Origin of the sequence: Rhizobium sp. FKL33, assembly GCF_005222915.1 — a bacterium.
GTDB lineage: Bacteria > Pseudomonadota > Alphaproteobacteria > Rhizobiales > Rhizobiaceae > Rhizobium_E.
Genome location: NZ_STFX01000009.1, coordinates 205,377 through 258,843, shown reverse-complemented (window position 1 = coordinate 258,843; position 53,467 = coordinate 205,377). Strand labels below are relative to the sequence as shown.

Below are 53,467 nucleotides of genomic sequence, written 5' to 3'. Positions count from 1 at the left end.
GGTGCGGTTGACAGAAATAGAGTCTCCCGTTACATGCCTCCCAACTTCGGGCGCGCCCTTCCCTGAAAGGCGCGCCTTTGAATTGTCAGTCACGCCGGGCGACCGGCAAACAGGTCCGGATCAGTACAATGAAGATCAAGAATTCGCTGAAAGCGCTCAAGGCACGTCATCGTGAAAACCGTCTGGTCCGCCGCAAGGGCCGGATCTACATCATCAACAAGCTGAACCCGCGCTACAAGGCGCGCCAGGGCTGATCAGCCCGGCTTCAGCTTTTTTGTTGGCGAATTGGCGCTGGCGGGTTACCATACCCGCCATGCGCTTTTTTGTATTTGCCCTCTCCCTCGCCCTGACCTCTCCCCTGCTCGCAGCGGAGACCAAGACGTCTGCGCCCGCGCCGGAGCGGATTGTCGAGCAGAAGATCCCACCATTGACGCCGCCGGACCAGGAGATGGATCTCCTGTTCGCCCAGCTCAAGAAAGAGCGCAACCCGCAGGCGGCCAGACTGATCGCCGACCGGATCGTCGGCGGCCTGGCTTATTCGGGCAGCGCCACGGTCGACCTCTTGATGGAAAACGCCCGCAAGGCGAACGAGGAGAAGCGCTTCGGCGCGGCGCTCGATTTTCTCGATCAGGTCACGCTGCTTGCGCCTGACTACGCCGGCGGGTGGAACGCCCGCGCCACGCTGCATTACCAGATGGGCAATTTCCCCAAGGCCATGGCTGACACCGCCCATGTGCTGACGCTCGAGCCCAGACATCTCGGTGCGCTTTCGGGGCTCGCTGCAATCCTGGCCCAGTCGGGACGCGACCAGCAGGCGCTCGAGGCGCTACAGGCCTATCTCGATCGCTACCCGGCCGACCGCGACGCGCAGAAGCGAGCGATCGAGCTGATGATCAAGATCGATGGCCAGCGCACCTGAAACCTTCGGGCCCAGGATGCGTATCAGTGTCTGAGCCTCTACCATCCTTCATTCAACCGGCCCTCATGATCGTCCTCGCGAAATTCCTCGTCGCCATCCTCATGGGCGTCGCAACGCTTGCCGCCCTCGCCTACGCCTTCAGCCGCTGGGAAGCCGCCCGCATCGCGAGCCGCTACCCCAATACAGGCGAATTGACCGATGTCGGCGGCTTCCGGATGAACAGTCTGCATTGGCCTGAGCCCGCCGAGGCCGACTTGCCGCCGCTCGTCTTCATCCATGGCGCGAGCGGCAATCTGCGCGACCCCTGGGGCGCCTTCTTCGAGCCGCTCAAGGACAGGGCGGAGATGTTGTTCGTCGACCGCCCCGGCCATGGCTATTCCGAACGCGGCGGCCCCGAAAACCTGACGCCGGCGGGACAGGCGGATGCGATCGCCGCGCTGATGCGAAAAAAGGGAATCGCCCGCGCCATCATCATCGGTCACTCCTTCGGCGGCGCGACGGCGGCGAGTTTCGCGCTCTTTCACCCGGACATGACGCTTGGGCTGGTGTTTCTGTCCCCCGCGACCCATCCCTGGCCGGGCGGCGTGGATTGGTATTACGATCTCGCCAACACGCCGGTGATCGGACCGATCTTCTGCAACACGGTGGCGCTGCCGGCGGGGCTGATGCAGTTGAGCAAGGGCGCCGTGCATGTCTTCGCGCCCAATCCCGTTCCCAAGGGTTACCTCGATCGGGCCGCGATCCCTCTGGTGCTGAGGCCAGACAATTTCTGCGACAATGCCCGCGACGTCGCCAATCTGCTGGCTTACGTGAAAGAGGCGCAACCGCGCTACAAGGAGATCACGGCGCCGGCGATCGTCATCACCGGCGACAGCGACGATATCGTGTTGGAGGAAATCCATTCGCGCGGGCTGAAGCGGGATCTGCCGAATTCGGAGCTTTTGTGGGTGCGCAATCTCGGCCACAAGCCTGACTATATCGCCACCGACCTGGCCATTGCCGCAATAGAAAAGATCGCGGGAAAGCCCCGCGATCTCGAAAGCATCATGCGTGAAGTCGAGGCGCGGATCGCGCCGAAATCCTGATCAGACGCCGCTCTGGCCGTCCGAACCGATATAGGCGATGCGCAGCATGTTGGTTGCGCCCGGCGTGCCCAGTGGAACGCCGGCGGTGATGATGACGCGGTCGCCCGGCTTACCGAAGCCTTCGGCATGGACGATGCGGCAGGCGCGATTGACCATGTCGTCGAGGTCGGACGCGTCTTCCGTCACCACGCAATGCAGGCCCCAGACCACCGACAGACGGCGCGCCGTCTCGATGATCGGCGACAGCGCGAGAACCGGCACGGTGGGCCGCTCGCGGGCGGCGCGCAGGCCGGTGTTGCCGGACCCCGTATAGCAGACGATCGCCGTCAGCTTCAGCGTCTCGGCGATTTCACGCGAGGCGAGCGAGATGGCATCGGCGCCGGTCGGTTCCGGCTTCGGACGCTGGGCGTGGATGATGTTGGTGTAATAGGGATCTTTCTCGACCGTGCTGGCGATCGACGCCATCGTCCGGACCGCTTCGATCGGATACTGGCCGGAGGCCGATTCCGCCGAGAGCATGATCGCATCGGCGCCTTCGAACACGGCGGTGGCGACGTCAGACACTTCGGCGCGGGTCGGCACCGGCGCAGTGATCATCGATTCCAGCATCTGGGTGGCGACGACGACGGGCTTGCCGACCTTGCGGCAGGCGCGGGTGAGCTGCTTCTGCAGGCCCGGAACGGCTTCGAGCGGCATTTCCACGCCGAGATCGCCGCGGGCCACCATCAGCGCGTCGGACATCTCGATGATCTCGTCGATGCGTTCGATCGCCTGCGGCTTTTCGATCTTCGACATCAGGCCGACGCGGCCCTTGGAGATCTTGCGCACTTCGGCGAGGTCTTCCGGACGCTGCACGAAGGACAGCGCCACCCAGTCGACGCTGCCGGTGGCGAGCACGGCTTCGAGGTCGACGCGATCCTTTTCGGTCAGCGCGCCGATGCCGAGCAGCGTGTCGGGAAGGCTGACGCCCTTCTTGTCGGAAATGCGGGTGCCGGCGACGACCTTGGCGACGATCTTCGTGCCATCACATTCATCGGCGATCAGATGCAGCTTGCCGTCATCGATCAAAAGGCGATGGCCGGGCTTCACGGCTTCGAGAATCTCCGGATGCGGGAGGTTGACGCGCGTGGCGTCGCCCGGCTCGGGATTGTTGTCGAAGGTGAAGGTCTGGCCCGGCGTCAGGTCGACGGGGCCGCTGGCGAATTTACCGACGCGGAGCTTCGGGCCCTGCAAGTCGGCGAGAATGCCGATCGGGCGGCCCGAACGGGCTTCCACAGCGCGGATGCGGCTGATGAGGGTCCGCATCAGGTCATGGCTGGCATGGCTCATATTGATGCGGAACAGGTCCGCCCCGGCCTCATGCAGCTTCTCGATCATCTGCTCTTCGCTGGAGGCTGGACCAAGTGTGGCGAGGATTTTGACTTTCCTGTTCCGCTTCATCAATTCTGGCTTTCTTGTGCTGCGGGCGTGTCGGTGAGCTGAACCATCCAGCTTCCCTGCCGCCCCGTGTCATATTCCTTGAATCCGAACTGCTGATAGCCGCGGGCATAGCAGTCCTGGACGCCGGTGATCTTGAACTCGTTTTCCGCCACGCACATGTTGACATTGCCGGTCCACCGGCCGCCGCGCGTCGCGTCTTCCGCATAGAGATAATAGAACCGGCTCTGCAGTTTTCCCTCGATGAGGGTGGCGCATGTCGTTGCGGGTATCTGCCACCATCCTTCGGAAATCCATCCTTCCTTGGCGCGATAGCCGATGGCCACGCCGACGAGATTCTGCGTGGCGTTGCAGACGCGGAACTCCGCCTTCGCCACGTTCGGGGCCGCGAGCGCCGCGCCGAAACCGATGGCCAAGGGCGCAGCAAACAACGCGAACGAACGCCGCAACGCCGAATTCCGACCGGCGGACATGCGAACGACAGCGCAGCGATTCGGCGCCACCATACGGAGGATGTAATTCACGAGCATGACGTAGAGCTGGCTCCCACCTGCTGATTGCCCTTGTGCGTTGGCGGCACAGGATTGTCAACGCAAAATTCAATCGATTATATCGGTCCAAAAGCCTGACATTCTTATCAGCGGCGGCTCACATGACGTGAAAGCCGGCCGCCTGCGGGGATAAACCTGCTCAGGCGCTTGATTCCGATACTATTAGGCCTTGAACAAAGTCTCAACACGGACCGCCTTGAAACCGCCAGGCCGGCATGACAAGACAGCAAAAACGTGAAAAATTATGTCGATGTCCTCATATCCCGCCTATGAAATCATTCCCGGCGACCCCGCTTGCGGGCTTGTCCTGCTCGCCGACCACGCCACCAACCGCCTGCCGGCGGAATACGGCTCCCTGGGGCTGCCGCCGGAAGCCTTCGAGCGGCATATCGCCTATGACATCGGCGTCGAGGCGCTGACGCGCAGCCTGGCCGCGCGACTGGGCGCCCCGGCCGTGATGAGCCGCTTTTCGCGGCTGCTGATCGACCCCAATCGCGGCGAGGACGATCCGACGCTGATCATGCGTATTTCGGACGGCGCGATCATTCCCGCCAACCATCCGCTGTCCGCCGAAGAGCAGCGCTCGCGCATCGAGCACTTCCATCGTCCCTATCATCAGGCGGTGAGCGACGCGATCGCCGAGACAGAGCGGGCCTCGGGACGCGCCGCGCTGGTCCTGTCACTCCATTCCTATACGCCCCATTGGAAAGGCGTCGCGCGCGCCTGGCACGCCGCCGTGCTCTGGGATTCCGACCCCCGCGCCGCCATGCGGCTGATTTCCGCGCTGCGCGACATCGACGGCGTCCTCGTCGGCGACAACGAGCCCTATGACGGCGCGCTGCGCGGCGACACGATGCATCGCCACTGCACCGTGAAGGGTCGTCCGCATGCGCTTCTCGAAGTCCGGCAAGACGAGATCGGAACGGACGAGGGCGTGGGGCTCTGGGCGGACAGGCTCACTCCTGTCTTCACGGCGCTGAACAATGACCCGGAACTGCATCATATCGAAATCTTCCCATCGCGGACCGACCGCATCTGGGCCTGAGGAGACTGCTATGAGCGAGTTGAGCCAAGACGACGTCACCAGGCTGGAAGCCGCCGCGTTCCGGCGGCTGGTCAGCCATCTGCGCAACCGGCCGGAAACGCAGAATATCGACCTGATGAACCTCGCCGGTTTCTGCCGCAACTGCCTCGCCAACTGGTATCTCGACGCCGCCGAACAGGCCGGCCTGCCGGTGACGAAAGATCAGTCGCGCGAAGCGATCTACGGCATGCCCTATGAGGACTGGAAGCGACTGAACCAGCGCCAGGCGAGCGACGCGCAAAAGGCGGCCTTCGAGATCAACCGCCCGAAGGAATAATCCCCTTCCCGCGATTCCGCTTGACCTTGTCCGCCTTTCGCTGCAGGTCATCGGCCCGTATTGAGAACAGGAATCAGAAGGAGCAGTCCTATGTCCGACGCGCATGGCGTGGCCCGCGATCAGCTCAGATCTTTCATCGAGCGCATCGAACGGCTGGAAGAAGAAAAGAAGACGATCGCCGACGACATCAAGGACGTCTATGGCGAAGCCAAGAGCACCGGCTTCGACACCAAGATCCTCAAGAAGGTCATCCAGATCCGCAAACAGGACAAGGATGAGCGCATGGAACAGGAAGCGATCCTCGAGACCTATCTGATGGCGCTCGGCATGATCGAAGGTCCGCCGGACGAATAATCCCAGCGATCGAAGCCCACAAAAAAACCGCCGGAAACGGCGGTTTTTTCATGTCTCGGTTTTAAAGCTCAGTTGGTTTCCGGGAACTTCTTCACCGGGATGAAGTTCACAGCCGAACCCGAGAAGCGGGCCGGATCGATCTTCGCGGACTGCGTGAAGCCGTCGGCGTAGACTTCCGTCGGCTGGACGCGCATCGTCTTGCTCACGAAACGCGGCGCTTTGACGGGCTTGGCGACTTCGGCCACGCGACCTTTGCTCAACGCCCATTTGGCGATCATGTTGCCGGTCAGTTCAGGACCAGAAACCTTCTTCTGCACCTTGGCGGCGGGCTTGGCGGGCTGCACGGCGGCCGGCTCGAAAGAACGGGTGGCCGTCTCGGTGGTCACATCCAGCGACGCAAGTTCCGCCAGCTTGTTCTGTTCGCGGCTCGGTTCATCGAGGCTGTCGATAATCCCTGCCACTTCATCCTCATCCGTCGCTTCGATCGGCGGTACGGACGCAGACTGAGCTGCCAGAGCCGCTATTTCCTCAGGCTTCACATCGCCCGCAGGAACTGCGATGTCGCCGTCCTGGCCGGCTTTCGCCTGCTCTTCTTCGGCCGGACGCGCGCCGGGCACCGGAACGGCGGTCAGCAAAGCCGCAGTGGACGGATCGAGAGAGGCGGTCATGGTTTCCGCCTCGCCGTCGCCGGGCTGCTTGCGCTCGCCTAGCAGGCTCGGAGCGGGCACATGCACCTTGGCGAGGTCGACGAATTCGGGTTGATCCTCAGGCTTGGGGGTCAGGGCCGCCTGCATGGCTTCCTCAGCCGGATTGCGGCTGGTGGACAAAAGCGCGGTTTCGATCGCCGGCTGCACCGGTTCAGCCGGACGGAGCGACGGAACAGGCGCATTAATCGGCTTGTCCTCAGGCTCCACGGCAGCCGTCAGGATGGCCTGCTGCGTTTCCGGCTTGGATTTCTTGGCAGGCGCTGCAGCGACCTGGACTTCGGCCTCAGCGATATCGCCTTCGTCCTCGTCTCCGCCGCCGAAGAGCGCAGCCAGCAGGCTCTTGCGCTTGGTGGTGTCGCGATCGGAATTGTTGGAGCCGCCGCCGGCCACCAGGATGGCGTCGGCGCCGACGCGGCGCTTGTAATCGGCCAGCGCGGACGCATAGCCCGGCATCACGCCGCCTTCGGCCGGCTTGTGCAGGGTGCGTCCATCCGGAAACAGGCGCGACAATTCGCGACGCGGCATGCGCGGCCAGGAGCGGACGCCGCCGACATCCATATGCACGAAGGGCGAACCGGAGGTCGGATAGAAACCGACGCCGCCGACCTGGAACTTCATGCCGATCTCGCGCAGCTTCCTGAGCGAGACGTCGGGAATATAGAAGTCCATCGCCTTGCCGAGCACGTGCTGGCTGCGCTCGGCCACGCCCTTGGTGCGCGAACGCAGCATGGCGTTGGTCTCGGGCGCGCGATAGCCGCCGATCACGTTGATATATTCGCGGGAGCCGGACTTCTGGTAGACTTCCCAGATCAGGTCGAACAGGCGCGGATCCATCCGCGTCGGCTCGTTGCGGCGCCAGTCGCGCAGAATATAATTGAGCTTCTTCAGGCCTGCGGCGTCATAGCGGCCGTTGCGCTTGAAGACGATGATGGCCTTTTCGTGAGAATGCACATGGTAGATCTTCAACGCACGCGTCTGCGCGGCGGAGGCCGGCGCGCCCTGAAGGGCGACGACGGCGAGAATGGCCGCCGGGAGCATGGCTCGGAGACCTGCGCGCGCCGCGCCGACCGCTTTCGCGATGCGACGAACAGCGCCGGCTGCCCGGCTCTTGGTCTCAACCTCTTGATGCAACTCGATCCCCGTACACTGGCCGCCGCTACCGTTGATTCCAATACTGGTCAATTACGGTTAGACGATGGCAATCGCGTTCTGGCGCCTATCCGAAGTTATAGTGAACGATGCACTAACAAGGGTTAAACGCCAATCAGGTTTTTCACCAATCGCTGGCTTTATCGCAGCTTTCTCGTTTTTTTCCAGTCTTTTTTAACGAATCAGCTCAGCGTTTCATTTTTCAACCTGACGCTCTCTGCTTGCTCCGAACTGGCGGCGCCCGCCATGATCCCTGTCAACCGGATCGGATTTTCGGGGTATCTCGACACGCGCCGAGGCCCGCCGCGTGAGGGACACGGCGGGCCTTGCTCGTCAGCCAGTGTGTTATCAGCCGGCGACATCCTCCAGCGCCAGCTGCTTCAGCGGATCATCGGGATCAATCCCGTAATCCTTGAGCTTGCGGTAAAGCGTCGAGCGGCCGATGCCGAGCCGGCGCGCCACCTCGCTCATTTGCCCGCGATAGAAGCGCAGCGCAAAGCGGATCAATTCTTCCTCGACGGAGGCGATGGTGCGAACGCCGCCGTCCTTGCCGATCGCCGACAGAATGCCTTCGGTGATCGGGCTGTGCATCGTGACGCGCGGCGGCTCGCTGCGATAGACGGCGTCCGTCGTCTGGCGGGGGAAGACGGGCAGACCGGCCGGCGGCTCCGCGCCGGCGAGAGACGGCGCCGACAGCACATCGCGAACGCCGGCAAAGATGCTCTCGCCATTCTCGTTGATATAGCCCGGGATCTGCGCCGCAATCTGGGTGAAATCCTCGACGCCGAGTTGCGGGCCGCGGGCGAGCACGACGGCGCGGAAGATCGAATTCTCCAGCTGGCGGATATTGCCGGGCCAGTCGAAGGCCGTCATCAGCGCCATGGCGGCCGGCGTCAGTTCCGGGACGGTGTCGAGCTTCTGCGCCGCCGAGAAGCGCTCCACGAAGGCGCGGGCGAGAACCGGGATGTCCTCCTTGCGCCGGCGCAGCGCCGGAATGGTGATCGGGAAGACGTTGAGCCGGTAATAGAGATCCTCGCGGAACTCGCCGGCCTTGACGGCGGCGATGAGGTCCTTGTTGGTGGCCGAGATCAGCCGCACATCGACCTTCTGCGGACGGCGGGCGCCGATCGTCTCGATCTCGCCGTTCTGGATGGCGCGCAAGAGCTTCACCTGAACGTCGAGTGGCAGTTCGCCGATTTCGTCGAGGAACAGCGTGCCGCCGTCGGCCTCGATGAATTTGCCGGCGTGCTTTTCCGTCGCGCCTGTGAAGGCGCCCTTCTCATGGCCGAACAGAATGCTTTCGACGAGATTGTGCGGGATGGCGCCGCAGTTGACGGTGATGAAGGGCTTGCCGGCGCGATCGCTGGCGGCCTGGATGGCGCGGGCGACCATTTCCTTGCCGACGCCGGATTCGCCTTCGAGCACCACGGGAATATCGGATTGCGCCGCGCGGCGGGCGAGATCCATGACGCGCGACATGGCCGGGCTGACCGCGACGATGTCGCTGAAGCGGACCGCGCCGCTACGGGAGCGCGCCGGATTGCGCGACAGGCTGGTGCGGTCGACCTTCAGCGCATTGCTGATCGCCGAACCGATGCGCTCGGGGCTGACCGGCTTGACGACGAAGTCGAAGGCGCCGGCCCGCATGGCCATGACCACCGTGTCGATGCCGCCTTGCCCGGTCTGGACGATGACCGGTATGTCGAGGCCTTTTTCACGCACCGCGTTGAGAAAGGCGATGCCGTTCATCTCCGGCATCATCAGGTCGAGAATGATCACGCTGATCTTGTCGCCGTGGCGCTCGAGCGATTCCAGGCCCATCTTGCCGTTCTCGGCGAGATGCGGCGTATGACCGATACGTTCGACCGCGTTCTTGAGCAGCCGGCGTTGCACCGGATCGTCATCGATCACAAGAATATGCGTGTTCACGGGCTTTTCCCCCTGTTATTTCCGCTTGTGGACACAACATGACAAACAGCCTTGAAAATCCCGTTTTGAGAAATGCTTGCATTTTATCGATCCGGGCGGCAAACAGATAAAACACAGAAATCAAAAGGAAATCTGCGATGAAGTTCTTGCCCGATCTGACCGGCGCGTCTCGTTTCCGGCCGGTTTTCGCCACCGAGGCGGCAGCGGCCGCATCCGATCTCGGCGTCCTTCCGGAATGGAACCTCGCCGATCTCTATCCCGCTCCGGACAGTGACGCCTTCAAGGCGGATCTCGAAAAGGCGAGAACCCTGTCGGAGGCCTTCGAAACGCGTTGGAAAGGCAAGCTCGCTTTTGCCGCCGCCCAGTCAGGCGCAGATGGCCTGGGCGCAGCGGTGGAAGCCTATGAAGGCCTCGAAGACCTGATCGGCCGCGTCGGCTCCTATGCCGGGCTGCATTATTATGGCGACATGACAGATCCGGCGCGCGGCAAGTTCTTCGCCGATGTCAGCGCGGCCATCACCGACATGGCGAGCCATCTGCTGTTCTTCGCGCTTGAACTCAACCTCGTCGAAGACGCTGCGCTCGCCGCCGCCTTCGACCATGACGCCAAGGCCGCGCATTACCGTCCGTGGATCGAGGATCTCCGCAAGGAGAAGCCCTATCAGCTCGATGAAAAGCTCGAACAGCTGTTCCTCGAAAAATCCCAGACCGGCGGCCAGGCCTGGAACCGGCTGTTCAACGAGACGATCGCCGCGCTGCGCGTGCCGTTCGGCGGAGACCAGATCACGCTCGAAGCCGCGCTCGACAAGCTGCAGGAAAAGGATCCTGATGTCAGGCGGACGGCGGCCGAAGCCATCAGCCAGGTGTTCAAGGACAATGTCCGCATTTTCACGCTGATCACCAATACGCTCGCCAAGGACAAGGACATTTCCGACCGCTGGCGCGGCTTCAAGGACATCGCCGACAGCCGGCATCTGTCTAACCGCGTCGAGGGCGAAGTGGTCGACGCGCTGGCCGCCGCCGTCAAGGCTGCCTATCCGCGGTTGTCGCACCGTTACTACGCCATGAAGGCCAAATGGCTGGGCATGGAAACGCTGAATTACTGGGACCGCAATGCGCCGCTGCCCGAAGCGCCGGCCACAGCGGTGGCATGGGAAGAGGCGCGCGACATCGTGCTGTCAGCCTACCGGCAGTTTTCGCCCGAAATGGCGGAGATCACCCAGACCTTCTTCGACAAGAACTGGATCGACGCCCCAGCCCGCCCCGGCAAGGCCCCGGGCGCATTCGCCCATCCCACCGTGCCCTCGGCGCACCCTTACGTGCTCGTCAATTATCTCGGCAAGCCGCGCGACGTGATGACGCTTGCCCATGAACTCGGCCATGGCGTGCACCAGGTGCTGGCCGCCGGCCAGGGCGCGCTGATGGCCTCGACGCCGCTGACGCTGGCCGAGACGGCCTCGGTGTTCGGCGAAATGCTGACCTTCCGGGCGCTGCTCGCCAAGACCAAGGACAAGACCGAGCGCAAGGCGATGCTGGCGCAAAAGGTCGAGGACATGCTCAACACCGTGGTCCGCCAGATCGCCTTCTACCAGTTCGAGCGCAAGCTCCACACGGCGAGAAAAGACGGCGAACTGACATCAGAGCAGATCGGCGAACTCTGGATGTCCGTACAAGGCGAAAGCCTGGGGCCGGCGATCAGGACGTCAGAGGGCTATGAAAACTGGTGGATGTATATCCCCCACTTCATTCATTCGCCCTTCTATGTCTATGCCTACGCCTTCGGCGACTGCCTGGTGAACTCGCTCTATGCGGTTTACCAGAACGCCGAGGACGGCTTCCAGGAGAAGTATTTCGCGCTTCTGAAGGCCGGCGGCAGCAAGCACTACGCCGAACTCTTGAAGCCGTTCGGCCTCGACGCGTCCGACCCGTCGTTCTGGGACAAGGGTCTGTCGATGATCGAAGGGCTGATCGACGAATTGGAGGCGCTTGATAAGAGCGCCTGACCAGAGGACCTGAACCGCATGGCGCCAGCCGAACCCTTCATCCTGCTTCGCGACGACCGCAGGAACGAGACCCTGTTTTTCGCCGAGCCTGAGGAGTTGATCCTCGCGCACGACGCAACGGGTTTCGAAGACGGTCTCGCGCGGCTGGAAAGGGCGCGGCGCGCCGGCAAATGGATTGCCGGCTTCATGAGCTATGAGGCAGGCTATCTCTTCGAGGCGAGGCTGGCGGGCTATGCCGGCCAGAACCGGGCGACGCCGCTGATGGCCTTCGGCGTGTTCGATGCGCCGAAATCCGATCATCCGCTCGCCAAACCGCGCCAGCGGCTCGACAACGAAGAATTCCTGCAAGAGCCGCAAGCGGAATGGCCGTTCGAAACCTATCGGGAGCGCTTCGACCGGCTGCACTGGCATCTGCGCCAGGGTGATTGCTACCAGGGCAATCTGACCATGCCGGTCCGCGCCGTCTGGTCGGGCGATCCGCTGGCCGCCTTCTGGTCGCTGATCTCGCGGCAGCCCGTGCATTACGGCGCGCTGGTCAATCTCGGCGGCCCCATGCTGTTGTCGCGCTCGCCGGAACTGTTCTTCAAGGTCGATGAAGACGGCTGGATCGAGACGCATCCGATGAAGGGCACCGCTCCGCGCGGCGCATCCGCCACTGAAGACGAGGCGATCAAGGCGGCGATGATCGGCGACGAGAAGACCCAGGCCGAAAACCGCATGATCGTCGATCTGCTGCGCAACGACATTTCGCGCATCTCGGAAGTCGGCACGCTCGGCGTGCCGAAACTCTTTCACATCGAGACCTATCCGACCGTGCATCAGATGGTGTCGCATGTGCGCGCCAAACTGCTGCCCGATCTGACGCTGCGCGACATCTTCGCCGCGCTGTTTCCCTGCGGCTCGGTGACCGGCGCGCCGAAAATGCGGGCGATGGAGATCCTGCACGAAATCGAGGCCGGTCCGCGCGACGCCTATTGCGGCTCGATCGGCTTTGTCGCACCCGATGGCCGCATGTGCTTCAACGTCGCCATCCGCACCATCTCGCTGTTCGAGAATGGCGAAGCCGTATTCAATGTCGGCGGCGGCATCGTCTTCGATTCCAATGCGGAAGACGAATATGCCGAATGTCTCCTGAAGGCGCGCTTTGCGCTCGGCGACCGGGAGATCGCCCGGTGACGATAGCGCCGGATTTCTCGCTGATCGAGACGATGCGGGCGGAACCCGGCGCAGGCGTCGTGAGGAGCAATCTGCACCGGAACCGATTTTTCAATTCGACGCGCAAGCTCGGTTTCGCCGATCCCGCGATGGCTTGGACGGCGGCGCTGGAGGCGGCTCGAACTGTGGAGGCGCCGACCCGTCTCAGGCTCGAATTCTGGGCGGACGGACGGCACGACATTCAGTCCGCCGCATTCCAGCCGCTCGCCGAGGGATCCGTCTGGCGTCTCGCCATTGCGACGACGGCGCGACTGACCTCGAACGGTCCGCTTCTGCGTCACAAGACCTCCAACCGCGCGGTCTATGACGCCGCCCGTGCCGAATACGCGCGCGATGACGCGGACGAGGTGCTGCTGCTCAACGAAAAAGGCGAACTCTGCGAAGGCGCGATCACAAATCTCTTCGTCGAGGGCGACGACGGCCTCTTGCTGACGCCGCCGCTGTCCTCCGGCTGCCTCGCCGGCGTGCTCAGGACGTCGCTGCTCTGCGCAAAGAAAGCGCGCGTAGCCCTTTTGCGACCGTCCGACCTCGCTGGCCGAACAGTCTATGTCGGCAACTCGCTGCGCGGACTGATCCCGGCGCGGCTCGGCGTATGAGCGGCGCCAGCGAGGCGTCAGAGCAGAAAATCCGAACTCGCCAGCGAAATCGATCCCGTCAGCTTGAGGACGAAGTCGGCTTTGCCGTCGCCGTTGATGTCGGCCTGCACCGTGGTGTTGCCGCCAGACACGCTGAACCGCAATTCGCCCGCATCGCCTGAAAAGGCGTTGTTGGCGATGAAGGTGAAATCCTGATTGTTCTTGGCGGTCGTGTCGGCGTCGATGGCGTGGATGTTGATCAGATCATCGTCCGCCTTGGTGAAATCCGAGATTATGTCGACCGCCTTGCCCGCGGATTCGGCCGCAGCCTTGTAGATAAACGTGTCGGCGTCGGCGCCGCCCGCGAGCTTGTCCTTGCCAAGGTAACCGTAGAGCGTGTCCGCGCCCGCGCCGCCGGCGAAATTGTCGAGCTTGACGCCGCCGTTGAGAATGTCAGCGCCGTCGCCGCCGTCGACGATGCCGTCCACGAAGCCTTTCTTGCCGTTATATTTGTCATCGAAAGTATGCAGAAGGACATCCCCAATCATGACGCCAGAATTGTTGATGAGATCAACGCCGTCGCCGAGCGTCGCGTTATAGGCGTTCTCTCCTTTGATCGTACCGGTATTGTCAACGACGAGTGTTTCGGTGGTCGAACTGCCGCGAATAACCGCACCATAGATCGTATCGGCGCCGACGATTACGCCTGAATTGATAAGACGCGACGTTGTGCCTGGCGACGCCGCGTCGAAGACTACGGCATAGTAGGTGTCGATGATGCCCGCGTTATTCACCGTTGACGAATTTGAGTAGACGCTGACGCCATAGGCATCGTCGTCGTCGCGCGTACGGATCATTCCATCTTCATGGATGAAAAGGCGGTTGTTGGCATCCGCGCTGTCATTGCCGAGGGTAACGCCGCCTATGCCCGAAACGATGTTTCCGTACAGATCAATCCGGTGATTGGAATCAGCGCTTGAGACCGCAAAGTTGTCGGTGCTGCCCAAATAGACGCCCTCGGCCAGATAAAGATCTTCTCCGCCCGTGAGCGCGACCTGCACGCCGGCGCCAGATGTATTCGTGAAAATAAGGCGCATGCGGTTTCTCCTTTCCTAATAAAACCAATCGAAGTTATTTCAGAGCAGCCGAGATGCCATTTGAGATCCCTAAATATACATGACCGATGCGCTATGATCCGATGAACTGATTTGCACCGAACGACGCCTCCATTCGGTCCAATTTCAAGGCGCAAACGGGATGTCCGTGCTCGTGGCCGGGCTGCCGACAACTAGGCGTCATCGCACGCATCAAGCAAAGCCGATTATCAGGTTAAAGTCGCCATCCCGTGCCGGCGCGACGCAAGCGTCGGCACATATCTGGCGCGCCTTTAGGATCTCAGAGCAGAAAATCCGAACTCGCCAGCGAAATCGATCCCGTCAGCTTGAGAACGAAGTCGGCTTTGCCGTCGCCGTTGATGTCGGCCTGCACCGTGGTGTTGCCGCCAGACACGCTGAACCGCAATTCGCCCGCATCGCCTGAAAAGGCGTTGTTGGCGATGAAGGTGAAATCCTGATTGTTCTTGGCGGTCGTGTCGGCGTCGATGGCGTGGATGTTGATCAGATCATCGTCCGCCTTGGTGAAATCCGAGATTATGTCGACCGCCTTGCCCGCGGATTCGGCCGCAGCCTTGTAGATGAACGTGTCGGCGTCGCCGCCGCCGCCGAGTTTGTCCTTGCCGAGGTAACCGTAGAGCGTGTCCGCGCCCACGCCCCCGGCGAAATTGTCGAGCTTGACGCCGCCGTTGAGAATGTCAGCGCCATCGCCGCCGTCGACGATCCCGTTCACATAGCCTTTCTTGCCGTTGTATTTGTCGTCGAGGGCGTACAAGAGCACATCACCGATCATTGTCCCTGAATTGTTGATGATGTCGACGCCGGCGCCCAGAATCGCGTTGTAAGCGATTTCGCCCTGGATTGTGCCGGTATTGTCGACGATGATAGTTTCACTCGCATTGGTGTTTCGAGCGACCGTTCCAAAGGTCGCGTCTACGCCAACGATCATTCCAGAATTTACCAGACGAGATGTTGTCGATGCGGAATTCGCACCGAAAGCCACGCCATAATACCCATCAATCATCCCTTCATTCGTAACTTTCGATGAACTTGAGTATAGATAGACCCCCCAAGACAGGTTGTCGTCTGGGGTCCGAATTTGTCCGTCGGCGTGGATATAGATCCGGTTATTCGTATCCGTCTCCGTATCCCCCAAATTGATTCCGTTACTGGATACGACGCTTCCATAGATATCAATTCGGTGATTGGAATCCGCGCTCGTGATCGCGAAACCACTGGTGCTGCCGAAATAGACGCCCTCGGCCAGATAGAGATCTTCTCCGCCCGTCAGCGCGGCCTGCACGCCGGCTCCGGATGTATTCGTGAAAATGAGGCGCATGCGGTTTCTCCTTCCCTAAGAAAACCAGACCACCGCTTAATTAGCACACCCGAAACCCGGTTTACGATTTATAAATATTCAATACTGACGCCCCATCATCAAAGAGCTTGAATTGCTCGCCGAACAGGCCCATCACGCCTCGGGGAGGACAAACGGATTCGGTGACGCGCCTCCCATGACTGCACAAAAGACCGGTTACATCTTCGCCTTCCTGGCCTTCACCGTCTTCGCCTGCCAGGACGCGATTTCAAAACATCTCGCGCATGCCTATTCGCCGCTGATGATCACGATGATCCGCTACTGGGCCTTCGCCGGCTTTGTCACGATCGTCGCGGCACGATCACGCAAGGGATTGACGGGCGCGATCCGCGCCAACCGGCCATATTTGCAGATATTGCGCGGCGTGCTTCTCGCCAGCCAGATCATGGTGACCATCCTGTCCTTCCGGGTGGCGGGGCTGATCCAGTCGCAGGCGATCTTTTCGGCCACGCCCCTCGTGGTGGCGATGCTGTCGGTCCCGATCCTCGGCGAAGTCGTGGGATGGCGCCGCTGGACCGCGATTGGCGTGGGCATGGTGGGCGTGCTGATCATTCTGCAGCCCAATCCCGCCACTTTCGACCTGACGCTGCTCATTCCGCTCGCTTCCGCGATGATCAACGCCGCCTATTCCGTGGCGACGAGGCTTGCGAGCCGCACCGACGACGCCGGCGTCAGCTTCTTCTATACGGGTATTGCCGGCGCGGCGCTCGCAACCGCAGTCGGACCGTTCTTCTGGACGAATATGCAGGGATGGGATTGGGGCTGGATGGCGCTGCTCTGCCTGACCGGCATTTCCAGCCATTATTGCCTGATCAAGGCCTATGACCATCTCGATGCGGTGCTGGTGCAGCCGATCGCCTATTACCAGCTGATGCTGTCGGCCTTCATCGGGGTCTTCATCTTCGGAGAGAGCCTGAAGACGAACATCGTGATTGGCTCCCTCATCATCGTGGCCGCCGGCCTCTTCACCCTGTGGAGAGAGGCCGCGCGGCGTCGCATGCCGGTCGGTTAGTCTTCGCCGTCGACGGCGAAAATGCGCGGCTCGCCGTCGAAGGCCACGAGCACGGCGGCGTTCTTTTCCTTTTCGAGGAAATCGAGGATGGCGATTTCGGTGTCGCTTTCTTCTTCGTCGAGCGCATCGAAGAAATCGCCGACGGTCATGCCGTCGCTCGCCTCGAAGCGCAGCGTTTCGCCGCTCGTTCCGCCGACCAGCGTAATGAAGCGGAAGACGACGTCGTCATGCTCGTCGCCCAGAAAAATGCTGAGTTCGTTCTCGCCTTCGTAACCGAGCATCAGGACGCCCATCGGTTCAATCATCGCTGTCTTCCTTTTCTGGTGCTTTGCGAGTCAGTAGCCCGACACTATGCCATTTGCATGACGCCCGATAGCGCAGGGCCTGGGGAAAAGCCCGCTACTCCGCCGCGACCGCCTGGGCCGAAGCCCGACCTTCGGGTAAGGGACACACGGCGCCGCAACCGCCGACGCCCGGCACGCAATAGCGCAGGCAGCAGACCTTGCGCACCTGCTCGCCGGATGTTTCATCGCGACGCAGCAGACCATTCAGAGGATTTTTGGAGCCGTCGGCAAACACCGGCGCATGCAGCGCCTCCAGGATGTCGGCGACCGCCGCCTCGCCGATATGCGCGCCGATTTCACGGACCACCCAGTCGAGATAGACGACGAGATTGTTCCACAGCATCCGCTTGGAAACTTTCTGACCGCGGGCGATCGCCTCGATCAGCGGCTCGCAATGCTCCCGAACAAGCCCCTGCAGCGCCTCGACGCCAACAGGTTCCGCGCTCCGGACGCCGCCATGCGGCAGGAGAAGCGCCTCGGGCGACCCGTTGCGATCATGAAGCAGGATGACTTCGTCGAGGCCGAGCGGCAAGCGCACGCGATAGACGATCGCCGCGATCATTGCGCCGATGCCCACAGTCGATAGAAAATAGAGGCTCCACAGCGATGTCGCAGCGCGCCTGTCGACCTCTGGAAATCTCTGCGAAAACGACGCCACGAGCGCGCTGAAACAGGCCTCATCGAGAAGTGCGGAGAGCGGCGTGCGTATTTTGTCCTCCGGCGCAGTAAGAAGGAATTTGCCCGCCAAATAGTCATGACCAGCCGAAGTGACGAGTTCGAGACAATGCGGGTCTCGTTCGTTGAAGGTCAGAAGTTCGGGTATGTCACTCATGACGTCATCCTGCTCGGCGCCCAAGGCATAATCGCAGGGACGCTCCCTCGCAAGATTACATGAGGATTAAAATCATGTTTTCTTGAGATTCATACGGAAATTGATCCAGCCTGCGTCGAAACAGGAGACGCTTCGAAATAAATTTAGAAACGTTTAAAATTTGCTCTTGCGCGCATCAGTCCCTCCCAACATAGAATTACGGTACGCCTGAACATGGCGAAGGCTCCCTGACCGGAGCGATGACAAAAGTCGGGACGAGCCGGACCGGGACCGGCTCCGTGATGCAGGAGAGGAACACATGGCGAATGTAACCCTATACAGCAAACTTGGAAAATATGGTGAATTGGACTCGTTCTACAACGCCAACAAAATCGGGTTGGAAAGAGCCAAGGACACCATCGTCATCTACAATGACAGCGACGGCGGCGAAAAAATCAAGATCATCGGTTCGGACCTGAGCGTCAACAAACTGGGACTGATCACGGCCGGAACCGTGACGGACGTCACCTTTTCCAGCAGCAACACGTCGCCGCTTGTGAAAGTCGAAGATGTCGAAATCGACGCGAAGACCTTCGCCGGAATTCTCAAGAAGCAAGGCGTCGAAGCAGCCTATGAATTCGCGCTCAGCGGCAATGACGTGATCACCGGCACACTCATCGCAGATTCGATCTATGGCGGCGGCGGCAAGGATACGATCAAGGCCGGAGGGGGCGTGGACCATATCGAAGGCGGCGCCGGCAATGACAAGCTGAGCGGTCAGGCCGCGTCCGATCACTTCATCTTTGGCGACGGCGACGGAAAAGACACGATCACGGATTTCGACGCGGTCGGCGGAGGGCTGGCGCAGGACTATATCGACACCGATCTGACCCCGGTTTCGATCACGCAGTCCGGCGCAAACACCGTTATCGATTTCGGCGGCGGCGACACGATCACGCTTCTGGGCGTGAAGGCAAGCGACGTGGGCGAGAGCGATTTCATCTGACGTCGAAGCGGCGACTTTCGGCTCGCGCCGAGCGGTCGCCGCATATCGCCTCATGTCACCTCATGTCACCGAGGCGACAGCCCACAGGGCCGGATGTCGCAATCCGCATCCGCTTCTCCGCCAGGGTCGCGCGCCCATTGAAAAGCCGTGCCGTCCCAGCCTGCCGGGGCTCAGGTTGAAAGCTCCTCGGCAATCGCGGCGGCGCCGAGGCGCGCAGCCGCCAGAAGCCGATCAAGCTCCAGCCCGTCGCGGGCCCGCGCGGAAAGGCCGGCCATGACCGCGCCGATGAAATCCGTGACTTGCTCGGCCTTGTCGGGATGACGGTTCGCGATGAACGCGCGCAAGCGCTCCAGAGCGGCGCGATGGAAAACCTGCGCCGCCGCCCGCGCGGTCTCGTCATGGCAGCCAACGCTTTCCAGAACCAGGCAACCAGCCGTGGCGGGATCCGCCGCATAACGTCGTGCGGCCTCTTCCAGCACCCGGGCGAGACCCGCGGCGACGGGTTGTTCCGGCGACAGCAGATCATCCAGAGGCACGGCGCTGTGGATTGCATAGCGATCGAGCGCGAGTGAAAACAGGTCGGCCTTGCTGCCAAAGGCGGCGTAGAAACTAGGCGGGTTGATGCCAAGCGCCGACGTCAACTCCGCCACGCCGACCGCATCATATCCCCGCGCGTGAAAAAGACGCTGAGCCAGGGCCACGCCCTCGTCGGGATTGAACCCGCGCGGACGGCCACGTCGGCCGGATTTTTTTGTATCATTCACTACACAATACCTTGACGACAATAGGGGGCAGGATTTATGTAGCGCTCGTTATATTAAATGGCAAGGAGCTGATATGCCTCTCTTTCAGAAAAAGACAGTCTTGGTCCTCGGCGGCAGCCGCGGCATCGGAGCCTCTATCGTCCGGCGGTTTGCGATGGAAGGGGCGAACGTGTCCTTTACCTTTGCCGGTTCGCGCGACGCGGCCGAGCGGCTCGCCGCCGAAACCGGCAGCACCGCGGTTCAGACTGACAGCGCCGACCGCGACGCTGTGATCGCACGGATCCGCGACAGCGGTCCGCTGGACATATTGGTGGTGAACGCGGGCATTGCGATCTTCGGCGATGCGCTTGACCAAGACGCCGACGCCATCGACCGTCTCTTCCAGATCAATATCCAGACTCCCTATCACGCTTCGGTCGAGGCGGCCCGGCAGATGCCCGAGGGCGGTAGGATCATCGTGATCGGCTCGGTCAACGGCGATCGCATGCCGGTTCCCGGCATGGCGTCCTATGCCGTGAGCAAATCCGCCTTGCAAGGACTGGCCCGAGGACTGGCGCGTGATTTCGGCCCACGCGGGATCACCATAAACATCGTGCAGCCCGGACCGATCGATACGGATGCGAACCCGGAAAACGGGCCGATGCGCGACCTCATGCACAGTTTCATGGCCATCAAACGCCATGGACGCCCGGAAGAAGTGGCGGGCATGGTCGCCTGGCTCGCCGGCCCGGAGGCCGGATTCGTGACCGGAGCCATGCACACGATCGACGGCGCGTTCGGCGCTTGACAGGAGCGCCACGCGGACACGGCGCGGAACGCGGATAGCATGAGGACAGCAGCCGTGTTGTCGCGATGGCAAAGTTGCGCGGCACGGACGCTCTTTCACACATCCCGAGCGAAAGGCGGGTTGAGATGAAGGCTAACGCAGTCTATCTGGTGCTGACCCCGAACAACAGGCGCATCCCCGTATGATCCCGAATTTCCTTGTTACCCATTCCGGTGGCTTCCATGCCGACGAACTGCTGTCCAGCGTGATCCTGACCCGGCTTTTCCCGCAGGCCCGCCTGATCCGCAGCAGAGCGCCGGAATGGATCACACCCGGTGAAGACCGGATCATCTACGACGTGGGCGGCGTCTATGACGCTGCCGCGCAGATCTTCGATCACCATCAACGCGGCGCTCCGCTGCGCGAGGATGGCCAACCCTATAGTTCGTTCGGATTGATCTGGAAGCAATATGGCCGCGACTATCTTGCCGCTTCAAACCTTCCTGAAGCGCATATCGAGGTCCTACACGCCTCTTTCGACGCCAGCTTTGTTTTGCCGATCGATCTTATGGACAATGGCGCGCTCAGCCCCTCCATCGCGGGGTCGCTGGCGGGGCTGACGTTACCGGCTCTGCTGGAAACCCTAAAACCCGTTTTCGACGAGGTGGACCCGGATGCCGAAGATCGCGCATTCCAAAACGCCCTCGCCATCGCTCGTCGTTTCGTTGAGGCCAGGATTGCCCAAAGCGCGGCAAAATTGCGGGCCGAGGCGCTGGTGCAAAAGGCGATCGAGGATGCGGGCCAGGGGCGCATTCTGGAACTCCCTATGGGCATGCCCTTCCGCTCCGCCGTCGTGAAAGCGGGCGCTGATCATCTGCTGTTTGTCGTTCACCCGCGCGACAAGGATTGGTGCCTGACCGGCATCCGACGCGCGGACGAGGGATTTGAACTGCGGGCAGATCTGCCTGCATCTTGGGCTGGACTGACCAATCGCGATCTGGAGGCCGCTTGCGGCGTAGAGGGTGCGAGTTTTTGCCATAATGGCCGCTTCATCGCCGCCGCCGCGACGCGCGAGGCGGCGCTCGCCATGGCGGAACTGGCCGTGCGCGAGGCTATATCTGTTGGTTTAGAACCAGCGGCTACGGCTGGGTGATCTTCGACGTTGAAGAAGGGGCGAACGGGGCTGCCAACACAATGGCGGCCAGCATCCTCACAGGCCGTCCAGCGACAGCCCCACGTGCTTGACGCAGAAGCTTTGCTCGCGCCAGATCTCATAGGCCTGCTGGATTGCCTGGTCATGATCTGCCGCGCCAAGCGTCTTCCTGTATGTCATTCCGCCGGGCGAACGCCTCATCGACCAGCTTTGCGCTCCCTCTCGCAGGAAAGGGTGAACGGCATCTTTCTCGGAGTCATCGCATAGCGCAGCCGACTAAGAGCAAAAATTACGCAATAATTTCAAAGAGTTTTTGGCGCACCCGACAGGCGCCAATCAATTGATATTGCTGACCTTATTGGAACCAACCCCTTGATTTTCATAACTTTCTTGCCGAAATGGTCGCAATGGTTGACCATGATGGAAACACCATCGGTTATGAAAAAGGTTATGAACGGTGGCGCGACACAAACTCACTGATTCCAAGATCAAGAGCATTTCGAAGCCGGGCGTACACGGTGACGGCGACGGGCTTTATCTCCGCGTGCAGTCGTCCGGTAGCCGGTCATGGATATTTGTCTGGCGCCGATATGGTATCCGGCGAGAGATTGGTCTTGGCCCCTACGGCGCCGGCGCCGGCCATGTCTCGCTCGCTGCAGCACGAACCAAGGCACAAGAGTGCCGTCAGATAATTGGCGCGGGTGGCGACCCAAAGACGGAATTGAGTGAACGCAAGGCGGCCGTGAAATTGGCATCGTTTGGGCAGATTGCCGACGAGTACATTGCCGCTATGCAGCCGAAATGGAAGTCGGACAAAACCCTCGCGAAATGGGAGCGCTTCGCAAAGATTCACACGAAAGACATTCGCAAGGTGCCGGTAGAGGCCGTGTCTACCGAAGACGTGCTCAAGGTCATCCGTCCGATGTGGGCAGACAAGCCGGAGACAGCCGGGAACATTCGAGAGTGCGTGAAGCTTGTTCTTGACCATGCGAAGGCCCGCGGGCTCCGATCGGGCGATAACCCGGCTGAATGGAAAGGCCATCTCGACCAGATCCTCCCGCCCCCGAAAAAATTGGTGCGGGGCCATCATGCTGCTATGCCATTCAGTGAGGTCGCCAGCTTCTTCAAGAAGCTCGGGGCAGTGGGAGGCGTGGGCGCCAGGGCGCTGGAGTTCACAATCTTGACGGCCGCCCGTTCCGGCGAGGCGCGGGGTGCCACATGGGCGGAAATCGACTTGATGGCGAAGGTCTGGACTATTCCCGCAGCGAGAATGAAGGCTGGCCGGGAACATCGCGTTCCCCTTTCGGCTCGCGCCGTCGCCATCCTTGAGGATATGCGAACCCGGCAAATCAATGACCTCGTCTTTCCCGGCACGAAGGGAAATGCGCCCCTGTCAGACATGACGTTGTCGAAGGCGCTGAAAGCTGCGGAAGGCGGCAAGTACACTGTCCACGGTTTCCGTAGCGCCTTCCGGGATTGGGTGGCAGAAAGCACCAGTTTTCAGCGAGAGGTGGCAGAAGCTGCGTTGGCACATGCGGTGGGCGATAGTGTCGAAAGAGCTTATCGGCGAGGTGATGCGCTCGAAAAGCGCCGTAAGTTAATGGACACTTGGGCAGCATATGTCGTCGGCGCGCCGGATGGGGTTGTTCGCTTGGAGCGCGCGTCATGAACTTGTTCACGTATGATGCCGACCAACGCCACGCCATCCTCGCCTCTCTTCAGGGCGCAGTCCACTTCGGAACACAAAAGGCTACAGACGACGAGATCATCGCGGTTCTCGAAGGCTGCGCTTGTCGCTATATCAGGCGGAAGCGCATGACCACGGCGGATGGCGTTCGCAAGAAACTGGAAGCGCTCAAATTGGTCGCCTCTATGCTTGATGGACCATCTGACGAACAGCACCGCACGAGAATTGCCACAGAGATTGATCGTTGGCAATTCGAGCTTCGCATAGCGGAAAGCAACGTGAGAGACCGGCTGGCACGCCGGATGTTTTTTGTCGATGCATTCGGTGTTTTCGCCGAGGCGCTTGCGGATAATGGCAAAGCCCAGATCCCGACAACGGATTATGTTAGCTTGTCGGATTCAGACTCTCCGAGCGCCGCATTCTTCCGTGCGGCAATTGCGCCCGTATGTGTCGCCGCAAACGAAAAAGTTGCAATGCGGCAAGCAATCACGGATTGGCTTTCATTTCAGAACCAGATGCGCTTGGCTGAGATCGACCTTATTCGTGCTGAAATTGAGTGTGCAGCGAGCGACCTGAAAAGCTGATGTTGGCCGCATAGGTAAAATCGGTTGTTTGCGGGAAAGTTGCCTTGTTCGACAAAGACGAGGCCCCACAATGACCGAGACCCCCAGACTACTTTCCCTTAACGCCGCCTGCGAGCTGACTTCGCTTAGCCGCACGGCTGTAAATCGGTATCGCGCAGAAGGTCGCTTTCCCCAGGCCGTCAATCTCGGCGAAAAACGGATCGCATTTGTGCGCGACGAAGTCGTCGCCTGGATCGAGGCGCGTATTGCCGCTCGCCAACACAAAAGCGGGAGCGGCGCACGATGACTCGAACCCACTTTGCATCAGTGTGGCCCCCTAGCGCGGCGATCGCAGCCGAGGCCGGTCACCGCGAAAAGTCGCCCATGCGGGCCATCCGAGAGAAATGTTTGGATTGCTGCTGCCAGCAACCATCCGAGGTTCAGCGCTGCGAAGCGATCAAATGCGCTCTCTGGCCCTTCCGGGCAGGTCGGCACCCTTACACCGCGGGATCGAGGAAAAAGGCTCTCCTGGAAGCTTCTGGCGCGGAAGGCGCGAGCTTTGAGATGGAGGACGCGTCATGACGCTCTTCCCCAGCCTTCGGCAAACGCCGCTCCATGTCCGGCTGCGGGTCAGTCGCGCGATTTGCTACAGCTACAGCGAGCTCGGCCGGCGCAGGACTCTCGCCGGCGAACAGCGCTTGCGCCGTCTCGCTATGCGCCTTGGGCTCCGGGCTGAAAAGACACGCCGCAATCCTGGTGGCTGGCAGATCCGCGCCGCCGATGGCGTCGTCATCTGTGGACCCGGGCTGTCGACTGCGATGGCCGATGAGGCGCTGCGTGAACTTCAGGCGGAGGCGTGCTCATGAGCAACCGCCTTAAGCGCAAGGGACGCGCCAAGTTCCTGATGATTGACGGGTACATCTTCACCTCTCAAGCATTCCGAAGCCTAAGCACTGTCGAGCGCTCCGCGTACCTGGAGTTCAAATGGCGATACGACGGATTCAACAACGGGCGTATTGCCTTGAGCTGCCGCGAATTGGCAGAGGCACTGAACATCTCGAAGGCGACCGCATCGCGTGCGATCGAGGCCTTATGCGAGAAGGGCTTTGTCGACCCCGTGAAGAAAGCGACATTCAATCTGAAGTATCGAGCAGCGACGGAATGGCGACTGACAGAATTTACCTGCGACGTGACCGGCGAGCTTCCCACCACGCAATTTATGCGGTGGCGAGAAAAAAACACGGTTTCACTACGAGGACACACAGTCTCACCAGAGGGACAGCAGCCCCTGAAAATGGGAGGAATCTGCGCATGACCGTCCTTCTCATGAAACCGTTAAGCCCATTTTCGGCACTCTCACGGTCTCACCACGGGTACACATATAGATCTACCAGAGGGAGGGAACGCTGATGATTACTCAACGTGCATCACCGACCTGCACCGTCGTTGTCATGCCCGACTTTGACCGCGGTCATCGCCAAATCAATGAGCCTGCGGTCGTCCTGCCGTTCCCGCCGTCCAAACGGGCAGCAAAGGTGTTGGACACAGCTGGAAAGTTGGCCAAGTGCCGTACTTCTCGCCACCGCTCGCACTACCTCGAAATGACGCGCACTACCCTTATCGGCGTCTTGACCCGCAGAGGGGTGGCTGAGACCGCAGCCGTGAGAGAAGCCGACCGCTTCCTCCAAGCCGTCATGGCAGAAAGCGCCAAGCTGCGTATAGCGGGAGGAACAGCATGAGCCTGACCACCCAAGAACACGCCCTGCGGCGAATAGTCCGCGCTGCGCTCAACTGGCGCGTGGTTGCCCATGACTGTCTCGCCAGAACGCTGCTTGACGACAAAAGCCGGGAATTGTCCGAGGCGCTCGATGAGAGCGATTCCATCCGACAAGCGCTGGCAGTCACGCCTATGACAGACACCGCGCTCGCCTACGCTCACGACTTGCTTGCACAGCGCGCCGGCTACGGCAGCTGAACAATGGAGATCCCCATGACCACCCATTCGAACGACCGCAGCGTAAGAGTCACCGTTATTCCGCTCGATGTCATCGCCCAGATCGCCGTAATCAACGGGCAGGAACACCGCCTTGAGCAACAGCCGAAGAGGCGATTTGCCGTCACGACTGAGGCCGGCGGTTTCCAGACCGTGCAAGCCGTGTTTGATGATGAAGACAAAGCAATCGCGGCCGCCGAAAGCCTCGTTGCCATGGTCCGCGAGATCGATGCCGCCGAAGCGGCGACAGCCGGGAGGACGCTGCAATGAGTCGCCGGCCCGTTGATAGGACGCCGGGTGCGCCGTGGGTAGCGGCGGGGATCAGCCGCAGCCGATGGGAGAAGGCGACACGCTCGCATCGCCTTTGGTTGAGCGTGGCCGTCGACCGGTTGACCGGAGAACCTCCCGCGGATGTCGCTCGGCACCTCCACCGCAACACCACACGCCCCGAGGATCACGGCGCAAGCGGCTTCGCTCTGCGCCAGGCTGCTGAGCACCTCGCCGCCCAAGGCGACCATCAGGCCGCAGCTTGGCGCCTGCAGATCGCCAACGCCGTCGAAGCCCTCGAAGGCATCACCCCACCCCCAGGGTCAGGTTCTCTTAACCCCATGTGAGGGCCTCGCGGGTCGGTGGCAGCGCATTCAATGAGCGTTTTTTGAGAATCTCAAAATGCGATTCGGTTTCGTTTTGAAAGGAAAATGACGATGGAACAAGAGCTTAACGAGAGCACCACAATCAGCACCAAGGGCATGGCGGAACTACTCGGAGTGAGCGAGCGCCACTTGCAACAGCTCTCCGCAGATGGCTGGATTTCCGGCAAAACCGGCCGCGACCAGTGGCGGATCATCCAAACCTGCAAGTCCTACGTGACCCACGTCACGCTGCAAGCCCGCGTCTAGTCAAAAAAGGGGGGGTGCCTCTCACACATCTCCTGCGAAAGTCAGGCCGGCCCGACTTCACATTCGCCTTCGACAGGCTGGCCTTCTACCGGCTCCGAGCAGCCCATATACTGTTTGATTTTGCGAGGCGTCTGAGGGCTCGTGCAAATCCCGTTGCGAATTCGCAAGAAGGTTTGGCCGTTCATAGGCGCGAGTTGTCTGAAGATCCCTTTCGTCACACCGTTGTCCAGCGCCGCAGCCTGTTCCAACTGGCTCTTGCGGTAAATCACCCAAGATTTATGCTGCAGGAATGGGTGCTCGTGCGCTTGAAGGATGCAGGTTGGGTCGCAGAGGTTGTTCGTCCATGTGGTTACAGACACTATTACCTGCAAACCATTTGCGCATGGATCGGTGCAAACGACGTGTAAGTGATGAAGTCCCGGCCTATTTGCCGTACCTGATGGAATTAAAAGAGTCCCTGCCCGTGCAATCACTCAGCCCGCCCGCGCCATTGCGAAAGCAAGGTCAACGTCTTTGAAGCTTTCGTTCAAGCGAGCCATGTGTTCGGCGTCGTCAATTCCGATTCCGCGCATCATGCCGAGCATGGTGATTGGTATCCGCCCGCCGTTCGGGTCTTGCCATTCCGGCAAGTTATCATGCGTCCAGTTGCGAAGCCCCGAGGGCGTCATATGGCCGAACCGCTCCCAAACCGCATCCAAACATTCAATGTCGGCTTCGCTTAGTTCGTCCAAATCATCAAGGGAAACGCCTTCGGCGCTTAGGCCGATCTCGTTGTGTTCCCGGTCGGTTAGATATTCGGACCAGTCCAGTTCTTCAATTTCGGAATTGAAGCCCCCATTGATCCGGTTCAAAGTCTTCGAGTTGATCGGGCCATGGTCGAGCGAATAGCGCGGCTCGTCCAAAATGGGGAATCCGTACCGCGCAACACTTTCGCGGTCGGCCAAGTAGACAAGCTTCACCGTTTTCAGAAGGTTGAGCGACCGTCCGCCCGACTTCTTAATCAGGTACGCAATAAGCTGCGCTGCTTTCCTCGCCTCATACGCCATGGGAGATCCTTCAGCGGTTACGTCTTCCGCCTTTCATTGTCAGACATATAGCCTCTTTATTCGTTAACGCAATATTCCTCCGTGAATATGGTCTGCAGTTTATCGACCGATCATCGGCCTCAGTATTGGCGGCGCATCATATGAAATTCCTATCGAAAGACAAATATCGATAATCTCAGACTATCAATATTCATCAACATCGGTTATTCTTTCGCGGAATTGATCACCCAAATCGATAGGTGTCGCCCGTGAAACTGAAGCAGTCGCACCTCGCCGCCGAGCTTGGCGTCTCCGAAATGAGCATCAGCCGGTGGGTCCGCGCCCTTGGACGTGAAGGCCGGATGACCGAAAGCGACGCCCTCTTGTTGCTGATGGTCGCCGAGTTGATGACGCTTGGCTTCGCGTCAACCGTCGCAGTCGAAACCCTGTGCGAGTTTCAGTGCGAAGCCCGATATGTCGCGGGTCGCGGCCGCCCGGTCTGGCTGACGTTTTTCACGGCTAAAGGCGGCGAGGCCCGCATGGCTGCGCTGTCAGAAAGGCACCTTTCTTCGATCGTGGCGGCCTTCGGGCTATGTGCCGTGATCGATCTGAGAGAAGTCGCAGACCGCGCCAGAGAGCGCCTGGAACGCCTGAAAACCAGTATCAACAATCAGAAGGAGGCCGCGTAAATGAGCGCGCTTCTCGAAACGTTCACCCGCCGGGCCCCACAAGCCGGTTCCGTCGCCAGCTTCGACCCCGAAGATCGCTCCGTCGAAGTCGTGTGGTCCACTGGCGCCGCAGTAAAGCGCTATTCGTGGGACGAGGGCTATTACATGGAGGAACTCTCCATGGAGCCCAAGGCAATCCGCATGGATCGGTTCAAGTCCGGCATGTCCCTCCTGGACAGCCACGACAACGAGAAGATGGCAGCCCGACTTGGGACTGTCATTCCCGACTCCGTAAAGATTGCCGGGGGCAAGGGCTATGCCCGCGTCAAGCTTTCGCGCAATCAGGCTGCAGAAGCGATCTACCAAGACCTGGTCGACGGCCATCCGATCCAGATCCCAGTTGGCTACAAAATCCACCGCTACGAGAAAATCGAAGGCAACCAAAAGACCCTGCCGACGCTACGCGCGACGGATTGGGAGCCGATGGAAATTTCCGTCGTCGCGATCCCGGCGGATGCCGGCGCCTTCTCTCGCTCCGAACCTCAAAAGGAATCCCTGCAAATGTCTGAAGTCCTGACCAACGAACCCGCCGCCCGAGCCGACACCGTCGCCGAGCGCACCCGCGTCAAGAACCTCCGTCATCTCGCACGGGCGGCCAAGCTCAGCGACGACGACCTCGACGCTGCGATCGACAGCGGCATGTCGGTCGAAGCCTTCCGCGCCCGCGCCCTGGATGCGATGATTGCGCGGCAAGAAGAGTCGCCCACGTTCCCGATCCGCTCGATGGACGACCACCGCCTCGTCGGCGGTATGACCCGCGCCCAAGCGATGGCCGACGCCATGAAGGCCCGCGTAAACCCGAGCCATGCGCCCCAGGCCGCCAGCCGCGAATTCGTCGGTCTCTCCCTGGTCGAACTCGCCCGTCACGCTGTAGAGGCCGCAGGCGGCTCGACCCGCGGCGAAAGCGCCTCCACGGTCCTGCAGCGCGCCCTGCACACCGGCAGCGATTTCCCGCTTGCCCTCAGCGGTCTTGGCCAACAGATCCTTCTCGACTCCTACGCCGAAGCAGGTTCGGCCCTCAAGGCTGTCGGCCGCAAGGTCACGTTACCCGATTTCCGGGCCAAGTCCTCGATCCGGGTATCTGGTTTCAGCGATCTCGAGCGGGTTTCTGAGACCGGCGAATACAAGCGCGGCACCTTCAAAGAAGCGGCAGAGTCGTGGAAACTCGACACCTACGGAAAAGTTTTCGGCCTGAGCCGCGCGATGATACTCAACGATCAGCTCGGCGCGTTCAGCGATCTGGCTGCGAAGCTCGGCCGGAAGGCCTCCGAGACCGAAAGCAGGCTCCTTGCCTCGCTGCTCGAAAGCAACCCAAAGATGGGCGACAACGTGGCGCTTTTCCATGCCAACCACAAGAATCTGGCCGCCACGGGTGCCACCATGGGCGTTCTCAGCTTATCGGCTGCCCGGCTTGCCTTCCGTAAACAGGTTGACGACGCCGGCGAACTGATCGGCGTCGCTCCCAAGTATCTAATCGTCCCGCCGGAACTGGAAACGGCAGGCGAGCAGCTTCTTGCTGAAATCGCCGCAACCTCTGTCGAGAACAGCAATCCGTTCTCCGGCCGCCTCGCGCTTGTCGTCGAACCGCGCCTGACCGATCCGAAGGCCTGGTATTTGGCCGCAGATCCGAGCAGCGTCAACGGCCTCGAGTTCGGTCATCTGGCCGGCAGCCAAGGCCCAGAGTTCGAAGAGAGGTACGGGTTTGACCGCGATGGCCTCGAAATCAAAATCAGATTGGATTTCGGCTGCGGCTTCGTCGATCATCGCGGCTGGTACAAGAACGCCGGCCCGGCAAGCTGATAAGATTTCCGCGGGCGGCTGATCCTTCAGCTTCTCGCGCTTCTGTCCCTGCGAAAGTGGGGGCGGCGTCGTGCCGGTGATCATGGCGATTCAGAAACAATCACCCGTAAGCCTACCGTCTCTCAGACGACCGAGGTAAGTCCCCCGCCCGGAAAGCGGGGGCAAACTCCCAAAGGATTCCGCCATGAGCATTTTCGACCGCCTCGACAAGATCGTCAGCCGCACCGCCGACCGCGCATATTCGGTTCGCTTCACATATGCGCCCGGCCTCAAGACGCCAAACGGTCGCCCCGGTCCTGACCCCGACCGCGCCGAGTGGGAGGGGAAGGGCATATTTGACGAGGGCCCCGCATATTCCGAAGTCGAGATCGGCCGGCGGGATCGCAGCGGCAACGATTTGCAGACATTGTCAGCCGGCGACCGCTTCGAGCTGTCGGTCGACAAGGCCAGATATCCGCTCGTCAGCCAAGCGCGCCAGGGTGATCGCATCCAACTGGACGACCTGCGGAAGTTCGAGGTTTCGGCCGTCGAGCCAGATGGTATGTCGAGGGTCGTCCTGCGCCTGGTCAAGGTCGCCGGGTAAGCCGCCATGTCCGAGAAATTCCAATCCCTCCACGACGCTGTTTCCTATTGGCTCGGCGGCGCTGGCAGCAGCCTCATAGTTGCGGCATGCGCCAGGTTGATGTTTCACGGCAACGAAGCCAGAAACCAGCGACGGAAATTCTGGGGTTGGGAACTGCTCTATGAATTGCCGGCTGCTGTGGCTCTGGGGATGTTCGGCGAAGCGATCGCGTCATATTTCGGCGTTGATTCATCCGTGCGCCCGGCCGTGGTCGGCGGTCTAGCCTATCTCGGGCCGCGTGGCATCGAAGTGCTTTTTCAGCGCTGGCTGTCAAAACTGCCGCCACCCGCCGGATAGAACAGCATCTTTACACGATGGGGTACATCAAGATTCCAAAGAGAAGCGCAAAAGCATAGAGAGCTACGTTCTGGACATAGCAACGTCCATTGCATTCGTTGCTGACTTCGTTTTCTTTTTGTGCGCGCATCGTTCCAACCCAATTCTTGATCATCTAATATACAACTCCGAGAAAAATATCGTTTATTGTAAATATTGAATTTTATTATTTTATGATTTTTCCGCTGGAAAGCGCTTTGACCGTAGCCCTGCAACGTTGACTCTCTGCGTCCGGAGATTACAACTTTTGAAAAACATCGTCGGAGGGAGGCAATGCGGTTTGCGGGCAATGTGATCTGGTTCGTTTTCGGTGGGGCAATTACCGGACTGATATGGTTGGTCGGCGCCCTGGTGTTTGCGATAAGCATCGTGGGCCTACCTTTGACCAGATCGGCCATTGAGATGGCGAAGCTTTCCGCGTGGCCATTCGGAAAGGATGTGGTTCACATCCGAGAACTGGACCAGAAGGACAGCGGCGCGGCAGGGATTGCGATTGGAACGGTCGCGTTCTTGTTCAACATCCTGTGGGCATGCACCTTCGGCTTGGCGCTGTTCATTTATTACCTCATCGCCGGCTGCATGTTCTGCATAACGCTGATCGGAATCCCGTTCGGCTTGCAGTGTTTCAAGCTGGCAGGGATATCCCTTTGGCCGATTGGCAGGCGCGTGGTCCCACGTGAAGTTGCTGACTTGGCCCGAAGCGAGAATGCAGCGAAATCGTTGGCTCGATACAGAGGGTAGCGCGACAGGCGCGATAGAAAGAGGCCGGCGGCTTCGCGGCTAACGTGGTTTTTTGCCGATCTCGCGCCTGACCTCTTCTACAAACGATTGGTCGAAGCCCAACCGCAGAATTTCGTCTTCCCACTCTCTGACCATGTTCATCGCAATATATGAGACGGTCGCGTTCCTCTTGACCGCATCTCGCTCAAATTCCAAAACGATGTTTACTTCTCGGCCATCAAGTCCCCCGTTCGGCCCAGGAATTTCCTCGATTCGAAACACTGTCATTTCCAGCATCCTCCCATCGTAAAAGTCACCAAGCGATAATACCGGCATCATGCCAACGGGGAAAAGGACAATCTCGCTTTCGCCCCGCCGGCCGCCATCCGACCAGCCCGCTTTCCTCAATAGAGGCGCCCACGGCGGGGTTTTCCGAAGGCGACGCGGTGCCCGGCTACTGCCCTACCTGACGGCCATTGTCCGGCCTGAGATGGCCCCAAGGACGCGCCTCGCGACCAAACAGCGACCATCCCGATTGGATGCGTTTTCTTTTGTCGCGCGTGACGACATGCGCACGTATCTCGTTCCGCAGGTGAGTACCCTACCCGGCCGCCATACTACCGCATGAAATCGCATGCCCCAGGGCGCTGCCCAACCAATCAAACCGTTATGAACAGATTTATGGTCACGAGTGATCTGAAATCACTTTAGTTAATAATTTCAATTGCTTGAGGGATAAAAGTGGCGCACCCGACAGGATTCGAACCTGTGACCTTTGGAATCGGAATCCAACACTCTATCCAGCTGAGCTACGGGTGCATGCCTTGCGGAGAATCTCCGCGTCCGATGATGTGGTCTTAGCCCAGTCGCGGCCGGTCTTCAATGGTGAAAATGCGGATTGTTGCGAGGGCGGCGGGCGGAGCCGGGGCCGGCGGGCGGCCCCGGATGTTTAATGATCAGAGTAGCGCGTGTTCGGCGCGCTCCTTTTCGGTGATGAAGGCGAGGTCCAGCGCCTTCTGCAGGCTGGCGGCGTGGCGGAAGTCGGGTTCGCCGTTGACGCCCGTCTTCACCGCGTCCGCAAAGCGCTGGTAGTTGGTGGGCGTCGGCTCTGGCTCGATGTCGATCCATTCAGCTGTTTCGGCATTGTCGCCATAGCAGGCCCGCATCCTGGTGCCGGTCAGCTTGTGGTCGATCTCGATGCCGCCCTTGTCGCCATAGATGCGCAGCTTGAGATCGTTGTAATGGCCGGCCGCCCAGCGTGTGGCGTGGATGACGCCGAGCGCGCCGTTGGAGAAGTCCACCGACATGGTGAAACTATCATTGGCGTCGAGCACATAGTCGCCCATCTTGCCGCCTTCGGCCTTGTCGAAGGTTTTGAGCCGGCCGAAGATATGGGCGATGTCGAGGCCGGAGCCGTAGGAGGCGAAATCGAGGATATGGATGCCGATATCGCCGAGCACGCCGTTTGAGCCATGCGCGGTGGAGAGCCGCCACAGCCACTGGCTTTCGGTCCGCCAGTCGCCCCAGGCTTTCGAGATCAGCCAGCTCTGCAGATAGGAGGCTTCGACATGTTTGACGAAGCCGATTTCGCCTGCGCGCACCATGGCCCGCGCCGTCTGCAGCGCCGCGACATTGCGATAGCTGAGATTGACCATGTTGATGAGGCCGGCCTTTTCGGCCGCCTCGGTCATCTCCATGGCGAGATCGTAGTTTTCTGCGAGCGGCTTTTCGCAGAACTGGTGCTTGCCGGCCGCGATCAGCCGCATGGTGGTGGGGTGATGGGCGCGGTCGGGGGTGACATTGGCCACCGCGTCGAATTCGCCCCAGGCGATGGCGTCTTCGAGCGAGGTGAAGGTGTTGGCAATGCCATGGGTCAGCGCGAAGGCTTCCACGCGGGCGGCGTCCACATCCACCGCCGCCGTCACCTCGACGCCGTCGATCGCCTTGAAAGACATGGCGTGGTTCTTCGCCATGCCGCCGGTGCCGAGAATCAAAAGTCGCATTGAAACGATCCCCTGATCTCAGCGATAACCGGCTTCGCCGGCCTGGTGCAGTGTGGGCCCGCGCTCTTCGACCGGCTCCAGCGTCTTACCGACGGGAACGTTCGGCGCGTCGTGGATCGCCTTGTAGGGCGTGGCGCGTGTGGGCTTGGCCCATTTCACCGCATTGCGGATCACCTGCTGCACCTCGGCCTGGTGATAGGTCGGATAGGTCTCGTGCCCCGGGCGGAAATAGAAGATATTGCCCAGGCCGCGCCGCCAGGTCAGGCCGGAGCGGAACACTTCGCCGCCCTGGAACCAGGAGACGAACACGGTTTCGAGCGGCTCGGGCACCGAGAAGTGCTCGCCATACATTTCCTCGTTCTCGATGACGAAATGTTCGCCGATGCCGTCGGTGATCGGATGGCCGGGATTGACGTTCCAGACGCGCTCGCGTTCGCCGGCCTCGCGCCATTTCAGCGCGCAGGGCGTGCCCATCAGCCGCTTGAAGATCTTCGAGAAGTGGCCGGAATGCAGCACGATCAGGCCCATGCCTTCCCAGACCCGATGGGCGACGCGCTCGACGATCTCGTCGGCCACCGCGCCGTGATCCTTGTGGCCCCACCAGACCAGCACGTCGGTCTCGTCGAGGCGGGCCTGGCTCAGGCCATGCTCGGGCTCCTGCAGGGTCGCGGTCGTCGCGGAAATCGCGGGATCGACGTTCAGGGCCTTGGCGATCGTGTTGTGCATGCCTTCGGGATAGATCGAGCGCACGACCTCATTGGTCTGCTCGTGAATGTTTTCGCCCCAGACGATGGTGCGGACGGCCATTGTTTCCTCCATTGGAACGGCTGATCGGGAATGACGGCAGAAATTGAAACCGCTTTCAATTTTTCCTGACGTTACGCAGTCGCCATTCCGCTTGCAAGGCCCCTCGCCTTCAAATTCCAGCCTCGCGTCGAAAATATTTTTGACTGTCGCATGCCGAGCGGGATCGGGATTGATTTGCCGCATTGACGCACAGCGCCCGCCGGCCCAAAGAAGGCGCATGAGCGAAGAGACGATCACCCTGTATGAAGCCATCGGCGGCGATGCGACCATAAGAGCGCTGACCCGTCGGTTCTATGAACTGATGGACACTTTGCCGGAGGCGGCGCGCTGCCGGGCGATCCATGCGCCGGATCTCTCCCGCGCCGAAGAGAAACTCTACGAATATCTGACCGGCTATCTCGGCGGCCCGCCGCTCTATACCGACAAATACGGCCATCCCCGGCTGCGCGCCCGGCATTTCGTCGCGCCCATCGGCCCGGCCGAACGCGACGAATGGATACTGTGCTTCAAGCAGGCGATGGATGACACCATCAGCCATCCCAAGCTGCGCGAGATCATCTGGGCGCCGATCGAACGGCTGGCCTTTCACATGCAGAACCGAGACGAGGCGGGAGGCCCGGCATGAAAGAGATCTATCCCCGCATCGTGCTGTTTTTGGCAGGCAGCCTTGGCGCGACCGGCGTGGCGCTGTCGGCCATGGCCGCCCATGGCGGCGATCCCCGGTTGATCGGCGCGGCCGCCGCAGCCTGCATGGCGCAGGCGCCGGCGCTTCTCGGCCTCTATCTCGGCTATCAACGCATCCGCACCGCCTTTGTCGCCAGCCTGCTCATCGGCTTGGGTTGCCTGTTGTTTGCGGGCGACCTCTTGTTTCGCACCCGCATGGGGCATGGCCTCTTCCCGATGTCGGCGCCCACAGGCGGGATGATGATGATCCTAGGCTGGATCGCGGTGGCGGCCGGCGCTTTCGCCCCCGCGCGCGGTCAGTAACATTCTCAAAAAAAGTTTCACGGCCTGTCGAATATCGCCATAGTCGCTCGTCTGGGGAGTGGAAGGCTTGGACCTTCCGGATCAGAGGAGAAAGACGATGCGCGTGATGGTGCTGGTGAAAGCCACCGAAGACAGCGAAAACGGCATTCTGCCGTCCGACGAATTGATGCAGGCCATGGGCAAGTTCAACGAAGAACTCATCCAGGCCGGGGTGATGCTGACCGGCGACGGGCTGAAGCCGTCGAAAGCAGGCAAACGCATCGCCTTCGACGGACCGGACCGTCGGGTGATCGACGGCCCCTTCGCTGAAACCCGCGAACTGGTGGCCGGCTACTGGCTGTGGGAAGTCCGCGATCTCGATGAAGCGGTGGAATGGGTGAAACGTTGCCCCAATCCGATGTTGGGCCCGAGCGAGATCGAGATCCGCCCGCTCTACGAAATGGCGGACTTTGCCGAAGCCATGTCGGCGGAAACCGCAGCCTTGCATGACCGATTGCAGGAGGCCTCTCAGAAAGGCTGAACCGTGCAGGACATCCCTCGCCTGATCGACACCGTGTTCCGCATCGAGCGTCCGCGATTGATCGCGACGCTCGCCCGGATGCTGCGCGACGCGGCGCTCGCCGAGGACATCGCCCAGGATGCGATGACCCAGGCGCTGATCGACTGGCCGAAGCGCGGCCCGCCGGCCTCGCCGCAGGCCTGGCTCATGGCGACGGCCAAGCGCCGGGCGATCGACCATCTCCGCCATGTCAGAATGGCGGAGAAAAAACATCTGAAACTGGCAGGGGCCGAGGATGACGGCGGGGCGGCGATTGCGGCGTTGGAGGCTTCGATCGATGATGATGTCGGCGACGAGGTGTTGTCGCTGATCTTCACCGCCTGCCATCCGGCGCTCACCCCCGACGCCCGGGCGGCGCTGACGCTGAAACTGGTCTGTGGATTGACCAGTGCGGAAATCGCCCGCGCCTTTCTCATCGCGGAACCGACCATGGCGCAACGCATCGTCAGGGCCAAGGCGACGCTTTCCCGACCCGGCGCCGACTATGAGATCCCGCGCGGCGCGGAGCTCGAAAGGCGACTGGGTTCAGTGCTGGAGGTGATCTATCTGATCTTCAACGAAGGCTATGCGCCGACCGGCGGCAATGCGGCGCTGCGCGCCGATCTCGCCGGCGAGGCGCGAAGACTCGGCCGCATGCTCGCCGCCCGTCTGCCGAACGAAGCGGAGGCGCTGGCGCTTCTGGCGCTCATGGATCTTCAGGCGTCGCGCTTCGCAGCACGCGTCGATGCAGACGGCAATCTGGTCGCTCTGCCCGAGCAGGATCGCAGTCGCTGGGATCGGTTTCTGATCCATCAGGGGCTGACGTCGCTCGAACGGGCGCGGTCTCTTGCGTCCAAGCCGGGCTTCTACCGGCTGCAGGCCGAGATCGCCGCCTGCCATGCCCGCGCGCGGCGTTGGGAAGACACGGACTGGCCGAAGATCGAAACGACCTATGCTGCGCTGTTGGCGCTCAATCCCTCGCCGGTCGTGGCGCTCAACCACGCCATCTCAGCCGGAATGGCGCGCGGGCCGGCCGTCGCCCTTGAACTGATCGACGGCATGGACGGCCTGCAAGACCTTGAAGCCCATGCCCCGCTGCATGCCGCGCGCGGCGACGCGCTGTTTCGCCTTGGGCGCTGGCGCGAGGCCGAGCGCGCCTTCGAAACCGCCGCGAGGCTGGCGAGCAACAACCGCGAGCGCGATTTTCTCGCAGCGCGGCAGGCGCAGTGCAGAAACTGAACACCGGAGCATTTCCAATCGAAGTGGCAGCGCTTCGGCGTTGGACATTCCGACAAATCAAAAAGCTGCGCATTTCCGGTGAACCGGTGTTTTCCGGGAATTCGCCAGAGCTTGCGGACAAAAGGCGGGCGAATATTCGCTCTCATCAAGCTGAGTAGCGTCTCGCGCAAGCATCCATGGCGCGGCGCGAAATATCCCGTTGCAAGCTTTGCAAGGATCTTGGAATCGAGCGCGCACTCTCTACCGCCATGTCGGCCCAGAGGGCAAACTCTGAAACTTCGGGAAGCATGTCTTCGGCTTCGAATAGGTCAGCCGTTTCAAATCCCTCGCAAGAAGCGTCGTCAACGCCGCACGACGATGACCCCAGCAAGCGCAATGAGCGCAATCCCGAGTACCGAGGCTATGTCCAGCCGCTCCGAGAACAGCACGACGCCCCACATGACGGCGAAAGCGAGATAGGAAAAGTCCCAGGTTGAGATGACCGATGACGGCCCCAACTGGTAGGCGATGGCGGTGCCGACGCTGCCGATCAGCATCGTCAGGCTCAAAAGCACGATCATCCCCCATTGGGTTATCCCTATCGCAATCCAGTCACCCATGAACAGGCTTGGGTCGCCCCCGCTTCCTGCAATCATGGTCGCAAGGCTTGCAGCGCCTCCGAGCATGATCGCGATCAGGTTGAAAGTCAGCGCCAGAACAAAAGGGTTTTCGCCGCGGCTTTTGGTGCGGGTCAGCACCATCCCCAAAGCGTATAAGATCGCGGCGGCCAGCGGCATGAGGGCGTAGACGTTAACATCTCCAGCGTCCGGCTTCAGCATGAGCAGCACGCCGATGAAGCCAAAGGCCACGCCAATCCACCCCTTCAGGCCCACGGGCTCCTTGATCCAGACAGCGGCGAAAAGAGTGATGAACAAGGGGATGGTGTAGTAGATCGCTGCCGCCATGGAAAAGTCGAGATGCGGCAATGAGGCATAGTAGAGCAGCAGGCTGCACAGAAGCAGACAGCTTCGTAGAATGGCCCAACCAGGATAGGCCGGGCGCAACAAGATCTTTGGAAAACGCCATTTCAGTATCAGGATCAGCAAGGGCAGCGTGACGCAAGAGCGCAGGAAAATGAACTGCGACAGCGGCATGTTCGAGATCGACATCTTGATAATCGCATCTGCGATGGAAAGCGTCAGGTCGGTGAAGACCATCGCCGCAACGGCGATGCCCACCCTGTCCACTTTGGGAACCGGTTGAGTGATCGACATACTGCCCTCCCGTCAGACTTTAGACACAACGGGGAACATCCACTTCAAATATATTCGGTGGAAATGGCGAACCGTATCCTCGCTCAGATTGCCGCGCGGATCGACCAAATAATAGCCCATGTCGAAACCGCGCTGAACCATACCCTTTTGCACGCTCCGGCAGAGCTGCCGGTCTTCCTCATTCAGAACTTCAAGGCCCCATCTGGATCGGGCCGCTTCACGCTCCTTGGAAATGCCATCCGGGGTCATGGTTACGAATTTCCGCAAGGAGCTAACGGCAGAAACGGGATCGACCCAGGAGACCGAGAAATTTTTCGTGCCAGGGAAGATCGAAAATATGATGTTGGGGAAGAGGAACCAGAAGTGGCCATCCAATGCATCCTCCTTGAGATTGATCGAGTAGGCCGCGTTCGTTTCCTTTCCGCCCGAGGGCACGAACTGATAGATAAAGTTGTCGTGAAGGCTGAAGGTCGAGTTCTTCACGTCCATCATGTCGCAAAAGCTTTTATGCGCGGTCTCGCAATGGTAGCATTCTAGATAATTGTCGATTGCAATCTTCCAGTTGCAGTCGTAGTCGCCTCCAAAATAGCCAACGCTTTCGCGAACCTTGTAGTCTGTCAGATCGGGGATCACGTTGTTGATGCTTCGCGCCAACTCGGCCGTGTAATCCGCAAATGGCTCGGCGGTGGCATCGAGATTGACGAATACGAAGCTTGCCAGCGTACCGACCTGGACCGACTTGAGGCAGATGCCCGACCCGACGAGAGTCCTTGACTTCCCCCCCTCGCGCGCCGCAACCAATCGGCCGGTTAGATCGTAGCTCCAGGCGTGATAGGGGCAGGTAATGACCCTTTTTTGCCCTGAGCCTTCCAGAAGCTGATGGCCGCGATGGGGGCAGACGTTAAAGAAGCCACGAATCTCATCGTTCTGATCCCGGACAAGAAAGACCTGTTGATTGAGAATCTGTATTGTGACGTAGGCCCCATTGTCCGCCAGAGCCGATATGGGACAGGCATAGTGCCAGCTCTTGAGGAAGATGTCCTGCTTCTCTGCCTCGAAAACTTCAGGATCAGCGTAGAAGCTGCCAGGCAGCGTCCTTGTTTGGGCGACTTCCTGATGAGGAAAAGGAATCTCTATCTTCATTCTCGCACCTCGACTGTTCACAGCGTGTTTGATGGATCGAGGGTAAAAGGCCGAGTTCGTCCTAACAATTGATATTATCTGGATAAATTGTCTGCAATATCGGACAATGAGCATCGGCGTGGCGTGATGGGAGAAGAGGTTTGGACAGTGTAGACGATATGATCCTTCTAGCCGAAGTCGCAGAAACCGGCAGCTTCACCATGGCTGGAATGCGAGTTGGGATGCCGAAATCGACAATCAGCCAGCGTATAGCCCAGCTTGAGGATCGATTGGGGCTGCGCCTTCTCAATCGCTCCACCCGGCATGTCAGCCTCACGAGCAGCGGTCAGATTTATCTCGAATACTGCCGCCGTGTTCGCACCGAAGTTTTCGCCGCGCACATTGCGATGACCAATCTGAAAAGGCAGCCCGTGGGGACGTTGAAAATCACATGTCCTGAAGTGACTGCCAGCTATTTCATGCCAGCTTTCCTGCATGGCTTTACACAAAGGTTCCCTCGGATCGCGGTAGAATTGATCGCGACAAACCGGCATCTCGACATCATTCGCGAGCGCATCGACTTCGCATTTCGTGTCGGCGCCGTGACGGGACAAGATTTGATCACCCGCAAAGTGTCGTCGATCAAACGCGTTCTTGTGGCGTCGCCGTCATATCTGGAAGCGACTGAACCGATCAAGAGACCGATCGACCTCCTGCATCATCGCTGCTTGCTGCACGATGCACAGCTCGAATGGGAGTTTTCGTCGGATGAAACACCGATCGTTTTGCGGCCGCCGGCAGCTTCAACCTCGGATTCTATGGGGTTCCTGCTGCAATCCTCCATCGCGGGCGCCGGGGTCGCGCTTCTCCCTGCCTATGTGTGCCAGCCGTCCATTGCGGTCCACCGCCTCGTAGAATTGCTACCCGATTGGGAAATCGCTCCATATGAAATGACGTTGCTCTTCCCAAACCTCAAGAACCAGTCAATGGCGCAAACAGCCTTCAGAGCCTGGGTGAATGCCTTCGATTTCTCGACGTTTGCAACTGGCAAATAGCCATTTCCAGCATGAATGCACGAAATATGGGAAGCGAGAGCCCTCGATAGCATGGGATTCCCGGCCTTCCCGCAAACCTACCTAAACCACCCGCCCAAAACGCAGGAGATTGCCGTGCGGATCGCGCACGTAAAATTCCTGCATGCCCCAGGGTCGGATTTCGAGCGGCGACAGATCCGGCAAGGCGCGGGTCGAGAACTCGGCATGCAGCCGGTCTATGCCGCCGCCACGCAAATAGACGGAACTATTTTCCGGCAGGCGCGGGTCATCGGTCAGCCAGAAATGCAGCTCCATCCGCCGTCCGGCGAACACGCGCCGCACGATCAGATAGTCGTACGCCTCATAGACGATCTCATTGAAGCCGAGCTTTTCGCGGTAAAAATCGCGACTTTCGGCAATCGACAGCGACGGCAGGACCGGCAGAACCTCGATGGCGTCGGCGTCCTCGATCACCTCGGGCATCAGGCGCCCTCGACCACGCGGAAGCCCTCGAATTGCGGCGGACCGACATAGAGGGAGCGATGGTCGCCGGCATTCTTATGCGCCTGGCGGAAATTCTCGGACTTGGTCCAGTTGAGAAAATCCTCCTCCGACGCCCAGAGCGTATGCGAGGAGAACAGCGTATAGCCTTCCTCGGCAAAGCTCTTGCCGCGCAGCAGGCGGAATTCGACGAAGCCGGGAACGGCGCTTAGGCTGGAATCGCGGTTTTTCCAAACGTCTTCGAATTCACGCTCCTGGCCGAGCGCCACTTTGAAACGGTTCATCGCGATATAGCCGGTCATGGTCATCTCCCCGGATTTCGTTTTGCGCGAACGGGAAAGGCGACGACATTGTCGTTGCCGCCCGCCGGCGCTTTTGCGTCCGATCCATGCTGCATCGGATCGCCTGCGACATCAAGGTCCATGGGGCGGGCGGCCTGGAGGTCGCGGCGGCCGCGTTCGAGAAGCAGTTGCAGGAGTTCCGGGGCGAAACCGTCGCCGCGTTCGGCCGCCAGTTTGTGCAGCCCGATCATCAGGAATGGGTCTTTGTCGTTCACGCCCGCGCGGTCCTTTCGTGCATCTCCTGCAGCGCGCGTTCGAAACTCGACTTGGAGCCGTTTCGAAGCGGCACGAAGGACGTGCCGGTCTTCTTGCAGCCGGTCTTCACGCGCAGGCAGGCGTCGTGGCTGATACAGTCGATCGGGCAGAAGACGCATTCGACGGAGGGCAGCACGGTGTCGATGCGGGAGACGGCTTCCCGCAGGCCGCCGTCATGATGAATGAGTTCGGCGCCGAAATTCTCGGCGATCTGACGAAGATGGGCCACCTGGCAATCGCGTCCGCCGACATAGAGAATGGAGCGGCCCTTGAGACCTGTCCTGCCCTCGCCGCCGGCCTCGACCCGCTCGCGAGCAGACGCCTGACCGCCCTTCGCCTTGCCATTCTTCTTCGCCATGGATCCCTCATCGTGCTGCCGCGGCGCCCGCCGCTTCGAAGCAAGGGATACATAACATGAGTTTCAAAGTAAAGATTAAACATGATGATTTTTGTCATGTTAATCGCGACGGCGTTTCGGCTTCGCCAGGACATGAAAAACCCCGGCCATTCACGGCCGGGGGCGCAGCGCTTGGGAGACACGCGACGAAGGGATCAATAGGGCAGACCGATGTAATTCTCGGCGATGGACCGGCGCGCCGTTTCCGATGTGGCGATGTAATCCAGCTCCGCCTCCTGGATGCGCAGGTCGAAATCGCCCGAGGTCGGGAAGCGGTGCAGAAGCGTGGTCATGAGCCAGGAGAACCGCTCCGCCTTCCAGATTCGCGCGAGCGCCCGGCCGGAATAGGCCTCGACGCCCGACATCGCGCCATCGGCGTAGAAGTCGCGCAGACCCTCGAACAGGTAATGCACGTCGGACGCCGCGAGATTGAGCCCCTTGGCGCCCGTGGGCGGCACGATATGGCCGGCGTCTCCGACCAGGAACATGCGGCCGAAGCGCAAGGGTTCGGCGACATAGGAGCGAAGCGGCGCAATCGACTTCTCGATCGACGGGCCGGTGGTGACTTTCTCGGCCACGTCGTCGGGAAGACGCCGGCGCAATTCGTCCCAGAAGGCGTCGTCGGACCAGGCCTCGACCTTGTCGTCGAGCGGAACCTGCACGTAATAGCGGCTTCTCACCTTGGAGCGCTGCGAGCAGAGCGCGAAGCCGCGCGTGTGATTGGCATAGATCAGTTCGTCATGCGCCGGCGGCACGTCGGCCAGCACGCCGAGCCAGCCGAACGGATAGATCTTCTCGTAATGCCGGAGCCCCTTGCCCTCGACGGCGGCGCGGGACGCGCCGTGATACCCGTCGCAGCCGGCGATGAAATCGCAATCGAGGCGGTGTTCGACGCCATCGAGCTCATAGGTCACATAGGGCTTGGCCCCGTCGAAATCATGCGGCGTGACGTTCTTGGCGTTGTAGATGGTTTTCCCGCTGCGGGCCTCGCGGTCGTCCATCAGGTCGCGGGTGAGTTCCGTCTGGCCATAGACCATGACGTTCTTTCCGGTGAGCGCCTTCAGGTCGATGCGGCAGAGGCGGCCGCCGAAGGAAAGCTCGAAACCGTCATGCACGAGGCCCTCGCGATGCATGCGGGCGCCAACGCCCGCCTGATCCAAGAGCGCCGTCATGCCGCTTTCCAGAACGCCGGCGCGAATGCGGCCGAGAATGTAATCTCGATCCACCCGATCGATCACCACGGTGTCGACGCCGATCTGATCCAGCAACGCGCTCAACAGAAGTCCGGACGGACCCGAACCGATAATCGCAACCTGTGTGCGCATTTTTTCCTCCCATGCTGACAATTTTAGCGAATGACCGCCCTTCTCTCTTGCAAAAAGATAAATCGCCGGTCACACTCTTTGAATGCAGTTTCCATGCATGGAATTGCACATTCCGAACATGAGCTTGGAGGAGAGGCTCGGATCGGACGCCAGGAGGAGGCATGAAACAGACGGTACCCACATACGGCCTCTATGGAGAGGCCAGCGAAGCTTTGCCCGATTTCTGGATTCACGCTGAATCCATCACCGAGCGCAGCAGCCGCTACAAATGGGAAATCAAGGAACACAAGCACGACTTTCTTTTCCAGATCTTGCACATTCGCGCCGGGGCGGGCGATGCGCTGATCGGCAAGGCGCTGCATCGGCTCACGCCGGGCTGTCTCGTCTTCGTGCCGGAGAAGGTTAGTCACGGCTTTCGGTTCTCGCAGGACGTCGACGGCCAGGTGCTGACGGCGATCACGCGACGGCTGCCGCTGCAGGCGGGCCATCCGTCGCGCATCGCCGCCTTCATCCGCGAACCGCGATTGCTGAAACTCGATCCCGCCCATCCCGACGCGGCCTATCTAACCGAAACCCTCGGAAGACTGGAGCAGGAGATCAACGCCAGTTTCGGACCGCGTTTCGGCCTGGTTGAAGCCTATCTCGGCATCGTCCTGGCGCTCGCCTCCGATATGGCGATGGAGGCGGAAAGCCGCGACGGCGCATCCGATCGCGATGGCCTCAGGATCTCCCGGTTGAACGAGTTGATCGCCGGCCATTTCCGCGAACATCTGCCGGTGGAGTTCTACGCCCGCGAACTCGGCATCTCGGTGACGCATCTCAACCGCATCACCAAGGCGCAGACCGGCAAGACCATGAACGATCTCCTGTCGGAAAAGATCGTGTCGCAGGCCAAGCGCGACCTTGTGTTCACGATCATGACCGCGCAGGAAATCGCCTATGCGCTGGGCTTTGCCGACCCAGCCTATTTCACCCGTTTCTTCGCGCGGGAGACGGGAGAAACGCCGCGCCAGTTCCGCGAACAGGAGCGGGCGCGCCAGCAGAACCACAGTCTCGCGGCGGAATGAAATCGCGCCGGCCGGACCTCCGGCCGGTGTCGCGACCTTCGCAGACGCGAAGAAAAGCCGCCGCAACACAAGATGATTCGGCTCAAAAATTACTATACATTTGCAATCAACTTTAAATCCGGACCGATGTCCGGCCAGCTAAGCGCTTGCGCCCTAATAATTCTTGATCTTCGTCAAGGATAGACTGAAGAATTATTGCGTCGCAAAAATTTTACCGTTTGATAAAAATTTCGGCCTTTGCTAGCCTTTCCCCATAAACAAGAAGGGGAATGCAACCATGGTCAATCTTGCGCCCGGCCTTCATAGCGGCCGGCTCGACCCGAAAAGCTATGAGGAAAACTTTTCCGATCTCCATCCCGCCTATGACAGGCATGAGGCTCTGGTCGCCTCGGACCGCTGTTATTTCTGCTACGACGCGCCCTGCATGAAGGCCTGTCCCACCTCGATCGACATTCCGCTGTTCATCCGGCAGATCTCGACGGGGAACGCGCTGGGCGCCGCCAAGACGATCTTCGACCAGAACATCATCGGCGGCATGTGCGCCCGCGTCTGTCCCACCGAAACGCTGTGCGAGCAGGCCTGCGTGCGCAACACCGCCGAAAGCAAGCCGGTGGAAATCGGCCGTCTCCAACGCTACGCCACCGACGCGGCCATGGAGCAGGACAAGCAATTCTACACCCGCGCGCCTTCGACCGGAAAAACCATCGGCATCGTCGGAGCCGGCCCTGCCGGCCTCGCCTGCGCCCATCGCCTGGCGATGAAGGGCCACGCGGTCACCATCTATGACGCCCGCCCCAAGGCCGGGGGCCTCAACGAATACGGCATCGCCGCCTATAAGGCGCCCGGCGATTTCGCCCAGCGCGAGGTCGACTATATTCTCGGAATCGGCGGCATCGACATTTTCGACGGCCAGATGCTGGGCCGCGACTTTTCGCTCGAAGACCTGCGCCAGAAGCATGACGCTGTCTTCCTCGGCATGGGCCTCGGCGGCGTCAACGCGCTCGGCGCGCCTGGCGACCATATCAACGGCGTGATCGACGCTGTCGAATTCATCGCCCATCTCCGCTCCGCAGACAGCAAGGCGGATGTGCCAGTCGGCCGCCGCGTGGTGGTGATCGGCGGCGGCATGACGGCGATCGACGCCGCTATCCAGTCCAAGTTGCTCGGCGCGGAGGAGGTGACGATCTGCTATCGCCGCGGCAAGGAGAACATGAACGCCTCGGAATTCGAGCAGGATCTCGCCGCCCAGAAAGGCGTGCTGATCCGCCATTGGCTGAAGCCGGTGGAGATCCATCACAAGGACGGCCATGTCTCGGCGATCGAGCTTGAATACACCCATATCGAGGACGGCCAGCTCAAGGGCAATGGTCACAAGCTGACCATCGCCTGCGATCAGGTGCTGACCGCGATCGGCCAAAAGCTGGATGTCGCGGGCGTCGAGACGATCCGGCTCGACGGCGGCAAGATCGCCATCGACGAGCACTGTCGCACCTCCATCGCAGGCGTCTGGGCCGGCGGCGATTGCGCCGCGGGCGGCGACGACCTGACCGTATCGGCCGCCGCGATGGGTCGCGACGCCGCCGAATCCATTCATCAGTCGCTCAACTGAGCGCGAGGAGAAGAGACATGGCTGATCTCCGCAATAATTTCGTCGGCATCAAATCCCCCAACCCCTTCTGGCTGGCTTCAGCGCCGCCGACCGACAAGGCCTATAATGTCGAGCGCGCCTTCAAGGCCGGCTGGGGCGGCGTGGTCTGGAAGACGCTGGGCTCGGAAGGCCCGCCCGTGGTCAATGTCAACGGCCCGCGCTACGGCGCGATCTGGGGCGCCGACCGGCGCCTGCTGGGCCTCAACAATATCGAGCTGATCACCGACCGCCCCCTGCAGGTCAATCTGCAGGAAATGAAGCAGGTGAAGATGAACTGGCCGGACCGGGCGCTGATCGCCTCGATCATGGTGCCTTGCGTCGAGGAAGAGTGGAAGGCCATCCTACCGCTGGTCGAGGAGACGGGCGCAGATGGCATCGAGCTCAATTTCGGCTGTCCGCACGGCATGAGCGAGCGCGGCATGGGCGCCGCCGTCGGCCAGGTGCCGGAATATGTCGAGATGGTCGCGCGCTGGTGCAAGCAATATACACGCATGCCCGTGATCACCAAGCTGACGCCGAATATCGCTGATATCCGCAAGCCCGCGCGCGCGGCGCATGCCGGCGGCACGGACGCCGTGTCGCTGATCAACACGATCAACTCGATCACCGGCGTCGATCTCGACACCTGCTCGCCCACGCCCTCGATCGACGGCAAGGGCACGCATGGCGGCTATTGCGGCCCGGCGGTGAAACCGATCGCGCTCAACATGGTGGCGGAAATCGCCCGCGATCCCGCAACCCGTGGCCTGCCGATCTCCGGCATCGGCGGCGTGACCACCTGGCGCGACGCGGCCGAATTCATGATGCTCGGCGCCGGCAATGTGCAGGTCTGCACCGCCGCCATGACCTATGGCTTCAAGATCGTCGAGGAGATGATATCAGGCCTGTCGGACTGGATGGATTCCAAGGGCTACGCCACGCTCGAGGATTTCCGCGGCCGCGCGGTGCCCAATGTCACCGACTGGCAGTATCTCAACCTCAACTACATCGCCAAGGCCCAGATCGACCAGGATCTCTGCATCAAATGCGGCCGCTGCCACATCGCCTGCGAGGACACCTCTCATCAGGCGATCACCGCGATGGTCAATGGCGTCCGGCATTTCGAGGTGATCGAGGGCGAATGCGTCGCCTGCAATCTCTGCGTCGATGTCTGCCCGGTCGAGAACTGCATCACCATGGTCCCGCTGGCCGCCGGCCAGACCGACACCCGCACCGGCAAGACCGTGACCAGTGACTACGCCAACTGGACGACCCATCCGAACAATCCGATGGCGAAGCAAGCGGCGGAGTAAGACAAGCTTGGCCGGCGGGCGACCGCCGGCCGATTTTTCTGCGCGCGAAGGCTGTGGCGGCGCATTGGAGCCATGTCCAAATTCTGATATCATTGGTTTCGTACGCGGAGACGGTGCCAATGAAGACAAGTCAGAGCATCCGGATAACTCTTGAAGATGAAACGCTGAACATGGTTCGCGAGGCTGTGTCTTCCGGTGACTTCGCCAGCGAGAATGATGTCGTCGATGAAGCCGTTCGCCAATGGGCAGAACGCCGCGAAGAAGACGCCCGACATCTACAGGACATCGTCTTGAGAATTCGCCAGTCACTGGATGACCCCAGACCAAGCCTGACCCAGGAAGAAGCAGAGGCGGAAATGACCCGCTTCATGGCGGAGCAAGAGCGCAAGTTCTCCGATGCAGCGTCTTGACGTCGCCTATCGACCACAAGCGATCAATGATCTGAAAGCCATCCATTTTGCGATCGCTGAAGCCAGCCAGAGCAAAGCTGTCGCCGACCGCTTCGTGAACCGCATCATCGCGCGATGTCGCAAGATCGGCGACGCTCCACATGGCGGGCGAAAGCGCGACGATCTCGTTGTAGGACTTCGAAGTGTGCCATTCGAGCGCTCCGCGATCATAACCTATACTGTCACTGAAGGTCGGGTGGAGATTTCGAACATTTTCTTCAGCCGACGCGATTATGAAGCGCTCTATCGCGCCCAATCGAAAGACGAACTTCTCTGACTGTTAGGGCGCAGGTACCGGCGCCGTGTCGGACTTCACATCAAACTCAATCTTCACCCGCCGGGTCAGATCGCGCGTCGCAGCGCCATAATCGCCCGTCTTCACCCAGGCCGACAGCGCCAGGGTTACGGTTTCAGCGGAAAATTCCTTGATCGAGACGACCGGCGCCGGCGCGTCGAGAATACGGTCGTCGCGACGGGCGAGTTCGAGGAGACGGTCCTCCGTGCGGGCGAGATCCTCGGTCGCCGGCACGGTGACGGCCACTTCGTAACGGCGGGTCGGCAGGCGGGAATAGTTCTTGACCGGCACGTTCCAGAGAGCCGAATTCGGCGCGAGTTGGAAAAGCCCATCCGAGGTGCGCAACTCTGTTGCAAACAGGCCGATTTCAGTGACGGTGCCAGCCACCTGCGGCGTCTCGATAGTCTCTCCCACCCGGAAGGGCCGCAGGATCAACAGCATGATGCCGGCGGCGATGTTCTGCAGCGTGCCCTGCAGCGCCAGACCGATGGCGAGGCCGGCGGCGCCGAGCGTGGCGATGATCGACGTCGTCTGGACGCCGAACTGGCCGAGCGCCATGACCGCCACCAGAATGAGCACCGCATAGCGCACGACATTGGCGAGGAAATGGGCGAGCGTGATGTCGAAATGGCGGATACGGCTCAGGCCGTTCAACGTCCAGCGATGCAGCAGGCGCGACAGCATCCAGCCGACGAGAAACAGCAGGATCGCGCCGACCAGCGACAGCGAATAATGCACGGCCAGCCCTGTAAGCTGGGTGATGGCCGCGCGGCTGGCGACGAGGAAATCCGTTGTCTGAGGGTTCATAAAGCCGTCCTATCCAAATCAATGGTCGGGAACGCGAAAATTCCCGCGCAGGTTCCATCTTGTCTCCGCAGCCAGGGGTGCTAGGTTGGATTGATGAGCAAGACCGACGCCCCGGAATCAGCCCTTCAAGAGTTTCTCGACGCGCTCCGGGAGAGCCTTCTGGCCGCCCTGCCCGCTTCTGGCCCGTCACGCGCGGCCTTTGAGCGCCTTGAGAAGAACATGGCAGATCGCGCGGGCGTTTCAGATCGTCCGCCCCAATCGGCGCCCGCCTGCCGGCATCTTGCGGACAGTTACGCAGCGCTTGACGGCGCTAACCCGCTCTTGAAGCGTCTCGCCCATGCGATCAAGGCGATCGAGCCATCCTTGCGTTGGAGCGACGCCATCGCGCCAGGCCAGCCGTCGTTTCTGAAAGAGACCTATGCGGAAGCCATGATTGTCGGCGCCGGCGGTCTTGCCGAAAGCAAAGCCGTCGAGATCGGCCTGTCTATCCTGGCGCCGAATACGGATTATCCCGATCATCGACATCCGCCGGAGGAACTCTATATCGCTCTCTCCGAAGGCGACTGGCGGCAGAATGCCGATGACTGGGTGACGCCCGGACCGGGTGGGCTGATCCACAATCCGGCTGGCATCACTCACGCCATGCGCTCGGGCGACAAGCCGCTGTTCGCGATCTGGTGCCTGCCGCTGCCCTGACGGTCAGCGGCGGCGCCCGGTCTCCATCGTCTCCAGCATGGCCTCCAGCGTCTCGATCGTATCGGCCTCGCCTGACGGTTTGTCCCAGCGCAGGCGGGAGATGCGCGGAAAGCGCATGGCGACGCCGGATTTGTGGCGGGTGGAGCGGGCAAGCCCCTCGAAAGCCACTTCGAACACCAGCCCATGCTCCTCCGTCGCCTTGACCGAACGCACCGGGCCGAAGCGGTCGATCGTGTTGTCGCGCACGAATTTGTCGATCTGCATCAGCTCTTCATCCGAAAAGCCGAAATAGGCCTTGCCCACCGGCACCAGCTGGCGAATACCCTCCGCCTCCTGCCAGACACCGAATGTATAGTCGGAATAGAAGCTTGAACGCTTGCCATGGCCGCGCTGCGCATACATCAGCACCGCATCGACCACATAGGGGTCGCGCTTCCACTTGAACCATGGCCCCTTGCGACGACCGGGCAGATAGGGCGAATCCTTCCTTTTCAGCATCACCCCTTCGATGATCGGGTGGATGGGCGCGCGCCGGAGCTGGTCGAGGTGATCCCAGCTGTCGAAAGCCACCAACGGCGAGAGATCGAAGCGTGAGGAATCGATCCTGCCGATCAACCGCTCCAGCCGCGCCCGGCGCTTCGTGAGCGGCAGAGGCCGGAGATCCTCGCCATCCTCCATCAAGAGATCATAGGCGCGGACGAAGACCGGAAAGTCCTTCTCCACCTTGGCAGACACGGTCTTGCGGTTCAGCCGCTGCTGCAGGTCGGAAAACGTTCCCACGAACTCGGGGGGCCGACCCACCAGCAGTTCCCCATCGATGACGGCCTCAAAATCAACTACGCCGAGAAGATCGGGAAAGGCGCCGGAAATCTCGTCGCCGCTGCGGGAATAAAGCCGGCGCACGCCGCCTTCGGAGCTGACCTGCACGCGGATGCCATCCCATTTCCATTCGGCATTGTAATCGTGGATCGACAGCGCATCGAGATCGCCGTCTTCGACAGCGGTGGCCAGCATGACCGGGCGAAACAGAGCCCGGGCCGCCTGTTCGGGCTTTTCGGCCTTGCCGGTCAACCAGGCGAAGAGATCCGTGTAGGGCGGCTTCAGCCCATGCCACATTTCCTCGATTTCGACCACGTCGCGGGAGCCGAGATCGGCCAGCGCCTGTTTGGTGAGGCCGGAGGAGACGCCGATGCGCAGTCCGCCGGTGGCGAGCTTGATGGCAGCGTAGCGGCCCGAGGCGTCCATCCGGTCGAGCATGGAGGCGAAGAGTTTCGGCGCGTCCGAGCGCGACGCCTTCATCAGCGTGTCCACCATATCGGAGAGCCGCATGTCATGCGCCTTCGCCTCGCCTGTCTCCGGCCAGATCAGCGAAATCGTCTCGGCGAGATCGCCGACATAGTCATAGCTATAGGCGAACAGCACCTCGTCCATGCGCTCTTTCGCCAACTGGCGCAAAATCGCGGGCTTGATCGCGGGAATATCGAGCCCATCGGTCAGCGCCGCCAGCGCATAGCCCCGGTCTGGATCGGGCGTGTCGCGGAAATAGTCGCGCAGCAGCGTCAGCTTGCCGTTACGCGACGGCGTCAGAACCAAACGGTCGATGAGTTCGGAAAAGCCGCGCATCAGTCGTTCTCGTCCTCATAGCCCACCAGATGCAGAGGCCGCGCCGCGATCTGGTGCAATTCGCACCAGCGCACCAACGCCTCCTCGCGGCCATGCGTCACCCAGACCTCGCGGGCGCCGGTATCGCGGATCGTCTGGGTCAGCTCGTCCCAGTCGGAATGATCCGACAGGATCAACGGCAGCTCGACGCCGCGCTGCTTGACGCGCTGTCGAATGCGCATCCAGCCCGAGGCGAAGCAGGTGACCGGATCGGCAAACCGCCGTGCCCAGCGATCGGAAAAGGCCGAGGGGGTGCAGAGAATGATCTCGCCGGCGAATTTCTCCTTCGAGCCCTTCTCGATGGTCGCGGGCGCCAGGGGTCCGAGATCGACGCCCTGGCTCTGGTAATAGGCCGACAGACGCTCCAGCGCGCCATGCAGATAGATGGTCTTGTCATAGCCCGCCTGACGGATCAGGCTGATGACCCGCTGCGCCTTGCCGAGCGCATAGGCGCCGACCAGATGGCTGCGCTCGGGGAACTGCGCCACCGAATGCAGAAGGCGCGCAATCTCGTCGCGGTCATCAGGGTGCCGGAACACCGGCAGCGCAAAAGTCGCCTCGGTGATGAACACGTCACAAGTGACCGGCTCGAAGGCCCGGCAGGTGGCGTCGGCGCGGCGCTTGTAATCGCCCGAGGCGACGATCCGGAGCCCGTCTTTCTCCACCACGATCTGGGCCGAGCCCAGCACATGGCCGGCAGGCGCGAAGCGCACGGTGACGTCGCCGATCTTGATCTCGCGCCCCAGCTCCGCCGCCTGGCTCTCGCCGGCGAAATTGTCGCCATAGCGGATGCCCATGATATCGAGCGTTTCCTGCGTGGCGAGCACGGCGGCGTGTCCCGAGCGGGCATGATCGGAATGGCCATGGGTGATCAGCGCCCGCGGCACGGGCGCGACGGGATCGATATAAAAATCGCCGGGCGGGCAATAGAGACCCTTGGGCGTCGAGCAAAGCAGGTCTGACGGGCGCATGGTGAGACGGAGCATCCTGTGTTTAGCCTCTATACGCAAGACAGGGAAAAGAGGCCGAGGATGAAACGACGTGGCGCCCGTTCCGGTTCAGTCGCCGGTTACGCCCGAGCGAAGGCCAGTTTGGCGCCGAGGGCGAAAAAGGCCAGCGCGAAAACCCTGTTGAACCCGATCATCAGGCCCGGCCTCGCTGCGATCCTGTGGCGGATCGCAGAGGCCAGCACGCCATAGACAGCGAAGACGACAAAGGTCATGGCCATGAACACGGCGCTGAGCATCAGCATGTCCGCCATCGGCGTCGTCGATTGCGGCGCGATGAATTGCGGCAGGAAGGCCACGAAGAAGATCGACAGTTTCGGATTGAGCAGATTGATCAGCACCGCCTTGACCACGAGCCCCAGCGAGGAGCGCTCGCCGACCTCGGCTGTCAGGGACAGGCTGCCTTTGTCGCGCCAGACCTGCCAGGCCAGGAAAATGAGATAGGCGGCGCCGGCATATTTGAACAGGTCGAACAGAAGCGCGCTGGCGTGCAGAAGCGCGGTCAGGCCGAGACTGGCTGCCGCCAGATGCGGCAGGATGCCGAGCGTGCAGCCGAAGGCGGCGGCAAGGCTTTTACGGCCGCCTTGCGACAGGCCGACCGCCAGCGTGTAAATGGCGCCCGTGCCGGGCGAAGCGACGACGAGAAAAGTGGTGATCAGAAATTCCGGGCTCATGAGGGTTCTCCAATGGATGGCCCGAGCCTATCGGCGACTGTGAGGATGGTCTTGAACCGGATTG

62 protein-coding genes and 1 tRNA gene are annotated in these 53,467 nt (G+C 60.9%); 37 read left to right on the top strand and 26 right to left on the bottom strand.

All coding sequences use genetic code 11. The features are described from left to right. Positions 1–128: 128 nt before the first annotated feature. The 3 genes from ykgO (at position 129) to E8Q41_RS07400 (ending at position 2,004) form a co-directional block, all read left to right on the top strand. Entirely contained in the window at positions 129–254 is a 126-nt protein-coding gene (ykgO, locus tag E8Q41_RS07410) for a type B 50S ribosomal protein L36 (RefSeq protein ID WP_025557146.1), read from the top strand. Between the two features lie 59 nt (positions 255–313). Then, on the top strand, positions 314–919 hold the full coding sequence (locus E8Q41_RS07405; protein ID WP_137154867.1) for a hypothetical protein: 606 nt from the start codon (positions 314–316) through the stop codon (positions 917–919). Positions 920–1,020: 101 nt separating this feature from the next. Further along, positions 1,021–2,004, top strand: coding sequence for an alpha/beta hydrolase (locus E8Q41_RS07400; protein WP_137154933.1), 984 nt, complete (start codon positions 1,021–1,023; stop codon positions 2,002–2,004). Here the strand turns inward: E8Q41_RS07400 and pyk are convergent, their stop codons facing one another. Both pyk and E8Q41_RS07390 read right to left on the bottom strand, forming a co-directional pair. After that, the gene (pyk, locus tag E8Q41_RS07395) at positions 2,005–3,444 is read right to left on the bottom strand and encodes a pyruvate kinase (RefSeq protein ID WP_137154866.1); all 1,440 of its coding nucleotides are present in this window, start codon (positions 3,442–3,444) and stop codon (positions 2,005–2,007) included. Beyond that, a complete protein-coding gene (locus E8Q41_RS07390; RefSeq protein WP_246660117.1) occupies positions 3,444–3,872 on the bottom strand; it encodes a DUF1036 domain-containing protein in 429 nt (142 codons plus the stop codon). Before E8Q41_RS07390 ends, pyk begins: the two co-directional genes overlap by 1 nt. Positions 3,873–4,242: 370 nt before the next feature. On the opposite strand from E8Q41_RS07390, the gene E8Q41_RS07385 reads away from it, so the two are divergent. The 3 genes from E8Q41_RS07385 (at position 4,243) to E8Q41_RS07375 (ending at position 5,707) form a co-directional block, all read left to right on the top strand. Beyond that, a complete protein-coding gene (locus tag E8Q41_RS07385) occupies positions 4,243–5,037 on the top strand; it encodes an N-formylglutamate amidohydrolase (protein ID WP_137154931.1) in 795 nt (264 codons plus the stop codon). 10 nt (positions 5,038–5,047) lie between these two features. Beyond that, positions 5,048–5,353, top strand: coding sequence for a DUF1244 domain-containing protein (locus E8Q41_RS07380; protein WP_137154865.1), 306 nt, complete (start codon positions 5,048–5,050; stop codon positions 5,351–5,353). 90 nt (positions 5,354–5,443) lie between these two features. Continuing rightward, positions 5,444–5,707 (top strand): DUF2312 domain-containing protein, encoded by a 264-nt coding sequence (locus E8Q41_RS07375; RefSeq protein WP_137154864.1) that lies wholly within the window; start codon positions 5,444–5,446, stop codon positions 5,705–5,707. A 68-nt stretch (positions 5,708–5,775) separates the two neighbouring features. Here E8Q41_RS07375 and E8Q41_RS07370 read toward each other — a convergent pair whose 3' ends face one another. Together E8Q41_RS07370 and E8Q41_RS07365 are read right to left on the bottom strand one after the other, a co-directional pair. After that, on the bottom strand, positions 5,776–7,545 hold the full coding sequence (locus E8Q41_RS07370; protein WP_246660112.1) for a DUF882 domain-containing protein: 1,770 nt from the start codon (positions 7,543–7,545) through the stop codon (positions 5,776–5,778). 366 nt (positions 7,546–7,911) lie between these two features. Beyond that, the gene (locus E8Q41_RS07365) at positions 7,912–9,492 is read right to left on the bottom strand and encodes a sigma-54 dependent transcriptional regulator (RefSeq protein ID WP_137154863.1); all 1,581 of its coding nucleotides are present in this window, start codon (positions 9,490–9,492) and stop codon (positions 7,912–7,914) included. 137 nt (positions 9,493–9,629) lie between these two features. Here E8Q41_RS07365 and E8Q41_RS07360 point away from each other — a divergent pair, with 137 nt between their 5' ends. From E8Q41_RS07360 to E8Q41_RS07350, 3 genes are read left to right on the top strand one after another with little or no spacing between them, the layout of a single operon-like run. Beyond that, complete coding sequence (locus tag E8Q41_RS07360; protein WP_137154862.1) at positions 9,630–11,495, top strand: M3 family oligoendopeptidase; 1,866 nt, start codon at positions 9,630–9,632, stop codon at positions 11,493–11,495. 18 nt (positions 11,496–11,513) lie between these two features. Continuing rightward, positions 11,514–12,671: an aminodeoxychorismate synthase component I gene (locus E8Q41_RS07355; RefSeq protein WP_137154861.1), complete on the top strand. Its 1,158-nt coding sequence runs from the start codon at positions 11,514–11,516 to the stop codon at positions 12,669–12,671. Continuing rightward, positions 12,668–13,306, top strand: a complete 639-nt coding sequence (locus E8Q41_RS07350; RefSeq protein WP_281405299.1) for an aminotransferase class IV family protein — start codon at positions 12,668–12,670, stop codon at positions 13,304–13,306. Before E8Q41_RS07355 ends, E8Q41_RS07350 begins: the two co-directional genes overlap by 4 nt. 17 nt (positions 13,307–13,323) lie before the next feature. Here the strand turns inward: E8Q41_RS07350 and E8Q41_RS07345 are convergent, their stop codons facing one another. Continuing rightward, the gene (locus E8Q41_RS07345; RefSeq protein WP_137154859.1) at positions 13,324–14,382 is read right to left on the bottom strand and encodes a calcium-binding protein; all 1,059 of its coding nucleotides are present in this window, start codon (positions 14,380–14,382) and stop codon (positions 13,324–13,326) included. A 298-nt stretch (positions 14,383–14,680) separates the two neighbouring features. Then, positions 14,681–15,700, bottom strand: a complete 1,020-nt coding sequence (locus E8Q41_RS07340) for a hypothetical protein (protein WP_137154858.1) — start codon at positions 15,698–15,700, stop codon at positions 14,681–14,683. A 211-nt stretch (positions 15,701–15,911) separates the two neighbouring features. Here E8Q41_RS07340 and E8Q41_RS07335 point away from each other — a divergent pair, with 211 nt between their 5' ends. Continuing rightward, positions 15,912–16,787 (top strand): DMT family transporter, encoded by an 876-nt coding sequence (locus E8Q41_RS07335; protein WP_137154857.1) that lies wholly within the window; start codon positions 15,912–15,914, stop codon positions 16,785–16,787. Here the strand turns inward: E8Q41_RS07335 and E8Q41_RS07330 are convergent. After that, positions 16,784–17,092: a hypothetical protein gene (locus E8Q41_RS07330; protein ID WP_137154856.1), complete on the bottom strand. Its 309-nt coding sequence runs from the start codon at positions 17,090–17,092 to the stop codon at positions 16,784–16,786. The two genes, E8Q41_RS07335 and E8Q41_RS07330, sit on opposite strands and share 4 nt — an antisense overlap. 94 nt (positions 17,093–17,186) lie before the next feature. Beyond that, positions 17,187–17,963 (bottom strand): siderophore-iron reductase FhuF, encoded by a 777-nt coding sequence (fhuF, locus tag E8Q41_RS07325; protein ID WP_137154855.1) that lies wholly within the window; start codon positions 17,961–17,963, stop codon positions 17,187–17,189. 298 nt (positions 17,964–18,261) lie between these two features. On the opposite strand from fhuF, the gene E8Q41_RS07320 reads away from it, so the two are divergent. After that, positions 18,262–18,948, top strand: a complete 687-nt coding sequence (locus tag E8Q41_RS07320) for a hypothetical protein (RefSeq protein ID WP_137154854.1) — start codon at positions 18,262–18,264, stop codon at positions 18,946–18,948. A 170-nt stretch (positions 18,949–19,118) separates the two neighbouring features. Here the strand turns inward: E8Q41_RS07320 and E8Q41_RS07315 are convergent, their stop codons facing one another. After that, the gene (locus E8Q41_RS07315) at positions 19,119–19,712 is read right to left on the bottom strand and encodes a TetR/AcrR family transcriptional regulator (RefSeq protein ID WP_137154853.1); all 594 of its coding nucleotides are present in this window, start codon (positions 19,710–19,712) and stop codon (positions 19,119–19,121) included. A gap of 73 nt (positions 19,713–19,785) precedes the next feature. Between E8Q41_RS07315 and bdcA the strand changes: the two genes are divergently transcribed. Both bdcA and E8Q41_RS07305 read left to right on the top strand, forming a co-directional pair. After that, the gene (bdcA, locus tag E8Q41_RS07310; protein WP_137154852.1) at positions 19,786–20,499 is read left to right on the top strand and encodes an SDR family oxidoreductase; all 714 of its coding nucleotides are present in this window, start codon (positions 19,786–19,788) and stop codon (positions 20,497–20,499) included. 181 nt (positions 20,500–20,680) lie between these two features. Further along, entirely contained in the window at positions 20,681–21,631 is a 951-nt protein-coding gene (locus tag E8Q41_RS07305) for an MYG1 family protein (protein ID WP_137154851.1), read from the top strand. 57 nt (positions 21,632–21,688) lie between these two features. On the opposite strand, the gene E8Q41_RS26100 is transcribed toward E8Q41_RS07305, so the two are convergent. Beyond that, complete coding sequence (locus tag E8Q41_RS26100) at positions 21,689–21,811, bottom strand: hypothetical protein (RefSeq protein WP_281405298.1); 123 nt, start codon at positions 21,809–21,811, stop codon at positions 21,689–21,691. Between the two features lie 277 nt (positions 21,812–22,088). Here E8Q41_RS26100 and E8Q41_RS07300 point away from each other — a divergent pair, with 277 nt between their 5' ends. The 8 genes from E8Q41_RS07300 (at position 22,089) to E8Q41_RS07265 (ending at position 26,773) form a co-directional block, all read left to right on the top strand. Next, on the top strand, positions 22,089–23,300 hold the full coding sequence (locus E8Q41_RS07300; RefSeq protein ID WP_137154850.1) for a site-specific integrase: 1,212 nt from the start codon (positions 22,089–22,091) through the stop codon (positions 23,298–23,300). Continuing rightward, entirely contained in the window at positions 23,297–23,902 is a 606-nt protein-coding gene (locus E8Q41_RS07295; protein ID WP_137154849.1) for a hypothetical protein, read from the top strand. Before E8Q41_RS07300 ends, E8Q41_RS07295 begins: the two co-directional genes overlap by 4 nt. A 70-nt stretch (positions 23,903–23,972) precedes the next feature. Further along, positions 23,973–24,188, top strand: coding sequence for an AlpA family phage regulatory protein (locus tag E8Q41_RS07290; RefSeq protein WP_137154848.1), 216 nt, complete (start codon positions 23,973–23,975; stop codon positions 24,186–24,188). 271 nt (positions 24,189–24,459) lie between these two features. Next, positions 24,460–24,747, top strand: a complete 288-nt coding sequence (locus tag E8Q41_RS07285) for a hypothetical protein (RefSeq protein ID WP_137154847.1) — start codon at positions 24,460–24,462, stop codon at positions 24,745–24,747. Further along, positions 24,744–25,196, top strand: a complete 453-nt coding sequence (locus tag E8Q41_RS07280; protein WP_137154846.1) for a winged helix-turn-helix domain-containing protein — start codon at positions 24,744–24,746, stop codon at positions 25,194–25,196. The genes E8Q41_RS07285 and E8Q41_RS07280 overlap by 4 nt, the downstream gene beginning before the upstream one ends. Before the next feature lie 420 nt (positions 25,197–25,616). Next, positions 25,617–25,856: a hypothetical protein gene (locus E8Q41_RS07275; protein ID WP_137154845.1), complete on the top strand. Its 240-nt coding sequence runs from the start codon at positions 25,617–25,619 to the stop codon at positions 25,854–25,856. A gap of 15 nt (positions 25,857–25,871) precedes the next feature. Continuing rightward, positions 25,872–26,144 carry a hypothetical protein gene (locus E8Q41_RS07270; RefSeq protein ID WP_137154844.1) on the top strand — a complete coding sequence of 91 codons (273 nt, stop codon included), beginning with the start codon at positions 25,872–25,874 and terminating at the stop codon, positions 26,142–26,144. A gap of 434 nt (positions 26,145–26,578) precedes the next feature. Next, complete coding sequence (locus tag E8Q41_RS07265; protein ID WP_137154843.1) at positions 26,579–26,773, top strand: hypothetical protein; 195 nt, start codon at positions 26,579–26,581, stop codon at positions 26,771–26,773. A 473-nt stretch (positions 26,774–27,246) separates the two neighbouring features. Here E8Q41_RS07265 and E8Q41_RS07260 read toward each other — a convergent pair whose 3' ends face one another. Further along, positions 27,247–27,819 carry a Panacea domain-containing protein gene (locus tag E8Q41_RS07260; protein ID WP_137154842.1) on the bottom strand — a complete coding sequence of 191 codons (573 nt, stop codon included), beginning with the start codon at positions 27,817–27,819 and terminating at the stop codon, positions 27,247–27,249. Positions 27,820–28,067: 248 nt separating this feature from the next. Between E8Q41_RS07260 and E8Q41_RS07255 the strand changes: the two genes are divergently transcribed. The 5 genes from E8Q41_RS07255 (at position 28,068) to E8Q41_RS07235 (ending at position 32,025) form a co-directional block, all read left to right on the top strand. Then, on the top strand, positions 28,068–28,487 hold the full coding sequence (locus E8Q41_RS07255; RefSeq protein WP_137154841.1) for a hypothetical protein: 420 nt from the start codon (positions 28,068–28,070) through the stop codon (positions 28,485–28,487). After that, positions 28,488–30,326, top strand: a complete 1,839-nt coding sequence (locus E8Q41_RS07250; RefSeq protein ID WP_137154840.1) for a prohead protease/major capsid protein fusion protein — start codon at positions 28,488–28,490, stop codon at positions 30,324–30,326. 184 nt (positions 30,327–30,510) lie between these two features. Then, complete coding sequence (locus E8Q41_RS07245; protein ID WP_137154839.1) at positions 30,511–30,909, top strand: hypothetical protein; 399 nt, start codon at positions 30,511–30,513, stop codon at positions 30,907–30,909. A 6-nt stretch (positions 30,910–30,915) separates the two neighbouring features. Next, complete coding sequence (locus E8Q41_RS07240) at positions 30,916–31,245, top strand: phage holin family protein (protein ID WP_137154838.1); 330 nt, start codon at positions 30,916–30,918, stop codon at positions 31,243–31,245. 312 nt (positions 31,246–31,557) lie between these two features. Continuing rightward, a complete protein-coding gene (locus E8Q41_RS07235; protein ID WP_137154837.1) occupies positions 31,558–32,025 on the top strand; it encodes a YccF family protein in 468 nt (155 codons plus the stop codon). A gap of 39 nt (positions 32,026–32,064) precedes the next feature. On the opposite strand, the gene E8Q41_RS07230 is transcribed toward E8Q41_RS07235, so the two are convergent. The 4 genes from E8Q41_RS07230 to E8Q41_RS07215 form a co-directional block, all read right to left on the bottom strand. Continuing rightward, on the bottom strand, positions 32,065–32,301 hold the full coding sequence (locus E8Q41_RS07230) for a hypothetical protein (RefSeq protein WP_137154836.1): 237 nt from the start codon (positions 32,299–32,301) through the stop codon (positions 32,065–32,067). Between the two features lie 445 nt (positions 32,302–32,746). Continuing rightward, positions 32,747–32,823 (bottom strand) — tRNA-Arg (locus E8Q41_RS07225). Between the two features lie 137 nt (positions 32,824–32,960). Beyond that, entirely contained in the window at positions 32,961–34,007 is a 1,047-nt protein-coding gene (locus E8Q41_RS07220; RefSeq protein WP_137154835.1) for a Gfo/Idh/MocA family oxidoreductase, read from the bottom strand. Positions 34,008–34,025: 18 nt separating this feature from the next. Then, positions 34,026–34,814 (bottom strand): ThuA domain-containing protein, encoded by a 789-nt coding sequence (locus E8Q41_RS07215; RefSeq protein WP_137154834.1) that lies wholly within the window; start codon positions 34,812–34,814, stop codon positions 34,026–34,028. 217 nt (positions 34,815–35,031) lie between these two features. Between E8Q41_RS07215 and E8Q41_RS07210 the strand changes: the two genes are divergently transcribed. The 4 genes from E8Q41_RS07210 to E8Q41_RS07195 all read left to right on the top strand — a co-directional run bounded on the left by E8Q41_RS07210 (position 35,032) and on the right by E8Q41_RS07195 (position 37,578). Next, the gene (locus tag E8Q41_RS07210; protein WP_137154833.1) at positions 35,032–35,439 is read left to right on the top strand and encodes a group II truncated hemoglobin; all 408 of its coding nucleotides are present in this window, start codon (positions 35,032–35,034) and stop codon (positions 35,437–35,439) included. Further along, the gene (locus tag E8Q41_RS07205) at positions 35,436–35,801 is read left to right on the top strand and encodes a DUF423 domain-containing protein (RefSeq protein WP_137154832.1); all 366 of its coding nucleotides are present in this window, start codon (positions 35,436–35,438) and stop codon (positions 35,799–35,801) included. Before E8Q41_RS07210 ends, E8Q41_RS07205 begins: the two co-directional genes overlap by 4 nt. A 97-nt stretch (positions 35,802–35,898) precedes the next feature. Continuing rightward, positions 35,899–36,321, top strand: coding sequence for a YciI family protein (locus E8Q41_RS07200; RefSeq protein WP_137154831.1), 423 nt, complete (start codon positions 35,899–35,901; stop codon positions 36,319–36,321). Between the two features lie 3 nt (positions 36,322–36,324). Further along, the gene (locus tag E8Q41_RS07195; protein ID WP_137154830.1) at positions 36,325–37,578 is read left to right on the top strand and encodes a sigma-70 family RNA polymerase sigma factor; all 1,254 of its coding nucleotides are present in this window, start codon (positions 36,325–36,327) and stop codon (positions 37,576–37,578) included. 341 nt (positions 37,579–37,919) lie between these two features. On the opposite strand, the gene E8Q41_RS07190 is transcribed toward E8Q41_RS07195, so the two are convergent. Continuing rightward, positions 37,920–38,831 carry a DMT family transporter gene (locus E8Q41_RS07190; RefSeq protein ID WP_137154829.1) on the bottom strand — a complete coding sequence of 304 codons (912 nt, stop codon included), beginning with the start codon at positions 38,829–38,831 and terminating at the stop codon, positions 37,920–37,922. A 12-nt stretch (positions 38,832–38,843) separates the two neighbouring features. Next, positions 38,844–39,974, bottom strand: a complete 1,131-nt coding sequence (locus E8Q41_RS07185) for an aromatic ring-hydroxylating dioxygenase subunit alpha (protein WP_170976393.1) — start codon at positions 39,972–39,974, stop codon at positions 38,844–38,846. 140 nt (positions 39,975–40,114) lie between these two features. On the opposite strand from E8Q41_RS07185, the gene E8Q41_RS07180 reads away from it, so the two are divergent. Continuing rightward, the gene (locus tag E8Q41_RS07180; RefSeq protein ID WP_137154827.1) at positions 40,115–41,008 is read left to right on the top strand and encodes a LysR family transcriptional regulator; all 894 of its coding nucleotides are present in this window, start codon (positions 40,115–40,117) and stop codon (positions 41,006–41,008) included. 81 nt (positions 41,009–41,089) lie between these two features. Here the strand turns inward: E8Q41_RS07180 and E8Q41_RS07175 are convergent, their stop codons facing one another. The 5 genes from E8Q41_RS07175 to pobA form a co-directional block, all read right to left on the bottom strand. Beyond that, positions 41,090–41,470 (bottom strand): VOC family protein, encoded by a 381-nt coding sequence (locus E8Q41_RS07175; protein ID WP_137154826.1) that lies wholly within the window; start codon positions 41,468–41,470, stop codon positions 41,090–41,092. Then, positions 41,470–41,790, bottom strand: a complete 321-nt coding sequence (locus E8Q41_RS07170) for an antibiotic biosynthesis monooxygenase (RefSeq protein WP_137154825.1) — start codon at positions 41,788–41,790, stop codon at positions 41,470–41,472. The genes E8Q41_RS07175 and E8Q41_RS07170 overlap by 1 nt, the downstream gene beginning before the upstream one ends. A 2-nt stretch (positions 41,791–41,792) precedes the next feature. Continuing rightward, positions 41,793–42,044, bottom strand: coding sequence for a hypothetical protein (locus E8Q41_RS07165; protein WP_137154824.1), 252 nt, complete (start codon positions 42,042–42,044; stop codon positions 41,793–41,795). After that, on the bottom strand, positions 42,041–42,442 hold the full coding sequence (locus tag E8Q41_RS07160; protein WP_137154823.1) for a DUF2325 domain-containing protein: 402 nt from the start codon (positions 42,440–42,442) through the stop codon (positions 42,041–42,043). Before E8Q41_RS07160 ends, E8Q41_RS07165 begins: the two co-directional genes overlap by 4 nt. A gap of 194 nt (positions 42,443–42,636) precedes the next feature. Further along, positions 42,637–43,806: a 4-hydroxybenzoate 3-monooxygenase gene (pobA, locus tag E8Q41_RS07155; protein WP_137154822.1), complete on the bottom strand. Its 1,170-nt coding sequence runs from the start codon at positions 43,804–43,806 to the stop codon at positions 42,637–42,639. A 161-nt stretch (positions 43,807–43,967) separates the two neighbouring features. On the opposite strand from pobA, the gene E8Q41_RS07150 reads away from it, so the two are divergent. The 5 genes from E8Q41_RS07150 to E8Q41_RS07130 all read left to right on the top strand — a co-directional run bounded on the left by E8Q41_RS07150 (position 43,968) and on the right by E8Q41_RS07130 (position 48,539). Next, positions 43,968–44,873, top strand: coding sequence for a helix-turn-helix domain-containing protein (locus E8Q41_RS07150; RefSeq protein WP_137154821.1), 906 nt, complete (start codon positions 43,968–43,970; stop codon positions 44,871–44,873). Positions 44,874–45,150: 277 nt separating this feature from the next. Next, complete coding sequence (locus tag E8Q41_RS07145) at positions 45,151–46,482, top strand: NAD(P)-dependent oxidoreductase (RefSeq protein WP_137154820.1); 1,332 nt, start codon at positions 45,151–45,153, stop codon at positions 46,480–46,482. Between the two features lie 17 nt (positions 46,483–46,499). Next, the gene (gene preA / locus E8Q41_RS07140; protein WP_137154819.1) at positions 46,500–47,813 is read left to right on the top strand and encodes an NAD-dependent dihydropyrimidine dehydrogenase subunit PreA; all 1,314 of its coding nucleotides are present in this window, start codon (positions 46,500–46,502) and stop codon (positions 47,811–47,813) included. 119 nt (positions 47,814–47,932) lie between these two features. Continuing rightward, a complete protein-coding gene (locus E8Q41_RS07135) occupies positions 47,933–48,223 on the top strand; it encodes a type II toxin-antitoxin system ParD family antitoxin (RefSeq protein ID WP_137154818.1) in 291 nt (96 codons plus the stop codon). After that, complete coding sequence (locus tag E8Q41_RS07130; protein ID WP_137154817.1) at positions 48,210–48,539, top strand: type II toxin-antitoxin system RelE/ParE family toxin; 330 nt, start codon at positions 48,210–48,212, stop codon at positions 48,537–48,539. The genes E8Q41_RS07135 and E8Q41_RS07130 overlap by 14 nt, the downstream gene beginning before the upstream one ends. Positions 48,540–48,542: 3 nt before the next feature. Here the strand turns inward: E8Q41_RS07130 and E8Q41_RS07125 are convergent, their stop codons facing one another. Beyond that, entirely contained in the window at positions 48,543–49,364 is an 822-nt protein-coding gene (locus E8Q41_RS07125; RefSeq protein ID WP_137154816.1) for a mechanosensitive ion channel domain-containing protein, read from the bottom strand. Positions 49,365–49,457: 93 nt separating this feature from the next. Here E8Q41_RS07125 and E8Q41_RS07120 point away from each other — a divergent pair, with 93 nt between their 5' ends. Further along, positions 49,458–50,060 (top strand): dimethylsulfonioproprionate lyase family protein, encoded by a 603-nt coding sequence (locus tag E8Q41_RS07120; RefSeq protein WP_137154815.1) that lies wholly within the window; start codon positions 49,458–49,460, stop codon positions 50,058–50,060. A gap of 3 nt (positions 50,061–50,063) precedes the next feature. Here E8Q41_RS07120 and E8Q41_RS07115 read toward each other — a convergent pair whose 3' ends face one another. The 3 genes from E8Q41_RS07115 to E8Q41_RS07105 all read right to left on the bottom strand — a co-directional run bounded on the left by E8Q41_RS07115 (position 50,064) and on the right by E8Q41_RS07105 (position 53,403). Next, positions 50,064–51,683 carry a cisplatin damage response ATP-dependent DNA ligase gene (locus tag E8Q41_RS07115; protein ID WP_137154814.1) on the bottom strand — a complete coding sequence of 540 codons (1,620 nt, stop codon included), beginning with the start codon at positions 51,681–51,683 and terminating at the stop codon, positions 50,064–50,066. Further along, on the bottom strand, positions 51,683–52,693 hold the full coding sequence (locus E8Q41_RS07110) for a ligase-associated DNA damage response exonuclease (RefSeq protein ID WP_137154929.1): 1,011 nt from the start codon (positions 52,691–52,693) through the stop codon (positions 51,683–51,685). Before E8Q41_RS07110 ends, E8Q41_RS07115 begins: the two co-directional genes overlap by 1 nt. Positions 52,694–52,791: 98 nt before the next feature. Continuing rightward, positions 52,792–53,403, bottom strand: coding sequence for a LysE family transporter (locus E8Q41_RS07105; protein ID WP_137154813.1), 612 nt, complete (start codon positions 53,401–53,403; stop codon positions 52,792–52,794). Between the last annotated feature and the right edge of the window lie 64 nt (positions 53,404–53,467).

Excerpts from the sequence above, each read along its gene's own strand:
- ykgO (WP_025557146.1), top strand. The coding sequence starts at position 129 with ATGAAGATCAAGAATTCGCTGAAAGCGCTCAAGGCACGTCATCGTGAA.
- E8Q41_RS07405 (WP_137154867.1), top strand. The coding sequence starts at position 314 with ATGCGCTTTTTTGTATTTGCCCTCTCCCTCGCCCTGACCTCTCCCCTG.
- E8Q41_RS07400 (WP_137154933.1), top strand. The coding sequence starts at position 1,021 with ATGGGCGTCGCAACGCTTGCCGCCCTCGCCTACGCCTTCAGCCGCTGG.
- pyk (WP_137154866.1), bottom strand. The coding sequence starts at position 3,444 with ATGAAGCGGAACAGGAAAGTCAAAATCCTCGCCACACTTGGTCCAGCC.
- E8Q41_RS07385 (WP_137154931.1), top strand. The coding sequence starts at position 4,243 with ATGTCCTCATATCCCGCCTATGAAATCATTCCCGGCGACCCCGCTTGC.
- E8Q41_RS07380 (WP_137154865.1), top strand. The coding sequence starts at position 5,048 with ATGAGCGAGTTGAGCCAAGACGACGTCACCAGGCTGGAAGCCGCCGCG.
- E8Q41_RS07375 (WP_137154864.1), top strand. The coding sequence starts at position 5,444 with ATGTCCGACGCGCATGGCGTGGCCCGCGATCAGCTCAGATCTTTCATC.
- E8Q41_RS07360 (WP_137154862.1), top strand. The coding sequence starts at position 9,630 with ATGAAGTTCTTGCCCGATCTGACCGGCGCGTCTCGTTTCCGGCCGGTT.
- E8Q41_RS07355 (WP_137154861.1), top strand. The coding sequence starts at position 11,514 with ATGGCGCCAGCCGAACCCTTCATCCTGCTTCGCGACGACCGCAGGAAC.
- E8Q41_RS07345 (WP_137154859.1), bottom strand. The coding sequence starts at position 14,382 with ATGCGCCTTATTTTCACGAATACATCTGGCGCCGGCGTGCAGGTCGCG.
- E8Q41_RS07335 (WP_137154857.1), top strand. The coding sequence starts at position 15,912 with ATGACTGCACAAAAGACCGGTTACATCTTCGCCTTCCTGGCCTTCACC.
- E8Q41_RS07330 (WP_137154856.1), bottom strand. The coding sequence starts at position 17,092 with ATGATTGAACCGATGGGCGTCCTGATGCTCGGTTACGAAGGCGAGAAC.
- fhuF (WP_137154855.1), bottom strand. The coding sequence starts at position 17,963 with ATGAGTGACATACCCGAACTTCTGACCTTCAACGAACGAGACCCGCAT.
- E8Q41_RS07320 (WP_137154854.1), top strand. The coding sequence starts at position 18,262 with ATGGCGAATGTAACCCTATACAGCAAACTTGGAAAATATGGTGAATTG.
- bdcA (WP_137154852.1), top strand. The coding sequence starts at position 19,786 with ATGCCTCTCTTTCAGAAAAAGACAGTCTTGGTCCTCGGCGGCAGCCGC.
- E8Q41_RS07305 (WP_137154851.1), top strand. The coding sequence starts at position 20,681 with ATGATCCCGAATTTCCTTGTTACCCATTCCGGTGGCTTCCATGCCGAC.
- E8Q41_RS26100 (WP_281405298.1), bottom strand. The coding sequence starts at position 21,811 with ATGACATACAGGAAGACGCTTGGCGCGGCAGATCATGACCAGGCAATC.
- E8Q41_RS07295 (WP_137154849.1), top strand. The coding sequence starts at position 23,297 with ATGAACTTGTTCACGTATGATGCCGACCAACGCCACGCCATCCTCGCC.
- E8Q41_RS07290 (WP_137154848.1), top strand. The coding sequence starts at position 23,973 with ATGACCGAGACCCCCAGACTACTTTCCCTTAACGCCGCCTGCGAGCTG.
- E8Q41_RS07285 (WP_137154847.1), top strand. The coding sequence starts at position 24,460 with ATGACGCTCTTCCCCAGCCTTCGGCAAACGCCGCTCCATGTCCGGCTG.
- E8Q41_RS07280 (WP_137154846.1), top strand. The coding sequence starts at position 24,744 with ATGAGCAACCGCCTTAAGCGCAAGGGACGCGCCAAGTTCCTGATGATT.
- E8Q41_RS07275 (WP_137154845.1), top strand. The coding sequence starts at position 25,617 with ATGAGCCTGACCACCCAAGAACACGCCCTGCGGCGAATAGTCCGCGCT.
- E8Q41_RS07270 (WP_137154844.1), top strand. The coding sequence starts at position 25,872 with ATGACCACCCATTCGAACGACCGCAGCGTAAGAGTCACCGTTATTCCG.
- E8Q41_RS07265 (WP_137154843.1), top strand. The coding sequence starts at position 26,579 with ATGGAACAAGAGCTTAACGAGAGCACCACAATCAGCACCAAGGGCATG.
- E8Q41_RS07260 (WP_137154842.1), bottom strand. The coding sequence starts at position 27,819 with ATGGCGTATGAGGCGAGGAAAGCAGCGCAGCTTATTGCGTACCTGATT.
- E8Q41_RS07250 (WP_137154840.1), top strand. The coding sequence starts at position 28,488 with ATGAGCGCGCTTCTCGAAACGTTCACCCGCCGGGCCCCACAAGCCGGT.
- E8Q41_RS07245 (WP_137154839.1), top strand. The coding sequence starts at position 30,511 with ATGAGCATTTTCGACCGCCTCGACAAGATCGTCAGCCGCACCGCCGAC.
- E8Q41_RS07240 (WP_137154838.1), top strand. The coding sequence starts at position 30,916 with ATGTCCGAGAAATTCCAATCCCTCCACGACGCTGTTTCCTATTGGCTC.
- E8Q41_RS07235 (WP_137154837.1), top strand. The coding sequence starts at position 31,558 with ATGCGGTTTGCGGGCAATGTGATCTGGTTCGTTTTCGGTGGGGCAATT.
- E8Q41_RS07230 (WP_137154836.1), bottom strand. The coding sequence starts at position 32,301 with ATGCTGGAAATGACAGTGTTTCGAATCGAGGAAATTCCTGGGCCGAAC.
- E8Q41_RS07220 (WP_137154835.1), bottom strand. The coding sequence starts at position 34,007 with ATGCGACTTTTGATTCTCGGCACCGGCGGCATGGCGAAGAACCACGCC.
- E8Q41_RS07215 (WP_137154834.1), bottom strand. The coding sequence starts at position 34,814 with ATGGCCGTCCGCACCATCGTCTGGGGCGAAAACATTCACGAGCAGACC.
- E8Q41_RS07210 (WP_137154833.1), top strand. The coding sequence starts at position 35,032 with ATGAGCGAAGAGACGATCACCCTGTATGAAGCCATCGGCGGCGATGCG.
- E8Q41_RS07205 (WP_137154832.1), top strand. The coding sequence starts at position 35,436 with ATGAAAGAGATCTATCCCCGCATCGTGCTGTTTTTGGCAGGCAGCCTT.
- E8Q41_RS07200 (WP_137154831.1), top strand. The coding sequence starts at position 35,899 with ATGCGCGTGATGGTGCTGGTGAAAGCCACCGAAGACAGCGAAAACGGC.
- E8Q41_RS07190 (WP_137154829.1), bottom strand. The coding sequence starts at position 38,831 with ATGTCGATCACTCAACCGGTTCCCAAAGTGGACAGGGTGGGCATCGCC.
- E8Q41_RS07185 (WP_170976393.1), bottom strand. The coding sequence starts at position 39,974 with ATGAAGATAGAGATTCCTTTTCCTCATCAGGAAGTCGCCCAAACAAGG.
- E8Q41_RS07175 (WP_137154826.1), bottom strand. The coding sequence starts at position 41,470 with ATGCCCGAGGTGATCGAGGACGCCGACGCCATCGAGGTTCTGCCGGTC.
- E8Q41_RS07170 (WP_137154825.1), bottom strand. The coding sequence starts at position 41,790 with ATGACCGGCTATATCGCGATGAACCGTTTCAAAGTGGCGCTCGGCCAG.
- E8Q41_RS07160 (WP_137154823.1), bottom strand. The coding sequence starts at position 42,442 with ATGGCGAAGAAGAATGGCAAGGCGAAGGGCGGTCAGGCGTCTGCTCGC.
- pobA (WP_137154822.1), bottom strand. The coding sequence starts at position 43,806 with ATGCGCACACAGGTTGCGATTATCGGTTCGGGTCCGTCCGGACTTCTG.
- E8Q41_RS07150 (WP_137154821.1), top strand. The coding sequence starts at position 43,968 with ATGAAACAGACGGTACCCACATACGGCCTCTATGGAGAGGCCAGCGAA.
- E8Q41_RS07145 (WP_137154820.1), top strand. The coding sequence starts at position 45,151 with ATGGTCAATCTTGCGCCCGGCCTTCATAGCGGCCGGCTCGACCCGAAA.
- preA (WP_137154819.1), top strand. The coding sequence starts at position 46,500 with ATGGCTGATCTCCGCAATAATTTCGTCGGCATCAAATCCCCCAACCCC.
- E8Q41_RS07135 (WP_137154818.1), top strand. The coding sequence starts at position 47,933 with ATGAAGACAAGTCAGAGCATCCGGATAACTCTTGAAGATGAAACGCTG.
- E8Q41_RS07130 (WP_137154817.1), top strand. The coding sequence starts at position 48,210 with ATGCAGCGTCTTGACGTCGCCTATCGACCACAAGCGATCAATGATCTG.
- E8Q41_RS07125 (WP_137154816.1), bottom strand. The coding sequence starts at position 49,364 with ATGAACCCTCAGACAACGGATTTCCTCGTCGCCAGCCGCGCGGCCATC.
- E8Q41_RS07120 (WP_137154815.1), top strand. The coding sequence starts at position 49,458 with ATGAGCAAGACCGACGCCCCGGAATCAGCCCTTCAAGAGTTTCTCGAC.
- E8Q41_RS07115 (WP_137154814.1), bottom strand. The coding sequence starts at position 51,683 with ATGCGCGGCTTTTCCGAACTCATCGACCGTTTGGTTCTGACGCCGTCG.
- E8Q41_RS07110 (WP_137154929.1), bottom strand. The coding sequence starts at position 52,693 with ATGCGCCCGTCAGACCTGCTTTGCTCGACGCCCAAGGGTCTCTATTGC.
- E8Q41_RS07105 (WP_137154813.1), bottom strand. The coding sequence starts at position 53,403 with ATGAGCCCGGAATTTCTGATCACCACTTTTCTCGTCGTCGCTTCGCCC.